Raw genomic sequence first — 57,671 nt, forward strand, 5'->3', positions numbered from 1 at the left:
CCCTCATTCCACCCGAGCTACGCCCCGCCCCTTGGCGGCCCGCTCTGATCCGAACCCACTGGCAAGAAACCTGGACCGCCCTAGCCCAACAGCTCCCCGACGAAATCCTCTACCGAGGCTGGCTCACGGCAATCGGCTCCGATTCATATGGCCTCAGGTGAGCGCCCACCAGTTGTCCATGCGGGGCTTGCTCACTGAGTGCTCGAAGCGGCGGAGGGTGGTGGCGATGCCGGCGGCGCCTTGCATCCAGCCGACGCCGGGCGGGAGGAGCGGGTCTTCCTTGGTGTGTTCGATGAAACGCCAGTACGGCGAGGGGCCGGCGTGGTCGACGAGAGTGTCGGCCAAGTGGGTGGCGAACTGGAGGTCGGCGGCGCTGCCGGTGCGTTCGTGGTTGGTGAGGAACGCGTCGGCGGCACCGGCGGTTCCGCAGCAGCGGCCGTCGTTGTCCCAGAAGCCTGGGTGCAGGCGCTGGGGGATACCGGAGTGCAGGACCGCGTCTAGCAGGCGGCGACGCCAGGTTGCGGGCGAGACTCCGGCCACTGCGTCGACTCCGGCGTACTCGAGCGCGTCGAAAAGGAGCGCCGTACCGGCGGGGCCGTGGCACCAGTTGTAGGTGTACTCGTCGCCGTGCCGCTCGGCCCAGGGGATGACGCGGGGGACGCGGAAGCCGCGGTCGTCGTTGATGCCCAGCGTGACCAGGTGTTCGGCGCCTAGACGCCCGGCCTCAACGAGCTCGGGTCGGTCGAGCTCGGCGCCGGCCAGCGCCAGTACGGCGGCGATGCCGGCCAGACCGTGGGTGAGGTTAGGCATCTCGAGCGGCGGAGGTTTGCGGAGGTAGCGCCGGGGGATGAACAGCCAGTTCAGGCCCGACGAGGTCTCCTCCTGCTCGGCGAGGAGGCGTTCGATCGCGCGGTCAGCCAGCGGGCGGGCGTCGACGCCGTGCCGGATGGCCCACAGAGCGCCGAGCAGTGCGCCGGCGGTGCCGAGGGTGAGGTCGTTGCAGACCGCGCCCGGCTCGTACGTGTCCGGCTGGTCCAGGAAAGATTCCTGCCAGCCGGTCGGCGTGACGATCTCGAGCGCGCGAGCGACCGCAGCATCCACGCCAGGCTCGTCCAGTGCGATCAGGGCACCGATCGAGCTGACCAGGCCGTCGAAGAACGAGATGGAGGACTCGGTGGGGATCGAGGTCCGGACCCGGCGGGCGATACCGGCGGCGAGTTCACGCTCTGCCGCCGTCCACGGACGCGTGAGCTTGATGTCGGCGAGGGGATAGGCCAGCCCGCCGACACCGCTGTGGGTGCCCTGCAGGAATTCGGTCGGCTTCGCATCGCCCGCGGACTCCGGGATCCAGGGGCCGTCGTCGTCCCACTGCACCTGGTCGAGCACCCAGGCCCACGCTGCTTCGGAGAGTTCGCCGTACTTCATGGCCGGGCGTTCCGCATCCGGATGCCCGACCACTCGAGGGTGCTGGCGATGGTCTCGGCCCAGAAGTCGTGCAGGCGGTTCAGGACCCGGAGCTGGATTCCGGCCTCGGCGTGGAGCTCGAACAGGTCCCCCACCCGCTCCGGCGGTCCGAGCGGGCGGACTTCGGTGGTGGCGACGAAGGCTGCGTCGGACAGGCTGAAGGGCGCGGCAGGCAGCCGGTAGGCGTAGAGCTCGACGGTGCGCATCGTGTCCAGCCAGCCGTACTCGACGGCGTGCACGCGAGTGTCGGAGCCGGCGCCGAGGATGCGGGCCTGGTCTTCGGGAGTGGTCGAGGGGCCCACCCACGCCATCGCGCGGGGGCACTGCCTCGGGAACCAGTAGTCGGGCGCGCGGTCAGCACCGACCGCCCACACGTACGCAGTGCTCTCCTGCGCGGGTTTGGCCACGTGCGGCCGGAATACTTGAATGTTCGGGTCTTCGGAGAAGTGCAGAACTTCACCGGCAGCTGGGCGCATGCCGGGATCCTAGTACTGCGGTCCTGCCATCTTCAGCGCAATTACGGGTTCAGGCCACAGTGCGAGCGCAGCCACGGCATCGGGTCGATCGGGTCGCCGCCGCCGGGACGTACTTCGAAGTGCAGGTGCGGCCCGGTGACGTTACCGGTGGAGCCGACCGCGCCGACCTGGTCACCGGCGAGCACGGTCTCGCCGACCGACACGCTGAACTTGCTCATGTGGTTGTACCAAGTGACGGTGCCGTCGGCGTGCCGGACCTGGACCTGACGGCCGTAGGGGCCGGCCCAGTCGGCCGAGATCACGACGCCGCGCATCACGGCGCGGATCGGGGTGCCGGTCGGGGCGGCGAAGTCGGTTCCGGTGTGCTTGCGGGCCCAGCGGCTGCCACCCTGACCGAAGGTCGCGGTGATGTGGTAGCCGGAGATCATCATTTCGCAGCGGTTCAGCGACTCACGCTGCTTCTTCGCCTCGGCCAGCTTGGCCTTGGCCAGCGCGCTGGCGCGGTTCGTGGTCAGGGCGTTGGTCGCGTTCAGCTTCGCGGCGCGGGCCTTGGCCAGCGCGGCGGCGGCTGCCTGCTTCTTGTTCGTGTCCTGGCCGGCCAGGACGACCCGGGAGGAGTCACGGGTGGCGAGCTGACGTGCCTGGATGCGGGCAGTGGTGATGCCGGACAGGCTGCCGTTGTCGAGGCTGGCCGCGGCAAGGTTCACCGCTGTGTTGGCCTGCGTGGGGGACGACAGGGCGCTGTGGCTGAAGCCAACGGCTCCTGCCGCCGCAGCGAGAGCTGCGGTCAAACCGACGATCTGGGTACTGCTCGGGGTGTTACGCCTGGCAACACGGTGTTTGGCGCGAGGACTAGCGCCGGTCTTGCGCACAGCGTTACCGGGCGTGACGCGGTTGCCCGCGGCACGATGCTGGGACACAACGTGGCCTTCCGGTCACAGGGGAGGGGTTGGGGTGGTACTTGGCTCTGCAACCTTTCGCCTTCACCAAGCGTTTATTCCCGGTGAGGACTTGAGCACGATAACGGATCTGTCACGGGCCGACAAACCCATCCGGGCACTTTGGGGTCTCACCTTCACGAAACTTTTGCATGAGCCGCTGCACGTGCATCAGCCGTGTGAGCGCCAAAAGGCTGCCTGATCAGGCAGTTTGCGGTTGATCGTCGAGATGTGCGAGCACTCCGGTGATCTCGTGAACTGTTTCTCCGTGGAACGGCAACGACAGATGCCCGACCCCGCGGACCCGGATGTTGCGGGCGATCAGGTCAGGATGCTGCAGCCGGGCGCGCCGCTGCGGCACGATCAGCTGGTCGACGTCGCTGTAGAACGCCACGAACCGCGTCCGTACGTCGGGAGCCGGCTCCGTGAGCTCTTCCATCAGATCGCTCTCGGGCCGGAGCTGCTTCACCAGCGGCAACGGCAGCAGTCGGGCCGCCATCGTCCCTTGGTGCGGCGTCCCCAGCGTCACGCAGGTGTGCACGCGCTCGTGACCGCCGAGCCTCTGGATGTAGTACCGAGCGATGAGCCCGCCCAGGCTGTGGCCGACCACGTGGATCTGGTCCGAGCCCGACGACTCACAGATCGCCTCGATCTCCTCACCCATCCGCTCCGCCGTACGGCGCACATCCACGGTCAGCGGTGAGTACGAGAAGGTGTGGACGCTGCTGAAGCCGCGGCGGGCGAGCTGCCGGCGCATCAGCGCGAAGATGGTGTGGTTGTCGATGATCCCGTGCGCCAGCAGGATCGGCGTACCGGCTGCCCGGACGTCGTTGACCAGCAGGCTGCGCTGAGCCGGAGTCAGACCGGTCAGGGAGAGCCGCTCGACCCGGGAACCGGAGCCGCTGAGCAGCCCGAGTGGATACATGGCCAGGTGCGTGGTCATCCAGCCGAGCTCCACGGCGGCGCCTTGCAGCACGCGCGGTGTGATCGCGGAACGGGCGCCGTACCGGAGTCCGTCCAGCGCGCCTCGCACTTCGTCCTGCCAAGAAGTCATTTGCGGCTCCTCACAGCAAACCAGACCCCCCGGTGGTCCGATCTCTTTCCACGGTAACCGGTTCCCAGCCACCGTGTCGGGGAACACACGGTTCCGTGTCTTATCCGTGAGATCGCCGCCGGGTAGCCTGCAAATCTGGACGCAACGCTGCGCTCCAGTACTGAAAGGCGCCTGAGCATGCCCTCCACCTCGACCCTGCGTGTCGTCGTCGCCAAGCCCGGCCTGGACGGCCACGACCGTGGCGCGAAGGTCGTCGCCCGCGCGCTGCGGGACGCCGGTATGGAGGTCATCTACACGGGCCTGCACCAGACGCCTGAGCAGATCGTCGAGACGGCGATCGCCGAGGACGCCGACGCGATCGGGCTGTCGGTGCTCTCCGGGGCACACATGACGCTGTTCAAGCGGGTCCGTGAGCTGCTCACCGAGCGCGAGGCCGACGACATCGTGGTCTTCGGTGGCGGCATCATCCCGGACGCGGATCTGCAGCCGCTGGCCGAGCTCGGCGTGCACAAGATCTTCACCCCCGGCGCGACCACGACCGAGATCGTCGCCTGGGTTCGCGGTCATGTTGGTGACGCATCAGCCTCAACGATGTAAGTCACTGGCGCCGGGAACGCCGTTTTCGGTAGTTACTAATCGGTAATACCGAATCGTTAAGAAACACCTGGTTGTGCACTCTCCCGAATCGCGGTCGCATACAGGCATGCGGTACGTCCGGAACAGTTACTGTCCGGATTGGCGGCGTGACAGTGCGGTGGGGGCCTGTCGGTCGCCTGCGCAGGGACGATGAGATTCCCATCGGGAGAGGGCAGGTAACGATGAGGTTTGAACGATCACATACCCGCAAGGCGGTCGCTCTGGCCGTGGTGAGCAGCCTGGTGTTGTTCACGGCGGCGTGTGGCGGCGGCGATGACGGCAGCAAGGGGAACACCGGTTCGGCGGGGGGTGCGCTCGAGGGTCGTGGGCCGATCAAATTTGCCACCGGCAAGGACACCTCCGGCAACCTGACGAGCCAGGTCGCGGCGTGGAACTCGCAGCACCCGGACGAGAAGGTCGAAATCACCGAGCTACCCGAGTCGGCCGACCAGCAGCGCAACCAGCTGATCTCGAACGCCCAGATCAAGTCCACCGAGTTCAGCGTGCTGAACCTGGATGTTGTCTGGACCGCCGAGTTCGCCGCGAACCGCTGGGTCACCCAGCTCCCCGAGGACCAGTTCCCGGACCTCGGCAAGCTGCTGCCGTCCACGGTTGCGACCGGCAAGTACCGCGACAAGCTGTACGCCGTACCGGTGACGTCCGACGGTGGTCTGCTGTACTACCGCAAGGACCTGCTGGACAAGGCCGGTCTGAAGCCGCCGACGACGTGGCCCGAGATGATCGCCGCCTGCGCGAAGGTGAAGGCGCTGCCCGAGGGCAAAGCCATCAACTGCTACGCGGGCCAGTTCGAGAAGTACGAAGGCCTGACGGTGAACTTCTCCGAGGCCGTGAACAGCGCCGGTGGTGTTGTCGTCGGTGACGACGGCAAGCCGAACGTGGACACCCCGGAGGCGCTGGCCGGTCTGACCGCGCTGGCCGAGGGCTTCAAGACGGGCTTCATTCCGAAGGCCGCGATCACCTACACCGAAGAGCCGGGCCGGCGTGCCTTCCAGGACGGCAACCTGCTCTTCCACCGCAACTGGCCGTACGTTTACGCGCTGGCGAACAAGACCGACGGCTCGTCGAAGATCGCCGGCAAGTTCGGTGTCGCGCCGCTGCCCGGCCTGAACGGACCGGGTGTCTCGACGCTCGGCGGTCACAACTACGCGATCTCGGAGTTCACTCCGAACAAGGCGACCGCGGCCGACTTCATCAAGTTCATGTCGAGTGAAGAGCGCCAGAAGGCGAACGTCGAGAAGACCTCGCAGGCGCCGACCTGGGCCTCGCTGTACGACGACGCGGCACTGAACAAGCAGTTCCCGTACCTGGCTCCGCTGAAGGCCTCGATCGGCTCGGCGAAGTCGCGGCCGCAGGTGGTCAAGTACGGCGACGTGACGACGGCGATCCAGGATGCGGCGTACAACACGCTGAAGCCGAACGGCACTGACCCGAAGACCGCCCTGAAGGATCTGCAGACCAAGTTGAGTTCACTCATCACCCAGTGATCCGAGTGCGGGGCCGGTGCGTGGCGTCGACCGCCACGGCCCGGCCCCGTCCTGTCACCGCCCACGGACCGTGGGTGGAGAGAGTAGGAGGCATGAGGTGAGTGAATCCGCCTCGGCTGTTGAGCCGACACCGGGCAAGAATGTCCGGCGTACGTCGTTCAACGAGGGCACCGGCCGGCTGGCCGCGCTGCTGTTGTCACCGACCCTGATCGTTCTGCTGCTGGTGATCGGCTACCCGATCATCTCGGCCCTGCGCGAATCGCTGTACACCAGCGGCGGGATCGGCGACGACGGCTTCGTCATCGAAGGCACGCGGTTCGTCGGGCTCGACAACTTCGCCGCGATCTTCTCCGGAGAGACCGGCGACCGGTTCTGGAACGCGTTCTACAACACCACGTTCTTCACCGTCACCTGCGTTGTCCTCGAGACACTGCTCGGGGTCCTGATGGCCATGGTGATGCACAAGGCGTTCAAGGGCCGGGCGATCGTCCGGGCCAGCATCCTGATCCCGTGGGCGATCCCGACCGTCGTGTCGGCGCTGCTGTGGAAGTGGATGTTCCAGGCCGACGGCATTGCGAACGCGGTGCTCGGGACCCAGATCCTGTGGTCGACCGAGGGCTGGCAGTCGGTGCTGTCGGTCATCGTCGCCGACACCTGGAAGACGGCGCCGTTCATCGGGCTGCTGGTGCTGGCCGGCCTGCAGACCATTCCCGACGAGGTCTACGAGGCCGCGAAGGTCGATGGGGCGAGCCCCTGGAAGACCTTCACCCGGATCACGCTGCCGCTGGTGAAGCCGGCACTGCTGGTGGCAGTGCTGTTCCGCATCCTCGACACGCTCCGGATCTTCGACCTGCCGTACGTGCTGGTCGGCCCGAACAAGGAGTCGGTCGAGACCCTGTCGATCCTCGCCTTCCTCGAGGCGAACCAGACGCGGTACGGGCCGGCGGCGGCGTACGCGACCTTGCTGTTCGTCTACATCGTCGTCGTGGCCTACGTGTTCGTCCGGCTGCTCGGCGCCGACGTCATCGGTGACGCCCGGGCTTCCAAGCCCAAGAAGAACGGCAAGAGCAAGGACAATCAGCTTCCGCCGGGTACCGCAGCGGCGACAGCGAGCGGCAGCCTGGCTGCCGGTGGAGGGGGTTTGTAATGGCGCAAATAGCTGCAGAAGCTCCCTGGTACCGGCGGTGGTTGCCATTGGTCGGAGTCGGGCTGATCGTTCTGTACTGCCTGGTGCCGTTCTACTGGATGGTCGTGTCGGCGTTCCGCCGGCCGAGCGACCAGTTCGACAACTCGATCATTCCGAAACGCTGGTCGATCGAAAACTTCACCGACGTGTTCCAGCCCGGTACGGGCTTCGGCCGGGCGCTGCTGAACAGCCTGATCGTGGCCGGCACCGTGACGATCCTGACGCTGATCGTAGGCATGGTCGCGGCGTACACATTGGCCCGGCTGGACTTCAAGTTCAAGAACCTCGTGCTGGCGATCATCATCACCACCTCGATGTTCCCGGGGATCTCGCTCGTGATCCCGCTGAAGAAGCTGTTCAGTGACATCGAGTGGATCAACACCTACCAGGCGATGATCGTGCCCAGCCTGTCGTTCGCGCTGCCGCTGGCCGTGTGGAACCTGACCGCGTTCTTCCGGCAGATGCCGCGTGAGCTCGAGCAGGCCGCGATGGTCGACGGCTGTACGCCGGCCCAGGCGTTCCGCAAGGTGATCATCCCGTTGGCGGCACCCGGTGTCTTCACGACCGCGATCATCACCTTCATCGCGGCGTGGAACGAGTTCCTGATCGCGGTCAGCATGGTGAACCGCAAGGACATCTCGACCGCGAACGTCCTGATCGCCAGCTTCACCGGTACGTCGGGCCGCGACCAACCGTTCGGTAGCCAGATGGCCGCTGGCGTCGTGGTCACGATTCCGCTGGTGATCGCCGTACTGATCTTCCAGCGTCGCATCGTCGCCGGCCTGACGGCAGGTGGTGTGAAGTGAGCTCAGAGCGCGACCGCGAGGAGCGAGAACGCCGCGACCGCGAAGACCGGGATCGGCGAGACCGTGAGGATCGGGACCGGCGGGATCAAGAAGATCGCGACCGCCGCGACCGCGAGCGCTAGTTCAGGCCGGAGCCGGAACCCCAATAGGGGTTCCGGCTCTACTTCTTGAGGGACTTGGCGGAGGCGGCTAGGAGGGTGGCTAGGGCGCAGCCGACGGCTATGACGATGAAGCCGATGCGCGGGCTGGTGTGGTCGACGATCGGGCCCATCAGGAGTAGGCCGAGGGGGCCGGCGGCTAGGGCGACCGAGGTGTAGCTGCCGATGACTCGGCCGCGGAGGTGCTCGGGGGTGCGGGCCTGCATGATGACGGCGACGACCGGGTTGATCGGGCCGGCGGCGATGCCGGTCAGGACGGACACGATCAGCAAGACGGTCAGGGGCGGTAGCAGGGCGTAGACGGCCAGGCCGAGCGCGCTGACCGCGAGGGTCGTGACCAGTACGGCGCGTTCGGGCAACCGGTGGCCGACGACGCCGTACAGGATGGCGCCGATCAGGCCGCCGCCGGCGAAGGCGGCGACGACGAAACCGTAGAAGGTGGCGTGACCGGTGTCCTGGAGATGGGCGTTCAGGACGACGGACTCGAAGGGCGCGATGAAGCCGACCAGGATGGCGGCGGTGATCGCGACGGTGCGGAGGCCGGGCTCGCCGATCAGGAAGCGCAGGCCGGTGACGACCGAGCGGAAGTAGGGCTCGTGGATCGGCGCCGGTGAGAGGTGGCTGGGAATCGTGAGCGTCGTGATAGTTGCTGAGAGCAAGAACATTCCGACGGTGACCCAGAGGACGTTGAAGCCGCCCAGCACCACCAGCAGTACGCCGGCGATCCCCGGACCGGCCAGTGCACCGATCGCCTCGGCGGCTTCGCCCCAGGCGTTGACGCGGGTGATCGGCGTACTGGTTGCGCGGGCGACATCCGGACGCAGAGTTTCGCGGGCTGCGGCGCCGGGGCCGTCGAAGACTGCGCCGAGGGCGACGAGAGCGAGGATCCCCCAGAATGGCAGGCTGAACGCTTCATCGAGAATCGCGAGCAGGGCAACGGCAATCGCGCTCAGCAGGTCGGCGCCGACCGCGCAGAACCGGCGGCCGAGGCGGTCGATGAGCGCGCCGCCGAAGAGCGCGGACAAGACGATCGGAGCGATCGCGGCCGCGCCGGCAACACCAGCCGCCGTCGCGCTGCCGGTTCGCTTGAAGATCAGCCACGGCACGGCAACCGCGACAATCGCGTTGCCGGTGAAGGACAAAGCAGTCGCCGCGAGGAGTCCATGGAGCGGGCGGGCGGACCGCCACCACTGTCTAACCGTCGTGGGCTGCTCGGATTCACGCTCAGCGGCTACCTCGGGATCGCCGATTTGGGTGGTTGGTGAGTGTTGGCGGTCCGGGGTCACGGGGAAACCCCGCGGCGGAAGGTGCGCAGGGTGAGCGGGGTCGCGTCGCGCGGAGCGAGTTTGCCGGCGGCGATGCCCTCCCAGGCCGAGTAGGTCAGCGAGTAAAGGGTGGAGACGATCCACCAGGGCGCGAGGTCGCGGGCCATCAGGCCGGCCTGCTGGGTGTGGACGATGAAGCGCTCGAGCGGCGCGTCGAGTTGCTCGATGCGGTCGCGGAGCGACTGGTCGGCGTTGAGCGTCGGTTGCTGCAGGAGGAAGTCGATCCGCGGGCCGAGCGGGATGAAGGCGTCAGTCACCCGGGTCAGGATTGCCTCAAGCTCGGCAGCCGGGGTGTCCGCGGTGGCGGCATCCACGCCGGCTTCGGTCGCAGCGGCAGCGCAACGGTCGAGGGAGTCGTGGGCCAGGGCGAGCAGCAGCGCTTCCCGGGTGGGGAAGCGGTTGTGCAGCGTGGTCCGACTGACCCCGGCGGCGGCCGCAACATCGGCTAGCGAAGCCGCCGGGTTAGCCGTCAGTACCTCGGCGGCGATCTCCAGGATGGTCTCCGGTTGAACACTCATGTTCAGAATCATAGCTCATTCTGAACATGAGTGTTCAATTCTGGACTTAGAAGGTCAGCCAGGCGGTCGCGTCCGGAGGCAACTGGCCGTCCACGATGGCCGTGCTAGTGAGCAACAGTTCGTCGTACGGCGGGAGTGGGGTCGGTGCGGCGCCGAAGTTCGTGACGCAGCGGAACGAGCCGCGAGTGAATGACAGGACGTCGGCCGGGGCGTCCTCGTCCCAGGTCAGACGGCCTTCGCCCAGCTCCGCGTGGTCGCGGCGGATCCGCAGTGCGGCCGTGTAGAGGCTGTGGTGGCTGTTCGGGTCGCCCACCTGAGCCTCCGCGGTCAGCGGCGCCCAGTCCGCCGGCTGCGGCAGCCATGGCTGGCCCTCGCCTGGCCCGAACCCGTACGGCGGCTCTGCGCCCGACCACGGGATCGGGACCCGGCAGCCGTCGCGGCCGCGGTTCGTGTGACCGGACCGCTCCCAGACCGGGTCGTCGAGGACCTCCTCCGGCAAGTCCTCGACCTCGGGCAGCCCGAGCTCGTCACCTTGGTAGATGTACGCGCCGCCAGGCAGTGCCAACTCCAGCAGCGCCGCAGCGCGCGCCCGGCGCAGGCCGAGCTCCAGATCAGTCGCCACGACGCCCGCGCCCTCCAGCGCGTCTTGCAGCGAACGCCCGTACCGAGTGCGGTGCCGGATGGTGTCGTGGTTGCTCAGCACCCAAGTCGCGGGCGCGCCGACAGCCCACAGGCTTCCCGTCGAGCGGTCGATGACCTCGCGCTGGTCCTTCGCGTCCCAGGAGGCTCGCAAGGCATCGAAGTTGAACGCCGAATGCAGCTCGTTGGGCCGGACATACTGCGCGAGCCGCTCCGGCGGCGACAGCCAGGCCTCGGCGACAAACACGCGCGGGCCCTCCGGCGTACCGGCGTATTCATCGGCGATTGCGCGCCAGCGCTGGTGGATCGTGTGCACGCCAGGCTGGTCGTAGAACGGGTTCCCGACGTACTTGTCCTGCGTCGGCCGACCGTCCTTCACCGGTACGTCGGGCAGTGTCGCGTCCTTGGCCATCGAATCGGCCACGTCGATCCGGAAACCGTCGATGCCGCGGTCGAACCAGAACCGCAGGATCGAGTCGAACTCCTCGATCACCTTTGGGTGGTCCCAGTTCCAGTCGGGCTGGGAGATGTCGAACATATGCAAGTACCACTGGCCGTCGTCGATCTGCTGCCAGGCGCCGCCGCCGAAGGTGGCCGGCCAGTTGGTCGGCGGGCGGCCGTCGACGCCGTCGCGGAACCAGAACAGGTCACGCTCGGGGGAGCCCTTGCCGGCCGCGAGGGCCGCCTTGAACCACGGGTGCTCCCAGGAGCAGTGGTTCGGGACCAGGTCGATCAGGATTCGCAGACCGAGCGCGTGCGCCTCCGCAATCAGCGCATCGGCGTCGGCGAGAGTCCCGAAGTCCGGGTTGATGCCGCGGTAGTCGGAGACGTCGTACCCGCCGTCGAGCAGGGGTGACGGATACCACGGGCTGATCCAGAGCGCGTCCACGCCGAGGTCGGCAAGATAGGGCAGCCGGGCGCGGATCCCGTTCAGATCGCCGGTGCCGTCACCGTCCGCATCGGCGAACGACCGAGGGTAAACCTGGTAGACGACGGCGCTACGCCACCAGTCGTCAGCTGGTCTGGTGCCTGGATCAGTCATGGGACCCAGCCTGCCACGGGGGACCGACAAGCCTGTGACGGTCGTCTCAGCGTGTACCCCGGCTGTCGCACCGGGTCAGAAGGTGGCTAGTCTCAGCCCGACGGAACGCGCCGGCGACCGTGCCCTCTGCACCGCAGCCTGCCGCGGCCTACTCGAACAGGCGAGAGAGGGACCACAGTCGTGGACTTGATGGAATACCAGGCGAAGACTGTCTTCGCCAAGCACGGTGTAGGGACGACGGTGGGTGAAGTCGTCACCACGCCCGAGGAAGCACGCGCGGCGGCCGAGAAGCTCGGTGGCGGCACGGTGGTCGTGAAGGCCCAGGTGCTGACCGGTGGCCGCGGTAAGGCCGGCGGCGTCAAGCTGGCCGCCAACCCGGACGAGGCCGAAGAGCGCGCCCGGGAGATCCTTGGTCTCGACATCAAGGGTCACATCGTCAAGATCCTGAACATCGTGCCGGCTGCGGCGATCGCGGAGGAGTACTACTTCTCCTTCCTGATCGACCGGGCCAACCGCAACTACCTCTGCATCGCCTCCGCCGCCGGCGGCATGGAGATCGAAGAGGTCGCGCACACGAACCCCGACGCGGTCGCCAAGATCTCGATCGACCCGGCCACCGGTGTCGACCTGGCCAAGGCCACCCAGATCGCGACCGAGGCCGGCTACCCGGCCGACATCATCGACGCCGTCGCGCCGGAGATCGTCAAGCTGTACGAGGTCTTCCTGGCCGAGGACGCGACGCTGGTCGAGGTCAACCCGCTGGTCAAGCTCAAGGACGGCCGCGTCGAGGCTCTCGACGGCAAGGTCTCCCTGGACGAGAACGCGGAATTCCGACACCCTGAATACGCAGCGTTCGCTGACGTCTCTGCGGCCGACCCGCTGGAGGCTGCGGCCAAGGCCAAGGGCCTCAACTACGTGAAGCTCGACGGTTCCGTCGGCATCATCGGTAACGGCGCCGGTCTGGTCATGTCGACCCTCGACGTCGTCGCTTACGCCGGTGAGGAGTTCGGCGGCGTCAAGCCCGCGAACTTCCTCGACATCGGTGGCGGCGCGTCCGCCGAGGTGATGGCGAACGGCCTGGAGATCATCATCTCCGACGCCCAGGTGAAGAGCGTGTTCGTCAACGTCTTCGGTGGCATCACCGCCTGTGACGCGGTCGCGAACGGCATCGTGCAGGCCTTCGAGCTGCTCGCCGCCCGCGGCGAGGCCGTCAGCAAGCCGCTGGTCGTCCGGCTGGACGGCAACAACGCCGAGGAGGGTCGCCGCATCCTCGATGAGGCCGGCCTCGCCGGTCTGGAGCGGGTCGACACGATGGACGGCGCCGCCAAGCGTGCCGCCGAGCTGGCTGCGAAGTAAGGGATCGCTGAAATGTCTATCTTCCTGACCAAGGACAGCAAGGTCATCGTCCAGGGCATGACCGGCTCGGAAGGCACCAAGCACACCACGCGGATGCTGGCGTCGGGCACGAACATCGTCGGTGGCGTCAACCCGCGCAAGGCGGGCACGACCGTCGACTTCGACGGTACGGCGGTCGCCGTGTTCGGCACTGTCGCGGATGCCGTCAAGGAGACCGGGGCGAACGTCTCGGTCATCTTCGTGCCGCCGAAGTTCACCAAGGACGCCGTACTGGAGGCCGTCGCGGCCGAGGTACCGCTCGTCGTGGTGATCACCGAGGGCGTCCCGGTGCACGACACCGCCGCCTTCTTCGCCGCCGCGCAGGCCTCCGGCACCACCCGGATCATCGGCCCGAACTGCCCCGGCATCATCACGCCGGGCGAGTCCAACGCCGGCATCATCCCGGCGAGCATCGCCGGCGCCGGCCGGATCGGTCTGGTGTCGAAGTCGGGCACGCTGACCTACCAGATGATGTACGAGCTGAGCGACTTCGGCTTCTCGACCGCCATCGGTATCGGCGGTGACCCCATCGTCGGTACGACGCACATCGACGCCCTGCAGGCGTTCCAGGACGACCCGGACACCGACGCCATCGTGATGATCGGCGAGATCGGTGGTGACGCCGAAGAGCGCGCCGCCGCCTTCATCAAGGACAACGTCACCAAGCCGGTCGTCGGCTACGTGGCCGGCTTCACCGCCCCCGAGGGCAAGACCATGGGCCACGCCGGCGCCATCGTCTCCGGCTCCTCCGGCACCGCGGCCGCCAAGCAGGAGGCCCTCGAGGCCGTCGGCGTCAAGGTCGGCAAGACCCCGACCGAAACCGCCAACCTGATGCGCGCCATCATGCAGGACCTGAACAAGTAGTACCTAGCCGAAAGCCCCGGAACCCCATGGGTTCCGGGGCTTTTACGTGCCCGCGTTACTTGTAGGACTCGGAGCGTTCGGCGGCTCGGCGGAGGGTGTCGAGGAAGGCCGAGTCGGTGATGTCGAGGTCGGGGAGGACGGGGAACAGCAGGAAGACGGCGTGGTTGCCGGCGGCGGCTACGCCCATCCGGAACTTGGCTTTGTTGCCCTTGCCGGTTTCCAGGGAGACTTCCCAGGCTTCGCCGGTGACGCCGCCGCTGGCGAGGTTGCCGGAGGAGCTGACCTTGGCGGTGACTACGCGTTTCTGGCAGCCGTCGACGTTCTTGCGGACGCTGCTGACGTAGGCGGCGGCCGCGTTGGCGGAGGCGAAGCGGGCGACCGTGTCATCGAGGCCGAACTCGGTGGGCACCTTGGCGCCGGGGGCCAGATAGGTCTGGGTGGCGTACTTGGTGGCCTTCGCCTTTTTCGGGTCGGTCTGGATGCACTGGGTGGTGTTGCCGCTCTTGCTGGGGGTGCTGACCCAGGGCTTGTCGATGGCCGCGATGATCGGCAGCTCGGCCGGGGCCATGAAGCCGGCCGGCTCGGAGGTCGGGAGCAGGACAGCCTTGGCGGTGGGGGTGCCCGTGCCGCAGCCGCCGGTCTGGGGGCAGATCTTCTGCAGGGCCGCGGCAGTGGTGTTCAGTACGGCGTCCGGTTTCGGCGGGGCCGTGCCGTTGACGTCGTGCTCGACCACCAGGGTGGCCAGGCCGGCCAGAGTGACCGAGACGGTCCGGTACCGTGTCTTGGGGCCGGTTGCCTGGCCGTAGACCGCGATCCAGCCTTTGTCGCCCATCCCGCTCAGTTGGTAGCTGTTGTTCAGCCGGGTCCGCTTCGCGGAGGCGCACTGGCTGAACCAGCCGACGACCATGTCGTACGCCTTCTCCGCGGCGGCCGGGTCGCTCGACACCTCGATCCACTGGACTGCGGAGTCCTTGGTGGTCGGGTTGGCGAACTTGCGCACCCAGGTGCGCTGTCCGGACGGGTCGGCGAACCGCTGCGCCTGGCAGACGTAGTCGTTCTCGCCGGCACCGCTGCCGTCAGTGGTCGAACCGACCGACCAGGTGCCGCTGCCGCCGAACGTCTTGGCGCCGGCTGCGTCGAGCAGGCCCTTGTCGTCGGCGAGCACCTTGGAGTCGCCCGGCTTGTCGTCTGCGCCCTTGCCGGTCTTCTGATCATTGGGGGAGTCGTCGCCGCCAAAGGCGTTCAGCGCGGCGATACCGCCGCCGCCGACCAGCACCACCACTGCCACACCGGCAGCGATCGTCTGGTTCCGCTTGCGCGCCTTCTCCCGGCGTGCTTCCCGGGCAGCGGCGCGACCGCCGCCACGTTGTGCGCGGTGGGAACCGGCCAAAGCTCGACCTCCTGAGTGATTCCACCCGACAGTACTGGGTGGACCCGTTTCGCCCACACTCAGCTACCCCAGAGACCAGGCTGGGGACTTAGTGCCCTGCGTCGGATGTTCTTTGGCGCTTCCGGCGCCCAGGCACGCACCTCACGGCACCGGAGGAACAGCCACGATGGAAAAGCATCGAGGCCGCTCCTCCGTCACCGCGATGCACGCACCTGGACACCGCAATCACTCAAATAACATCCAACACAGGGCACTCGCGTGAGCAAGCGCGCTGAAGTCTCCCATATCCGGCGTGTCTGGCGAAGCGGTGTCCAGCAGCAGAGCGACCATGGGAGTCAGATGACCGACATGCTCAGCCGTCCGGGCGCTCCCGGCGGCGATTCTGCCCCTCCGCCGGACCCGGTGGACGCCGTACCGACCAAGCCGGTGCTGGTGTCCGCAGTGCTCTCGGCGGGCGCATGCCTGCTCACCGGTCTCCTCACCTGTACGGCGGTCGCCGTGATCGGCTGGTTGGCCGCGACCTTCGGTGGTGCGTCCGGAGCGATTCGGGCCGGTGCCTCCGCCTGGCTGGTCGCGCACAAGGCGGGTGTGACGCTCGGGGCGGGCAGCATCACGATCGCACCGCTCGGTCTGACCCTGTTCTTCGCGTGGTGCCTCTACCGCGGCGGCAAGTCGGCGGCTCGCAGCAGTGCGGCCGACAAGACCAAGGATCTGATCCTGCTGTCGACCGTGTACGCAGGTGTCTACGGCTTGGGCGGTCTGATCGTCGCCCTGCTGACCGCCGACGGCGCGCTGCACGTTTCGCCGCTCTCCGCGTTCCTGGGGACCGCATCGCTCGCTCTGGTCGCCGGGACGATCGGAGTGGTTGTCGAGTCCGGCGCAGCTCACGACATGGCGGATGCGACCCCACCTGGGCTGCGCGACGCCGTACCGGCTGCCGCTGCCGCCGTACTGACCGTCATGTCCATCGCCTCGGTCCTGTACGGCGTGCTGCTCGCGATCCACTTCTCCCGCGCCACTGCGATGCTCGATCTGCTGGACGCCGGAGTGATCGGGTCAGTCGTGCTCTTCGCGCTCTGCCTGATGCTCGTACCGAACATGATCCTGTACGTCGTCTCCTTCATCGCCGGACCGGGCTTCCAGCTCGGCGCGGGTACGACCATCGCCCCGACCGGCGTGGACGTCGGCAACCTGCCTGCGCTGCCGCTACTGGCCGCCGTACCGGCTGATGGCTCCACTCCGACCTACCTGCTCGCGCTGACGGCGCTCGTGCCGCTGGGCGCTGGCGCGGTGGCCGGACTGATCGTCGTACGGCGTGGGCGCGCGGAGCAGCACGCGGATGCGATCGGCTGGGATGCGTTCGCGTTGCGCGGTGGAATCGCCGCACTACTCGCCGGAGTGATCCTCTTCGTCCTGATGGCGCTGTCCGGTGGTGCTGCGGGGCCAGGGCGGATGGCTGAGGTCGGGATCCCGGGCGCGCTGCCTGCGGCCGGCGTACTGACCGCAGGGATGGCGATCGGGGCTGCCATCACCGCAGCTGTGGTGGCTGCCCGCCGACCGGCCGAACCGGAGCCCGAACCCGAGCGATAGGCTTCCCGGCGTGACAGACCCGGTTGCCCCCACCCCTCAGCTCGCGCGGCTCGTCGTGCTCGTCTCCGGCTCCGGGTCGAACCTGCAGGCTCTCCTGGACGCTGCCGCCGACCCGGCGTACGGCGCCCAGGTGGTTGCCGTCGGCGCCGACCGTGACGGCACAGTGGGCCTGGAGCGGGCCGAGGCCGCTGGTGTGCCGACGTTCGTGCACAAGGTCAAGGACCACGCCGAGCGGGCTGACTGGGACAAGGCGCTGACCGCATCCGTGGCGCAGTACCAGCCCGACCTGGTGATCTCGGCCGGGTTCCTGAAGCTGGTCGGTGACGACTTCCTGGCCGCGTTCGGCGACCGCTACATCAACACCCACAACGCGCTGCTGCCCGCCTTCCCCGGGATCCACGGGCCGCGGGACGCGCTCGCGTACGGCGTCAAGGTCGCCGGCGCCACCCTGTTCTTCGTCGACGGCGGCGTCGACACCGGCCCGATCATCGGGCAGGTCGTCGTAGCGGTCGAGGACGACGACACCGAGGAAACCCTCACCGAGCGGATCAAGGAGGTCGAACGCCGCCAACTGGTCGAGTGGGTCGGCCGCCTGGTCCGTCAGGGCTGGACCATTACCGGACGAAAGGTTCGACTGAAGTGAGCACCGACCGCAGGCCGATTCGCCGGGCGCTGATCAGCGTCTACGACAAGACCGGTCTGGAGGAGCTCGCCAAGGCCCTGTCCGAGGCCGGCGTCCAGCTGGTGTCGACCGGTTCCACGGCCGCCAAGATCGCGGCAGCCGGCGTACCGGTGACCAAGGTCGAGGAGCTGACCGGCTTCCCCGAGTGCCTCGACGGTCGCGTGAAGACGCTGCACCCGATGGTGCACGCCGGCATCCTCGCCGACCTGCGCAAGCCGGAGCACGTCGAGCAGCTGAAGGAGATGCGGGTCGAGCCGTTCGACCTGGTCGTCAGCAACCTGTACCCGTTCTCCGAGACGGTCGCCTCCGGTGCGTCGCCCGACGAGTGCGTCGAGCAGATCGACATCGGCGGCCCGTCGATGGTCCGCGCCGCCGCGAAGAACCACCCGAGCGTCGCGATCGTCACGTCGCCCGCGCAGTACGACCTGGTCTACAGCGTGCTGGACGAGGGCGGCTTCTCGCTCGACGAGCGCAAGAAGCTCGCCGCCGCGGCCTTCATCCACACCGCCGAGTACGACGTCGCGGTCGCGTCCTGGATGGGCAACGCGCTGACCGACTCGAGCGAGGGCTCCGGCTTCCCGTCCTGGGTCGGCGCCGCCTGGGACAAGAAGGCGGTCCTCCGGTACGGCGAGAACCCGCACCAGCCGGCCGCCCTGTACGTCAACGGCCGTGGCGGCCTCGCTGCCGCCGAGCAGTTGCACGGCAAGGAGATGTCGTACAACAACTACGTCGACTCCGACGCAGCCCGCCGTACGGCGTATGACTTCGCGGAGCCCGCGGTCGCGATCATCAAGCACGCCAACCCGTGCGGTATCGCCGTCGGCTCCGACATCGCCGAAGCCCACCGCCGCGCCCACGAGTGCGACCCGGTCTCGGCGTACGGCGGCGTCATTGCCACCAACCGTCCAGTGACCGTCGAGCTCGCTAAGCAGGTCGCTGAAATCTTCACCGAGGTCCTCGTGGCCCCGGCCTTCGAAGACGGCGCCGTCGAGGTCCTCCAGGCCAAGAAGAACATCCGCCTCCTGGTAGCCCCCGCCGTCTCCGGCTTCGAGCAGATCGAGATGCGCCCGATCAGCGGCGGCCTGCTCCTGCAGCACACCGACCGCTTCCAGGCTCCCGGTGACGACCCGTCCGCCTGGACCCTGGCTGCCGGCGAGGCCGCCTCTCCCGAGCTGCTGGCCGACCTGGCCTTCGCCTGGAAGGCCTGCCGCGCAGTCAAGTCCAACGCCATCCTCCTGGCCGCCGACGGCGCCTCGGTCGGCGTCGGCATGGGCCAGGTCAACCGCGTCGACTCCTGCCGCCTCGCCGTCTCCCGCGCAGGTGAGCGTGCAGTCGGCTCGGTAGCCGCCTCCGACGCCTTCTTCCCCTTCCCCGACGGCCTCGAGGTCCTCATCGAGGGTGGCGTCAAGGCCGTAGTACAGCCCGGCGGCTCCATCCGCGACGACGCCGCCATCGAAGCCGCCAACAAGGCCGGCCTCACCATGTACTTCACCGGCACCCGCCACTTCTTCCACTAGTACGCCGCCCGCTGCGCGGGGTGTGTGGGCTACCGCCCACGTCCCCCGCGCACGCTGGAGCGCGACTCAGCTAAGAACGAGGCGTTCGTCGCCGAAACTGGCAACAACCTCAAGCCGGCCACCGAGCGCTTCGACATACTTGCGGATGGTGCTGAGCTCGGAGCGCGCCAGCTCACCACGCTCGATCTTGGAGACCGCGGTCTGCGTGATGTGCAGCCGCTCGGCCAGATCCGTCTGTGTCAGCCCATGCTCCTGCCGCACCTCGGCCAGCCGGTAAGCCCGGACCTCGGCCAGCGCCTCTTCCTTGTAGGCCTCGTGCCGGGCTTTGTCCTCCGGGGTCTTGATGAACTTCGCCAGCTCTTCTTCGTGCGTGTGGTACTTCATCCTTGTTTTCTCCGCCCGTTCATAGGTCCTGGCTGTTTCTTCAGTTCAATCAGCCACTCGGCGTACAACTCGTCGGCGATCGGGATGTTCGTGCGGTACCAGGCCTCCCACTGTCCGGCCTTGTCGCCTCCGATCAGCAGGACGGCCCGGCGTACCGGATCGAAGACGAACAGAACTCTGATCGTGCCACTGCGCAACTCCTTCATATTCGGGTGACACGACGACTTGATCGTCTCCACCACAGGTCTGCCCAGTCCCGGTCCCAGGTCTGCGATCAGGCTGACCCGGGCGCGGAGCCGGTCGCGGTCGGTTGCGGACAGTTCGTCCAACCACTTGGTGTAGGTCTCGGTGTAGGCGACCGTGTACGTCATTAAACCAGATTAGAACCCAGGAGTTCTAGAACCCAAAAGTGCTAATCGCGTCAAGATCTCCCAGCGTGGGTGGCGGTCAACTCAAGAAACCCCGTTGGCCGGACCCGTCGCCGCAACCGCGTGGCCCAAGATGACAACCTCGACCAACTCGTCACTCCCATACCTGGAAGGAATCACCGTGGACGTTGAAGGCTGTCTAGGTTGCGATGTCGTCTCCGGTCGTCTGCAAGCGCCGGGCGGAGTGCTCCACCAAACGCCGTCCTGGATCGTCAACCACGTGGTCGGTTCGATGAACCTGGGAACGCTGGTCCTCAGTCCCCGAGACCACGTGGTTGCCGTTGCAGACTTGACGATCGAGGCCGCCGACGAGCTCGGCCCACTACTTCGCCGTACGGCGCAAGTCGTCGAATCGATCCTGGATCCGGAGCAGACCTACGTCAGCTCATGGGCGCACGGCGAATACGGCCGTAAGCACCTACATATCGTCGTACAGCCGATCACCAGCGCGACAGTCGCGGCGTACGACGGAGCTTTGTCGGAGCAACTGCAAGCAAAGATGCTGTTGTCAGGCAACGAATCAGGTCAAGCCGACGTCGAGCAGTTCTGCGCGCAGGCAGCTGAACGCTTCAGCAACCTGAACCAGTAGCGCGGATGTGACCGGTGGAGCCCAATGCGCGAGAGTAGAGCCGTGACCGACCTTGACGCCTCCACCGAACTCGCCCGCCTGCGCGGCACGATCGACAACATCGACGCCGCCCTCGTGCACCTGCTCGCCGAGCGCTTCAAGTGCACCCAGCAGGTGGGCGAGCTCAAAGCCCGCAGCAGCCTGCCTCCGGCCGACAAGTCCCGCGAGGAACGCCAGATCACCCGCCTCCGGGCCCTGGCCGCCGACGCCGGCCTGGACCCGGTCTTCGCCGAGAAGTTCCTCAACTTCATCATCGCCGAGGTCATCCAGCACCACGAACGCATCGCCGAAGGCAAGTAAGGGGTCGCTTTACCAGACGACCTCGTCGAGCGCCGGCCACGGCGGTCCCTCGCGCAGAACGCGAAGGAACGCCACTCCCGATTCTCTGCCGCTCGGGTGCTGGTCGTTGAGGCTCCAGCGATGCGCCGCGATGATCGCCAGTACGACGCCTCTGCATTCGTTGACGAGATCTTGGTCGGCGTCGGGGTAGTGCCGGCTGACTTCGTTGGGCACCCAAGCCAGGTCGTACTCGACTGGCCCGCGGGCGGTGTTTTCGAAGTCGATGAAGAGCGGCCCGTTCTTCGTGGTCAGGATGTTGAACGGGTGCGGCTCGCCATGCAGCACCTGTACGGCGCCGCGCCGGCTGACGATTGATCGCCCCAGATCGTGCAGCGTATTGGCGAGCAACGCTCGGTCCGCATCCGCGAGATCGGGGGTGACGTCATGGCTGGCAACATCGCGTTGAATATCAGCCACTCGATCCATGAAGTGTGGTGCCGTAACCTCGATCCGCCGCAGGCCTGCATGCAGACGTGCAAGCGCCTGCGCATACTCGGCCGCCGAAAGCGTTCGAGACTCCACCGGCTCGAAGTAGGCCCACAGAGCGATCTTGAAGCCGTCACGCACGAAGACGCGTGGTTCGACCCGCGACTCGAGCGGGGCAACCGGGCTGTCCGTCTGCGCTAGCAGTCTGACGAGTTCAACTTCTTGCTCTGCGCTCGCGAAATGCGTCAAGGGCGTGACCCGGGCGACTGTGTCGCACGGCGTCAGGCGGATGACGAGTCGGTTGGAGTCGCTGAGAACGATCGCGTCATCGACGGCCAAGCCGAGCTCCGAGGCGGTCGACATCGCCGCGGCCACCGCACGCCGTACCTCAGATGCTTCCATCGTCGCGTCCGTCTCCCTCGATACCGACTGACCCGTCGAGGAATTCCCCGATTGCCCGTTGGGACTTGAGCACATGCAGGGTCGCGTGTTGCCCGTGCCGGGCGATGATCGCTTGCTCGCGTTCGAGTTCCTCCCGTCGGCCCCGCCAGATGAGCGGGATGAGCCGCCATTCATCGCGCAACCGTTGCCAGGGTGTGTACTCACATCCTTCAGGCAGCGTGTCTGGCATTCGGCAGCCGCGCAGCAACGCGCGTCCCGCGCATCGCCACCACGGCGTGGCCAGGACCACCACGGTGTCGGCACGTTCGAGCCGAAGGTCGAGCGTCTCGGTGTAGTTGCCATCGGCAATCCATGCGTCGTTGGCAAGGAGGTCGTGTTGTTTCTCGCGCCACTCGGCCTCCGACGGTTCGGTCCAGCCCGCCTTCCAGAAGTGGAGGTCCAGATGAATGAGCGGCAGCCCGGACTTGACCGCAAGTGCCCGGGAGAACGTGGATTTCCCGGCGCCGGCCAGCCCGGTGACGACGATGCGGCGTTGCTTTTCGTGGGGGTTCATAACACCTTCGCAGGATCGCAGCGGTGCCAGACCCGACGACCTGTCGGCTGTCTGCGCCGTGGTGTCGAAGCTGGCAAATGACCTTCTGCGACACGGCAGGATCAAGGATGCCGTGGCGAAGCGCCCGGCAGCATCGCACTGCTGCGTACCTCCGCAGCACGCGACGACACGTCTGTACCTACCGTGTCAGCGCGTGCCCGGCCGACCGGGCAGGTCGCGATGCACCCGACCCCAGACGCCATCCGCCATGAGAAGCCTCTCCAACGAAATTCAAGGAACAGGCCCGCAAATGCCGACCGTCCATCCAGACCGACTCTAACCGATCGTTCGGACGCTCAGTTCGGGACGATGAGGCCGAGGGTTGCGATGGCTACGGCGGCCAGGAACAGGAACATCGTGTCGAACATGCGGCCTCGGACGCGGAGCAGGCCGACGGCATGGTCGGTAAGCGTGGCTCGCAGCAACGCCGCGACCCCCGGGGCGGCGGCGAAGATGAGGATGCCGTTGCGCCAGTTGTAGAAGGTGAGGATGACCAGGCCGGCGGCGCCTACCAGGAGGGCGAGGGCCAGGGGCCATTCGGTGGTACGGCGCTGCGCCTCGCCGGCCATCAGCACGTCACGCTCGCTTCGGGGCGGTCTCGGCGGCTTCGACGACGTTGGTGAGGAGCATGGCGCGGGTCATCGGGCCGATGCCGCCGGGCATGGGGGCGATCCAGGCGGCGGCTTCGCGGGCCTCGGGGGCGATGTCGCCGACGATCTTGCCTTCGGCGGAGCGGCTGGTGCCGACGTCGAGGAGGACGGCGCCGGGCTTGACCATGTCGGCGGTGATGAGGCCGGCCGAGCCGGCGGCGGCGATGACGATGTCGGCGGTGCGGACGACGGCGGCCAGGTCGGTGGTGCCGGTGTGGCACTGGGTGACGGTGGCGTTCTCGGAGCGACGGGTGAAGAGCAGGCCCATCGGGCGGCCGGCGGTGACGCCGCGGCCGACGACGACCACGTGCGCGCCCGCGATCGGTACGTCGTACCGGCGGAGCAGTTCGACGCAGCCCTTGGGGGTGCAGGGGAGCGGGCCGTCTTGGCCGAGGACGAGCTTGCCGAGGCTGACCGGGTGCAGGCCGTCGGCGTCCTTGTCCGGGTCGATCAGGCCGAGCATGGTGTTGGTGTCGACGTGTTTCGGCAGCGGGAGCTGAACGATGAAGCCGGTACAGGCCGGGTCCTCGTTCAGCTTCTTGATCTCGGCCGCGATCTCGTCCTGGGTGGCCGTCGCCGGCAGTTCCACCTGGATCGACGCGATGCCGACGGCCGCGCAGTCGCGGTGCTTGCCTGCCACGTACGCGTGGCTGCCCGGGTCGTCGCCCACCAGGATCGTCCCGAGTCCGGGAACCACACCCTGCTCCGCCAGCTTCGCGACCCGGACCTTGAGCTCGTCCTTGATCGCTGCCGCCGTTGCCTTGCCATCCAGAATCTGCGCGGTCACGAGGCAAGAGTCTGCCATGTCGTGATCGGCGGGCCTTCGAGCCTGGTCGAAACGGTGGTTCGGCGGCCTCCTGATATCTACGGTTATAGGGAAAGAACTTCGAAATGCCGAAGATGAAGGAGAATCTCGATGCGCATCAAGGCGAGACTCGGTATGGCGGTCGCGGTCGGCCTGGCGGCGATGGCCGGGCCGGTGGTCGCGTCCGCCGCCGCCGCACCGGCCAAGCCGGCGCCAGTGGTCGGCAAGGCGACCCTGATCCCGGGGCAGGCGGTGGTGAAGCCGACGCAGAAGGCGGTCGCTGCCGATTGGGGCTACATCCGGAACGAGGCCTCCAGCCGTTGCCTGGAGGAGCGGCCCGGCCGGGTGATCGCCACCGGCGGAACCCCGTGCCGCTTCGACAACGATCAGGCCTGGCAGTGGCAGTACATGGGCGATGTTGGCGGATTCGCTACCTGGCAGCTCGTGAACAGGTCGACGAACAACTGTCTCGACGGCGCCAACGGCGGGGTGTACAGCGGCCCCTGCAACGGTGGGATCTATCAGGGCTGGATCCGGTACACGAATGGCGCGATCCAGCACCTCGGATCCGACGGCACCGTGCTCCTGGACAGCAGTGCCGCTGACCAGGGGTGGGTCAAGCTGCGCCAGGACTACGGCGCAGCCTCCCAACGCTGGTACTGAGCTAGAGCCGCAACTCCGGCCAGTCGGACAGATCCCGCAGCAGTTGCCGGTCGTGCGTTGCTACGACAACCGCGGCCGGCGTGATCTGCAACGCCGAGGTGAGCTCATCGACCAGGGCGATCGACAGGTGGTTGGTCGGCTCATCCAGCAGTACGACGTGAGGTCGCGCCGCCAGCAGGATCGCGAGATCCAGTCGGCGCTGCTGCCCCACCGACAACTCACGGACAGGCCGGGATGCCTCCCGTGAGCCGAGTAACCCGAGCTCGCTAAGAGAAATCTCCGATGAGTCGACAGCGGCGTCGTACGCCTCATGAGCGCGCAGTGCAGACGGCTCCGGTGACTCCTGCCGAAGATGCCCGATCCGAACCGAACTGCCCGAGCAGCCAGCCAGCACCGACAACAGCGTGGACTTGCCCGCACCATTCGCGCCGGTCACGAGCAGTCGATCACCGGACTGCAAAACAATCGGAGCGTACGGCGCGAGTCGCCCCGGAACCCCAGCGCCCGGAGCGTCCACCAATCGAGCCCCCGGTCGCGAGCCCAGCAAGGGCATCCGGAACTGCGTCGGCGGTCGGGGGGTGTCGATGACATGTGCCTCGAGATCCTCCTGCCGCCGACGCACCGCCCGAACCACTCCCGGCGCGCGCGTCGCCCGAGTGTGCCCGCCGGTCCCCTTGGGCGGTCGCCATCCGGTCGACAACCGGTTCTGTGCCGTCGACAGATCTTCCGTCAGTCGTTGCCGCTCAGCGAGCTGCTCGCGATATTCCTCCTCCCATCGGGAGCGCTCAGCCGACCGCCCCTCGAGATACCCGCGATATCCACCGCCGTACAGCCGCGGTAATCCATCTCGAGTCGGATCCAGATCAAGCACCGCGGTCGCAACCTCCGACAGCAGCGCCCGATCATGGCTCACCAGTACGACGCCGCCCGGATATGCCCGCAATTCCGCAGTCAGGTAAGCAAGTCCGCCTGCATCCAGGTGGTTCGTCGGCTCATCAAGCAACAGCAACTCATGCCCGGCCCCCAGCAAACAGGCCAGCCGGATTCGATAGCGCTGCCCAACCGACAACGTCGACAGCACGCGGCTCCGATCATCAACCGCACTCAACGCGGCAAGTGCGATGTCGACCCGCCGATCGGCATCCCAGGCGCCCAACGCCTCGGCAACCGCCAGTGCCTCGGCGTACAAGTCGTCCGCACCAGAAGCCTCGGCGGCCAACGCGGAAGTCGCAGCATCGAACGCAGCCAAAGCACCCCGTACGGCGACCAGTTCGACGTCAATGAGGTCGCCCACGGTCCGGTCGGCGCCGACCGGCATCTCCTGGTCGGCAATCCCGATCCCGCCAGTACGGCGTACCGATCCCGCATCGGGAACGAGTCGTCCGGCCAGGACCTGGAGCAGCGTGGTCTTGCCGCGACCGTTCTCGCCGACAACGCCGAGCCGGTCGCCGGTCGACACGGTCAGCTCGACGCCGTTCAGGACGGGATGACCGCCGCGGGCGATGGTCACGCCGGTCGCGGTCAGGTGTGCTCGGGCGCGGGTGGATAAGGCGATGGACATGCTTCCTCCGAAGCGAACCCGGACAGAGCGCAGGACAGAGCTCTGCCGTGGTTCAAGGTCGTGAGTGGACAGCGGAACGCGAGAACCGCGGCAGGGCCCGATCGGGCGCCGCGGGGTCCGGGCTGTCAGAGGAAGTAGAGATTTTGCATGTCCCCGACGCTAGCAGGACGCCGCGGGAATGTCCTCTGAGTTGTCAGGGTTCAGCTAGATAGTTTATTCTTGAACTATCCAGCCAGGAGGAGACCACCATGCCCGCCGTGACCGTCAGCGACATCACCGTGCTGCCCCGCATCAACCAGCCGGACCCGGCCGTCGCCCGCGAGCGTGCGGTCAAGTCGGTCACCACTGCGCCGAGCGGTTACGAAGGCGAAGGCTTCCCCGTACGGCGTGCCTTCGCGGGCGTGGATCTGAAGGATCTGGACCCGTTCATCCACATGGATCAAATGGGCGAGGTCGAGTACGCGCCGGGTGAGCCCAAGGGCACTCCGTGGCACCCGCACCGCGGTTTCGAGACCGTCACGTACATGCTCGACGGCATCATGGAGCACCAGGATTCCCAGGGTGGCGGTGGTGTCATCTCCAACGGCGACACCCAGTGGATGACCGCAGGCTCAGGCCTCCTGCACATCGAGACTCCGCCGGAGCACCTCGTCACGAGCGGCGGTCTGTTCCACGGCGTGCAGCTGTGGGTCAACCTGCCGAAGGCGCAGAAGTGGGCCGCTCCCCGCTACCAGGACATCCGCGGTGGCGACTCCGCGCTGCTGTCCACACATGACGGTGGCTCACTGATCCGCGTGATCGCCGGTTCGGTCGACGGCCACGAGGGCCCTGGTTCGACGTACAGCCCGATCACTTTGGTGCACGCGACGATCAGCCCGGGCGCCGAGCTCGTGCTGCCGTGGCAGCCGGACTACAACGCGCTCGTCTACGTCCTCGCCGGTCAGGGCACGGTCGGCGCCGAGCGGCGTCCGTTCCGCAAGGGCCAGCTCGCCGTCTTCGGTCCCGGCGACACCATCCGTACGGCGGCAGCGCAGTCCCAGCCGCAGGCGGAGCCGAACCTCGACGTACTGGTGATCGGCGGCCGTCCGATCCGCGAGCCGATCGCGATGGCCGGGCCGTTCGTGATGAACACCCGCGCCGAGGTGGTCCAGGCGTTCGAGGACTTCCAGGCCGGCAAACTCGGCTCGATCCCGGCCGTCCACGGTCTCGGCACGGAGCTCCACCAGTCCAACTGACGTAACCTACGGCGGTGAAGGTCGTCGCCGAGCGTCTCCTGCTAGCGGTTGCTGCGCTGGTGATGCTCGGCTTCGGCTACATCAACGCGGGGCTGAACACCTACCTGCCGACCGTGACCAGCGATCAGGATGTGTGGGCCGGTCAAGCGAAGGACCTCACCTGGTTCGCGCTGCTCGCGGGCTGGTCGCTGGCGATGATCGTGTGCGTTGGCTTTCCGCGTCGCGCTGGCGGCTCGTTCTGGCGTGCCAAGGGTTCGGAGGCCGGCGCGGTCGTCCAGGGATTGAGCGGTCTGGTCGCCGCCGCGGGTGTGGGGTTGGCGGCGGCCATCCTCTTCAACATCACCCCGTGGGATCTGGGGGAGAGCCCATGCCGGTACGTCGGGAGCTGCTGGCCGAATGAGCCTCAGATGTACTCGCGGATGGTGCCTGGCCTGATCGGAGCGCTGGCCATGTTCGTGATGGCCTGCTTAGTGCTCTGGGTCCCGTGGTGGATCCGCGTGCTGACTCCGGTCGTCCTCTGGGTCGCCGCGGTGATCACGCTGCACGCCATCTGGGTCCCGGTCCTGCTCCCGATCTTCACCGGCCCACCGCGCTAAACGCTTGCCCAGAAGGATTCGGAGTCGTCGAGACCGATGTAGTACGGGATCCGCGGGTCGTCCGGATCGCCGCCGTACTGCTCGACGAAGAAGCGTGCGCCCGGAACCAGCCCGTACTGCGGATTCATCCCGTTCGAGAGGCTCTTGTACATCACGCCGAGATCGGCGTACGGGTCTCCCATGCCGAGCTTGCCGACATCGAGCATGCCGCTGAACTGCAGTGTTACCGGGTCGATGAAGACGTTCGGGGCCGCGTAGTCCCCGTGCGTGACCACCTCGGGCTTGCCGGGGAACGGTGAGCTGAAGGGCGCCTCGGAGAGGGCGTGCAGCTCGCGCAGGCCGGTCGCGATGGCAGCCAGTACGGCGGGGCGGTCGGTCGCCGGCCAGTCGTCGGAGGCGTCGCGGCCGGAGAGCTCCGTGGTCAGCAACCAGTTGTTGCCTCGATCAACGACTTGTGGGCACGGGAACCCGGTGCCGGACAGCCATTCCAGGCGATCGGCCTCGTCGTTCAGGATGATGCCCTGCTTGTAGTACAGGACTTCGTTGCGGCGTTCGAGGCGGACGACCGATGCTTCGGAGTGTCCGCCGAGAACCGGTTCGGCGCTCGAAGCGCCGAACCGGTCCATCAGGTGTTGAAGATCCACTCAGCGAAGATTACGGTGCAACGCTGAAATGAGCTCCCCATTTGCGGTGTCACCGTCGAGCGACCAGATCATCGCGCCACCGAGGTTGCGGTTCGAGATGTACTGCGCCTTGCGCTTCATCTCGGTCGGGTCGTCCCAGGTCCAGAACGTGGTCCCGTCGAACAGCCAGGCGAAGCCGGCCAAGTTGTCGCGATGGACCGTGAAGGACGAGAGCTTCGTCTTCAGGATCCGGTAGTCCTCGTAGCCCGCCTCGTACGTCGCCGGCGCGGGGCCGGTGGCGTTCTGGAACAGGCCGTTGTTCGCGTTCGTGACGCCGGTCCAGCCGCGCGCGTAGAACGGAACCCCCAGCACCAGCTTGCCGCGGGGTGCATGCCGGGCCAGGTAGGCGTCGACCGTTACCTGCGAGCTGAACTCGGCCGCTGTCGGGTCACCCTTCGGCCCGTCGATCGAGGACTGCTGGTTGGTCTGCGGATCCCAGGAGCCGTGGTAGTCGTACCCCTGCAGGGTGCCGAAGGTCAGGTCCTTGAAGATCTTCTTGACTTCGAACCCCCGGTCGACCTGAGCCGGGTCCGCCGGGAGAAATGCCGTCAGGTTGTAGCGGCCCTTGAACGGCCACGACGCTTTGTCGAGCTGCTTGCGGTACTCGTGCACGAGACCGGTGAAGTTCACCTTGTCCTCGGGCCGGATCACGTTGCCCGGGTTGCCTTCGCTGGACGGCCATTCCCAGTCCAGGTCGATCCCGTCGAAGATCCCCTTCGCGGCACCGGCCGGCAGACCCGGAATGTTGCCCTTGATCCACAGATCCGTGCACGACTTCACGTGCGCGGCGCGGGCGGCCGGCAGGGCGGCGTTCGAGAAGTACTTCGAGCCGGTCCAGCCACCGAGCGAGATGCTGATCCGCAGCTTCGGGTACTTCGCCTTCAGCTGCTTGAGCTGGTTCAGGTTGCCCTTCAGTGCCTGGTCCGGCGCATCGGCCGTCCCGTTGACACTCTGCTCGGCGGTGAACCCCCGCTGGTAGTCGGCCCACGGGTCGCTGCTGTAGCAGTTGCCCTGCTCGTCGACGAACCCGAACGCGTAGTTGATATGGGTCAGCCGGGCGGCCGACCCGTTCTTCACCAGGTCATTGACCAGGAAGTTCCGGTCGTACCCACTCCACTGCGTGTAATACCCCACCACACGCTGGCTGCTGCCATGGGCCTCAGCCGGCACAGCGGTCGTTCCGGCCACCAGGACAGCGGCCCCAGCCACCAATAAACCAATACTTCGGCGCTTCATGTAACTCCCTATCGGGCGATCAAGGGACAAGTGCGCCCACAGTAGGACCGCTCCGACGATTTACACAACGTCCCTGCCAAACCCGACCGGCCAGTAGCTGCCATGCCGCGCCAAACGGCTCGATCCTGGCGCATTCTGCAAATATGGCGAGCTTTTCTGCAGAACAAACCTGCCCGCAGTGCCACCGGGCGGTACCGGTGGACGCCCGGTTCGTCGTCTGGTGCCCGGACTGCGGTTGGAACGCCGACCCGGCGCCGGTCGACCACCCCGCCGAACCGGCTTGGCGCCGTGAGCTGGAAGCCGGATCGACGACCAACAAGGCGAAGCGTTCCAAACAAGCGTTCGCTGTCGCGCTACCGGTTCTGCTCGTCCCAGTGCCCGGCCTTCTGGGCGGACTGGCGCTGCTCGCGTTCTACCGCCCGCTCTGGTGGAGCATCCCGTTGGCCGGCGCCGTTTTCACCCTGACCGCGATCTTCCGCCCGCGCGTGCATCGCCTGCCGTACGACGCCCAGTCCGTCTCCCGCGAACAGGCTCCACTTCTGTACGACGTACTCGATCGCCTCGCCAGGGCAGCTAGTACGCCGAAACTCGAGCAGGTCGTGATCACCACCGAGCGCGCGATCGCCATCGACCGGATTGGTTTGCGATACCGTCGCGTGCTCACAATCGGCTTACCTGCCTGGGAATTCCTCGGCCCCCAGGAACGAGTGGCCGCTCTCGCACAGGCCATGTACGACGACAAGCGGACACTGCATGACCGTGTCGTCCGGGCGGCCGACCAGATCCTCGACGACCTCAGTAGCTACCTCGCGGCCGACGACCGCGACCAAGTTCGCTACGACAGCTACAGCACCGGCATGGAGCTGGTCGCGACCGGGAGCAGCGAGGACCAGATCCAGCACTACTACCTGACCAAGTTCGTGAACGCGGTCTTCGGCCCGCCAGTCCGCGGCTACCGTCGACTGCTCACCCGCCTGGACCTGGCCGGCCGACTCCAACGTGTCTACGCCGCCGACCAGCAGGTCGCATCCATCGCCGGTGCCGAAGCGGCGGCTCGCGCGCTCGAACGCGTCCTGCTCGCCGACACCGGATTCCGTGTCCTGGAACGCTCCAAGCACTTCAGTACCGGCCACGATCCGCTCGAACAACTCCGCCGTACGACGGCCGACGTTCCGGAGCACGAGCTCCTGCGGCGCGTCCTGGTCAGCCGCCTGCACAACGCCCGCCTCGACGCAGACCATCCGCCCACCCACCGCCGTACCGAGGCAATCCGCAAGACCCACAGCACTCCAACCGAGATCCTCCGTCCAGCCGAGAGCACGGGCATAGACCGCCAGCTCACCCCAACCGCTCAGGCCGCGATCAAGATCCTGCGCGACCACTCCTGAAGAACCAGCCGACTGCCGGGATCCTGCAGTCGTCGAGCGCACATCCCGTCCGTCGCTAAGGTCGGCGGTATGACGAATCTGCGTGCTGACCTGGTTCCGAGCGGCGTTCTGCGGGCCTCCATCAATCTGGGCAACCCGGTCCTCGCCCAGGGAACGCCTGGCAATCCCAGCGGGGTGACCGTCGATATCGCCCGGGAGCTCGCACAGCGGCTCGACGTACCGGTTGAGCTGGTTTGCTTCGATGCGGCGCGGAAGTCGTTCGAGGCGATGACGACCGGGCAGGCGGACATCTGCTTCCTGGCTGTCGATCCGGCGCGGGCGGGCGAGGTTGCGTTCACGGCGCCGTACGTGGTGATCGAGGGCGTCTTCGCTGTGCCGGTCGACTCCAGGCTCACCACTGTTGAAGAGGTCGACCAGCCCGGCGTACGGATTGGCGTGAAGCAAGGCTCGGCGTACGACCTCTATCTGACGCGCACGCTGCAGCACGCGACCGTGGTCCGCGGCGAGGAGGGCACCGACGTGTTCGGGGCCGAGAAGCTCGAGGTCGCGGCCGGCATCCGGCAGCCGATCACTGCGTACGTCGCCGCGCATCCGGAGGCGCGGTTGATCGAAGAGCGGTTCATGCAGATCCAGCAGGCCGTTGGCACCACCAAGACCCGGCAGCCAGAGACCGTCGCCTACCTGCAGGACCTGGTGGAGGAGCTCAAGGCCTCAGGCTTCATCGCCGACTCCCTGCAGGCCGCCGGTCAGGCCGACGCCACTGTCGCACCTCCGGCCTGAGATGGAATCCCTTTCCTGCAGAACCTTCTGAGGGACGCTTCGCGTCTACCGCGTGTGGCTCGCTGAACCCGTTGCGTACGGCAATCAGCTGGAGCCCTCGTGAGGACAACTGCAGTGGGAAGGGACTCATCGTGCCTGCATCTACCCAAGAGGGGACACCACGATCGAGGTCCGTCGGCGTTGCCGCCGTGGCCTCGATCGTAGCCCTGGGAATCGGCCTGTCCGGCCTGCCGCCGGCATCAGCAGCCCAGTCCGCAACACCACGCACGACAGCTGAACCGGTCGCCGCCAAGGTGACGCTGATAACCGGCGACCGGGTGGCCGTCTCGGGGCAGGCAGTCGCCATCGAGCCCGGCCCGGGCCGGCGCGGAATTGCCTTCCAGACCTACCGCCTGAAAGACCACCTGTACGTCGTTCCGTCCGACATCCGCGCGCAGTTGACCAGCGGCCGGCTGGACCGGCGGCTGTTCGACGTGACCGGCCTGATCACCGCGAAATACGACGACCAGTCGACCACGTCGATCCCCGTGATCGTCACCTACACAGGAACAGCGCAGAAGCGCGCAGCGACGCCGGGTGCGACGGTGACCCGCCAGTTGCCGGTCGTGAACGGCGCGGCCCTGAAGGTCGACAAGGCGAAGGCAAAGACCTTCCTGACCGGAGTCGGTACCGCGCGATCCGCCGCCGGGGTGGCGAAGATCTGGCTCGACGGCAAGCGCGAGCTCACGCTCGACAAGTCGGTCGCGCAGATCGGTGCGCCGATCGCCTGGCAGGCCGGTTTCACCGGCAAGGGGGTCAAGGTCGCCGTACTGGACTCGGGGATCGACGCGAAGCATCCCGACCTCGCCACGCAGGTTGCGGGCGCAAAGAATTTCACCCCCGAGGAGGACGCTGACCTCGTCGGGCACGGCACGCACGTCGCCTCGACGATCGCCGGAACGGGGGCCGCGTCCAACGGTAAGTACAAGGGCGTCGCACCGGACGCCAAGCTCTACGACGGCAAGGTCTGCATGGCCGCCGGTTGCCCCGACTCGGCCATTCTCGCCGGGATGGACTGGGCCGCCAACGTCGTCCAGGCCGATGTCGTCAACCTGAGTCTGGGGGGTATGGACACTCCGGGGATCGATCCGATGGAGGAGGCGGTCAACCGCCTGACCGCGACGACCGGCACGCTGTTTGTGATTGCCTCAGGCAACAGTGGGCCGGGGGACCGGACCGTTGGCTCGCCCGGTAGTGCGGATGCCGCGCTGACGGTCGGAGCTGTGGACAAGCAGGACGAACTGGCGGAGTTCTCCAGCGCCGGTCCGCGCATCGGTGACAATGCGCTCAAGCCTGATGTGACTGCTCCCGGCGTCGACATCATGGCCGCCAAGGCGAACAGTGCGCCCGGTGACCAGTACGTCGCCGAGTCCGGTACGTCGATGGCCACGCCGCACACCGTGGGCGCAGCCGCGATCCTGGCGCAGCAGCATCCGGCGTGGCAGGCCGCTGAGCTCAAGGGCGCATTGATCGCCGCAGCGAAGCCGGCTGCCAATCAGACCGCTTTCCAGCAGGGCGCAGGCCGCATCGATGTGGCCAGGGGCACCAAGCAGGCGTTGATCGTGGACAACCTCTCCTTCGGTACGGCGCTCTACCCGCACGCCGACGACGAGCCCGTCATCAAGCCACTGACGTACCGCAACCTGGGCGACCAGCCCGTCACGCTGAACCTGTCCGCAACCCTGAATGCCCCGGACGGCACCCCGGCCCCGGCCGGATCGTTGGAGCTCAGCGCGAACACGGTCACGATTCCGGCCGGCGGTACGGCGTCGGTCCAGGCGACCTCGAACACCAAGCACGACGGAGCGGATGGCGACTACTCGGGCCGGGTCACCGCGACCAGTGGTGAGGTCTCAGTCGTTGCGGCGATCGGCGTCGTCAAGGAGAAGGAGAGCTACACCCTGACCCTCAAGGGGATCGGTCCGAACGGCGAACCGGCTGGTGTCGCGGGTGAGGCGTACGGCATCGATCTCTATTCGTTCACCACCTTCGACGACAAGTCCGGCGAGGTGCGAATCCGGCTGCCGAAGGGTGAGTACTTGGTCGATACGGCGCAGCACGTGCCGAATCCGGCCGAGCCGGCCAAGAGCTCGCACTACCAGCTCGTCCAGCCGAAGCTCGAGCTGGGCAAGGACACCACCGTCGTGTTCGACGCCAGGACGGCCAAGCCGGTGAAGGTGACGGTGCCGAACACCAACGCTGCGCCGCTGGCAACAGGCGTTGGGTACAACCGGCGGCTGGCCGGCGGCGGGAGTCTGTCGCCGGAGTTCACCGTGTTCGACTTCGGCACCCTCTACACCGCGCAGGTCGGCCCGGACCTGCCGGCGACGGAGCTGACCGGCAACGTCTCGTCGCAATGGGCGCAGCCGACAGCCGATGGCCGGTTCACCAATTCGCCGTACCGCTACGCACAGCTGAACGTGTTCCCGGGTAAGTACCCGACCGGCTTCCAGCGTGATGTCAAGGCAGGAGAGCTGGCCGAGATCAATCAGACGATCAACAAGGCCAGCGACAACCCGATCGAGCACGTCCTGTTCGGCAAGCAGGACGCGGAATACGGCGCGACGGCTCTGGTGCCGTACGACCAGCCTGCGTCGGTGAAGCTGCTGGTGGATGCTGCCCTGGCCACCTGGTCGACCCAGGTCTTCGAGCTGACCCGGGACGACGACATTGTCACCTTGTTCCAGTCGCCGTACCGCAGCTACCAGGCCGGCCGGACTTACCGCGGCCGGCACAATGCCGCGGCGTTCACGCCGGCGCCGCAGTTCGCGTTCCGCAACCAGAACCGGATGGAACTGGCGCTGCACCCCGTGATGGATGCCGATGGCAACAAGGGTGACACCCGGGACGACACCGGGGTGACCAGGCTGCTCAGCGGTGGCAAGGTGCTGGCCGAGACCAACCTGTTCGGCTACGTCGAAGCGGAGAATCTGCCGGCCGGGAAGGCGACGTACACACTGCAGGGTTCGCAGACCCGGCAGTCGTACTCCACCTTCAGCACCCGGACGGACCTGACCTGGACGTTCACGTCCGGGACGACTCCGCAGGAGACGGTGCTGCCGATGGTCGGGTTGCGCTACCAGCCGAAGGTCGACCGGAACAACGTCGCGCGGCGGACGCCGACGACGGTGCTGCCGATCGGCATCGAGGTGCAGAAGGGCGCGACCCTGCCCGGGATCAGAAAGCTGGAGCTTCAGGTCTCCGGTGACGACGGCTTGACCTGGCGCAAGGCCGTGGTCACGGCACGCGGCGCCGGCGCGTACCAGGCGGTCTTCGTCACTCCGAAGGGCGCGAAGACCGTCTCGCTGAAAGCCCACGTGGTCGACAGTGCAGGCAACGTCACTGATCTGACCACGATCGGGGCCTACCCGCTGGGCTGACGGCAGGTACCGGCCACTCCGGGGAACTCGCGTAGCCACTGGGCAGGGTGTGGATATCCGAAATGGGGAGGGACTCATCTTGCCCGCACCAAACAACACTGCCACACCTCGATCGAGGCGCCGGGCCGTTGCCGCCGTCGCCTCGATCGCCGCCCTGGGGATCAGTCTGTCCGGCCTGCCCCAGGCCTCGGCAACACCAACCAAGCCCGTCACCACGCAGGCGGAGCAAACTGCTCTCCGGCGGGTGGTCACCCTGATTTCTGGCGACCGGGTCACCATCTACCTCGGCGGCAAGGCGACCGTCGAGCCTGCCGCCGGCCGGCGCGGGATCGCTTTCAGCAGTTACCGCGTGAAAGACCACCTGTACGTCGTCCCGTCCGACGTCCAGCGGCAGGTGGCAAGCGGCCGGCTGGATCGGCGCTTGTTCGACGTGACCGGCCTGATCGAAGCCAAGTACGACGACGCCTCGACCAAGGCGATCCCACTGATCGTCACCTATGCAGGCAACGCGAAAACCCGAGCCGCGGCACCCGGTGCGACGCTGACCCGCCAGTTGCCGTCCGTCAACGGTGCGGCGCTCAGCATCGACAAGACCAAGGCCGCCACCTTCCTCAGGGGTGCGACCAACGCACGCTCGGCGACCGCGATCGAGAAGATCTGGCTGGACGGCCGGCGGAAGGTGCTGCTGGACCAGTCGGTGCCGCAGATCGGTGCGCCCGAGGCATGGAAGACCGGCTTCACCGGTAAGGGGGTCAAGGTCGCCGTACTGGACACCGGCATCGACGCGACGCACCCGGACCTCGCTCCGCAGGTCGCGGGTGCGAAGAACTTCACCCCCGAGCCGGACGGGGACCAGGTCGGTCACGGCACCCACGTGGCCTCGGCCATCGCCGGTACCGGCGCTGCTTCGGGCGGCAAGTACAAGGGTGTCGCTCCGGACGCCAAGCTGTATGACGGCAAGGTCTGTCAGGTGTTCGGGTGCCTTGAATCGGCCATGCTGGCCGGTATGGAGTGGGCCGCCAACGAGGTCAAGGCGACCGTCGTCAACTTCAGCATCGGCGGCGGGGACACCCCGGAGATCGATCCGCTCGAGGAGGCCGTGAACCGCCTGACCGCGCAGACCGGCACCCTGTTTGTCGTTGCCGCAGGCAACAGTGGACCGGCGGCCGGGACCATCGATTCACCCGGTAGCGCAGACGCAGCGCTGACCGTCGGGGCGGTCGACAAGCAGAACCAGTTGGCCGACTTCTCCAGCATCGGGCCGCGTGTCGGCGGCGGTGTGATCAAGCCGGATGTCACCGCACCTGGTGTCGACATCGTCGCTGCGCGCTCGAAGGACGCCGAGATCGGCGATCCGGTCGGCGACAAGTACCTGAGGCTCTCCGGTACGTCGATGGCGACGCCGCACACCGTCGGTGAAGTCGCGATCCTGGCTCAGCAGCACCCGGACTGGAAGGCGACTGAGCTCAAGGCCGCGATCACGGGTTCGGCCAAGCCCGCGCCCGGACAAACGACGTACCAGCAGGGCGCCGGCCGGATCGATGTCGCCAAGGCGATCAAGCAGACCGTCATCAGCGACCCGGGCAACCTCTCGTTCGGTACGACGGCCTGGCCGCACAACGACGATACGCCGGTCACCAAGACCCTGACCTATCGCAACCTGGGCGACCAGCCCGTCACGCTCAACCTGGCAACGACTCTGAACGACCCAGCCGGTACGGCGGCCCCAGCCGGCGCACTCACGTTGAGCGCGAACACCCTGACGATCCCGGCCGGTGGGTCGGCATCGGTGCAGGCGACCTCGAACACCAAGCACAACGGGCCGGACGGGCTGTACTCGGGCCGCGTCGTCGCCACCGCAGGCGCCGCGTCCATCGGCACGGGGATCGCCGTCGACAAGGAGGTCGAGAGCTACAACCTGAAGGTCCGTACGACCGGTCCCGACGGTCAGCCGACGCAGCCGTTCATCGTCGTCTACGGGTTCGACAACGACTTCTTCGGCTTCTTCGGGTCCGACGAGGACGAGATGACCCTCCGCCTGCCCAAGAGCGGCTATCTGCTTCAGACGTACCTGACCATTCCGGACCCGAGCGATCCGGAGAATCCGAACAAGGGGTCGTTCTACGGGGTCGTGCAGCCGAACCTGCAGCTCACCGCCGACAGCAGTACGGATCTCGACGCCCGAGTGGCCAAGCGGGTCACCGTGACGGTGCCGAAGGCCGGAGCGAAGGTCGCGTCGGGCACGATCGGCTTCGCCCGGACCGGTGCCGCCGGCGTCGGGCAGTCGGATGCGCTGCTGTTCGATTTCGACAATGTGTTCACCGGCCAGATCGGACCGGCGCTGCCGCCCGCCGAGATGACCGGGTTCGTGTCCACCCAGTGGGGTGAGCCGGGGACGGACGAGCGGTACATGTTCACCAACTCGCCGTACCTGTATGCGACGAACGACGAGACCCCGGGGACTTACCCGAACGGCTTCACCCGCCATGTGCAGGACAGGCAGCTCGCCGAGGTGACGCAGCAGGTCAACGCCGCAAGCGATCGTGAGGTCGAGCGGGTCGTGTTCGGTGGGAGTGGCTGGTCGATCGTGATCAACTACAACCAGCCGATCTCGACGAAACTGCTGGCCGATCCCGGTCCGGACAAGTGGTACACCGAGCTCAACGAGGTGGTGCCGGACCCGGATCCGGCCCAGTTCCCGGAGGTGATCACCGGGCTGACCGGTCCGGAGCACACCTACCGGGCCGGGCAGAAATACCGGGAGCGGTTCAACGCGGCCGTCTTCACGCCGGCCCCGGTGTCCGCCGTACGGGCTGGGGACAAGCTGACGCTGCTCGTCGACAGCTTGTCGGACGCAGACGGCAATCGCGGCTTCACCAAGACGGACAGTGAGTCGAGCACGCTGGTGCGCAACGGCAAGGTGGTCGCCGAGTCCCCGAACTTCGGTGACATTGCGGCGACGGAACTGCCGGCCGGCGAGGCGAAGTACACGTTCCGGTCGTCGATGACGCGGCAGACCTACGCGGCGTTCAGTACGAAGACGGAGCTCAGCTGGACGTTCTCGTCAGCGGCGGCCGAGACTTTGCCGCCGATGATCGGGGTGAGTTACCAGCCGAAGGTCAACCGGGACAACGTGGCCGAACGCAAACCCGTGTCCGTGCTGCCGTTCACGGTCGATAGGGGAGCCAAGAAGGTTGAGCTCCAGGTCTCCGGAGACGGCGGTAAGACCTGGCACCGGGCGTCAGTCACGCGGTCCGGCAGTTCGTACCGGGCGTTCTTCGTCACTCCGAAGAACGCCACGACGATCTCGCTGAAAACACACGTTGTCGACGCCGCGGGGAACACGACCGACCTGACGACGATTGGTGCGTACCTACAGTAAACGGTCGGTCACTCTCGTTGCAGCTTCCTGCCAATGCAGGAGGTTCATGCAACCGCCGGGCAGGGTGTGGACATCTAACGGTGAGTGGTCCGTCGGCGCCGCTGTGTGAGGCACGTCGACGGGCCATGTGAGGACAACCAAATCGGGAGGGACTCATCGTGCCCGCACCAAACAACACTGCGACCCCACGATCGAGGCGTATCGGCGTTGCCGCCGTCGCCTCGATCGCTGCCCTGGGAATCGGCCTTTCAGGCCTCAGCCAGGCATCAGCAGCCCAACTCAGACCGACCGGTCTCGAAGCCAAAGCCCAGTCCAAGAAGGCCGAGCAGGCCGCCGTGAAGGTCACCTTGGTGACCGGGGATCGGGTCACCCTGCACGGCAACGGCAAGGCGACCGTCGAGCCCGGCGAAGGCCGGCGCGGGATCGCCTTCAGCTCCTACAAGGTCAAGGACCACCTGTACGTCGTACCGTCCGACGTCCGGCAGCGGCTTGCGAGCGGACGCCTGGACCGGCGCCTGTTCGACGTGACGGGCCTGATCAAGGCGAAGTACGACGACAAGTCGACCAAGTCGATCCCCGTGATCGTCACCTATGCCGGGAACGCGAAGACGCGCTCGGCCGCACCTGGTACGACGGTGACCCGCCAGCTGCCGGTCGTCAACGGTGCGGCGCTGAGCGTCGACAAGAGCAAGGCGGCCGCCTTCCTGACCGGCGCCACCGGTGCCCGGTCGGCGACTGCGATCGAGAAGATCTGGCTGGACGGCAAGCGCGAGCTCTCGCTCGACAAGTCGGTCCCGCAGATCGGTGCCCCGATCGCCTGGCAGGCTGGTTACACCGGTAAGGGCATCAAGGTCGCCGTACTGGATTCGGGCGTTGATGCAACGCATCCTGACCTCGCTCCGCAGGTTGCGGGCGCGAAGAACTTCACCTCCGAGCCGGACGGTGACTTCGTCGGGCACGGTACTCACGTCGCCTCGACCATCGCCGGAACGGGCGCTGCTTCGGGCGGTAAGTACAAGGGTGTTGCCCCGGACGCCAAGCTGTACGACGGCAAGGTCTGCGGGCTGAACGAGTGCACCGAGTCGGGCATCGTGGCCGGCATGGAGTGGGCCGCCAACGAGGTCAAGGCGACCGTCGCGAACATCAGCCTCGGCGGCACCGACACCCCGGAGATCGATCCGCTCGAAGAGGCGGTCAACCGGCTGACGGCAGCCACCGGAACGCTGTTTGTGATTGCCGCAGGCAACGAAGGTCCCGGGGCCGGTTCGGTCGCTTCGCCGGGTAGCGCGGATGCCGCGCTGACCGTCGGTGCCGTCGACAAGCAGGACAAGCTGGCCGACTTCTCCAGCATCGGCCCACGCGTCGGTGACGGCGCGGTCAAGCCGGACGTCACCGCGCCTGGTGTCGACATCGTCGCCGCGCGCTCGAAGGACGGCGTGATCGGCACCCCGGTCGGCGACAAGTACCTGAACCTCTCCGGTACGTCGATGGCCACGCCGCACACCGTTGGCGCGGTCGCGATCCTGGCCCAGGTGCATCCGAACTGGAAGGCTCCCGAGCTCAAGGCCGCGATCACCGGCTCCGCGAAGACGGCCGCCGACCAGTCGACGTTCCAGCAGGGGACCGGCCGGATCGATGTTGCCAAGGCGATCAAGCAGACCGTGGTCAGCGACCCGGGCAACCTCTCGTTCGGGACTGCGGTCTGGCCGCACAACGACGATGCACCGGTCACCAAGACACTGACCTATCGCAACCTGGGCGACCAGCCTGTCACGCTGAACCTGGTGGCGACGCTGACCGATCCAGCCGGTACGGCGGCCCCGGCCGGCTCACTGAAGTTGAGCGCGAACACGCTCACCGTCCCAGCGGGTGGATCAGCTTCGGTTCAGGCGACCTCGGACACCAAGCACAACGGACCGGACGGCGCGTACTCCGGCCGGGTCATCGCCACCGCGGGTAACGCCTCAGTGGTCACCGGCATCGGCGTCGACAAGGAGCTCGAGAGCTACAACCTGACCGTGAAGACGACCGGACCGGATGGCAAGCCGGCGCCGCCGTTCGCCCTGCTCTACGGTCTCGACGAACACCTGTTCACCTTCATCGGTTCGGAGAACGGGAACGAGGTCACTGTGCGGCTGCCCAAGGGTGGCTACAGCCTCGAGTCCAGCCAGTTCGTCCCGGACCCGAACGACCCGGACAAGGGCGGCTTCTACGAGGTCGTGCAGCCGGCGCTGCAGCTCACCAAGGACACCACCACCGACCTCGACGCCCGCCTCGCCAAGCCGGTCAAGGTGACGATCCCGAACACCGAGGCTTCGCTCGCGGTCGGCTCACTCGGTTACCAGCGGACCAGGAACGACGGCCGGGGGTCGCTGAGCTCGTCGGCGCTCCTGTTCGACTTCGACAACGTGAACACGGCGCAGATCGGTCCGGCCGTGGCACCGGACAAGTTGACCGGCTTCGTGGCATCGCAGTGGGCCAAGCGGAACGCCGACAACCGGCTCGACAACTCGCCGTACCTGTACGCCCAGAGCAACGGCACCCCCGGCGTCTTCCCGACCGGGTTGATCCGGAACGTGAAGGCGAAGGACCTCGCCGAGGTCACCCAGCAGATCAACGCCACCAGCGACCGGAAGGTCGAGCGAGTCGTGTTCGGCTCGGTCGGTGGCTGGGCGGTCAACGTCAACTACGACCAGCCGGCGTCGACGAAGCTGCTGGTCGATGCCAAGCCGAACGGCTGGAGCACTGAGTACAGCGAGATCGAGCCGAGCTCGGACCCGGAGTGGCCGTTCCCGGACACCATCACCAGGTTCGGGTCGCCGTTCACGGAGTACTCAGCCGGAAAGAAGTACCACCAGCGGCTCAACGCAGCAGTCTTCAGTGCTGCGCCGGACTACTCGTCCCGGATCGGCAACGAACTGCTGGTGCTCGCCGCGCTGACGGATGCGGACGGCGACCTGGGTGGTTCCCTGGCGGACACGCAGTCGAGCAAGCTGCTGCGTGACGGCAAGGTGATCGCGGAGGAGGCCTTCTTCGGCGGGATCTTCGTCGAGAGCCTGCCGGCCGAGAAGGCGAAGTACACGCTCCAGTCGTCGCTGACCCGGCAGTCGTACTCGGCCTTCAGCACAAAGATCGACCTGAGCTGGACGTTCACCTCGGGAAACACCGCCAATGAGGAGTTCCTGCCGTTGATCGGAGTCAGCTACCAACCGAAGGTCGACCAGCACAACGTGGCCGACCGCAAGCCGGTCACCGTGCTGCCGTTCAAGCTGGCTGCCCAGGCGAACAAGGCGCTGCCGGCGGTCAAGAAGGTCGAACTGCAGGTCTCCGGCGACGACGGCAAGACCTGGCACAAGGCCGCGGTCGTCCCGGCCGGTCACGGGTCCTACAAGGCGATCTTCGCCACCCCGAAGGGTGCCAAGACGATCTCCCTGAAGGCCCACGTAGTAGATGCCCAGGGCAACGTTGCCGATCAGACCACGATCGGTGCCTATCCGTTGCGTTAGGAAATTGAGACGAACCTTGGCCGGTATCGCGTCGTCTCAGGGTGTGACGGTCTGAACTGGGGAGATGCGATGACGGGGAAACGTTGGGTTCTGGCGAGTGCCGCGGTCGGGGTGACCGCGGCGCTCGTCGCCGTTGCAGCGGTGGGTGGCGGGGGCGCCCAGGCTGTGGTGCCGGAGCGGGTGGACCGGCCGGTTCGGCCGATGCCGGACCGGGTGATCACGCTGATCACGGGGGACCGCGTCGTACTGCGCGGCGGGGATCAGCGCAACGTCACGGTGCGGGGGCGTGCGGGGGCGATGTTCCGGATCGGGCGGGAGAACGGGCGGTTGACCGTTCTCCCGCTGGATGTGGCGTCGGCGGTGGCCAAGGGGCGGGTGGACCGGCGGTTGTTCGACATCACCGGGCTGCTGGAGATGCAGTACGACGACGCGCACACTTCGGCGATCCCGGTGCTCGTGCCCGCGGTGGGTCCGCGGGCACGGAAGGCATTGGTGGGGGCGAGTTTCGGGCCTGAGCTCGGGGGATCGGGGCTGGCCGCTGCCAAGGTCGACAAGGCTTCGGCAGCAGCGTTCTTCACGGGGATGAACCGGACGCGATCAGCCGGCGGGACGATCTGGCTGGATGCGAAACGACGGACCCAACTCGACCGCAGCGTGCCGCAGATCGGCGTACCGGCGGCGTGGAAGGCGGGCCTCACCGGCAAGGGGGTGCCGGTGGCGATCCTGGACAGCGGGATCGATGCGACGCACCCGGACTTCAAGGGCCAGATCGTGGCCGGCAAGAACTTTACGGCCGAGCCCGCGGGGGATGGGCTCGGGCACGGGACGCACGTTGCGTCGACTGTTGCCGGGACGGGGGCCGCGTCGAAGGGCAAGTACAAGGGGGTTGCACCCGGTGCGCGGTTGATCGACGGCAAGATCTGTGATGCCGAAGGGTTCTGCACGGACTCGAACATCCTGGCCGGGATGGAGTGGGCAGCGGTGCAGCAGAAGGCGCGCGTGATCAACATGAGCCTCGGCATCACGGACGAGCCGGGCGTGGATCCGATCGAGGCGGCCGTGAACCGGCTGACGGCACAGACCGGCGCGCTCTTTGTCGTTGCTGCAGGCAATGAAGGCCCGGATGCACGGACCGTCCGCTCACCCGGTTCGGCGGCGGCCGCGCTGACCGTTGGTGCGGTCGACAAGCAGAACGTGCTGGCCGGTTTCAGCAGCCGGGGGCCGCTGCTGGAAGGATCCGCGATCAAGCCCGATGTCACCGCACCTGGGGTGGACATCGTTGCTGCCAAGGCGAAGAACGCGCAGATCGGTGATCCGGTCGGCAAGGACTACCTGCAGCTGAGCGGTACGTCGATGGCGACGCCGCATGTTGCCGGTGCGGCGGCGATTCTCGCCCAGCAACACCCGAAGTGGAAGGCTGCCGAGCTCAAGGCTGTGCTGATGGCGACGGCTCACCAGCAGGCCGGTCCGACGGTGTTCGAGCAAGGCTCCGGCCGGATCGATGTTGCCCGGGCGATCGCCGACTCGGTGGTCTCGGTCCCGGGCAGCATCGGCTTCGGTACGGCGCTGTGGCCGCACACCGATGACAAGCCGATCGCGAAGAAGCTCACCTACCGCAACCTCGGCACCAATCCGATCACGCTGTCGCTGCAGGCCAGCTCGACTCCGGCCGGTGCATTCAAGCTCAGCGCCAAGAGGCTCACCGTCCCAGCCGGCGGCACTGCAGCCGTCACGGTCACTTCCGATACCCGTCACTCCGGTCCCGACGGCCTGTACTCAGGTCGTGTTGTCGCCACTGCGCCAGGTGTCAGCGTCGGGACGCCGCTGGCGGTCGAGAAGGAGATCGAGAGCTACGACGTCACAGTCCGGCACCTCCTGCTCGATGGCAACGGCACCGAGCGGAACTTCACCCGGATCTTCTCGCTCGACGAGGAGAAGATCATCGAGGTGCCGACCGATGCGAACGGCGTCGCGAAGCTGCGGATCCCGCGCGGCCGCTATCTCGTCGAAGGTCTGCTCGGCGACACCAGCGATCGCCTCTATCAGTTGGTCTGGCCGAACCTGAACGTCAACCGCGCGCTCACCCTCGCTGTCGATGCTCGCCAGGCCAAGCCGGCCGCCTTCACGATGCCGCGCAAGAACACCGCACTGGCCCAGGCGCAGTTCACCTACAACTGGACCGGCAAGAAGCATTTCTGGGACGGCAACATCTCCACCGCGAACCTGGACAAGCTGTACGTCGGTTCGATCGGGGCACCGCTCGACGGTTTCACCGCCACGATCAGCGCGCGGTTCGTGGTCCAGCGCAAGGCCGGTGACTACCGCAATGCGCCGTACGACTACAACCTGGTGCAGTCGCGGAAGGGCACCTACTTCACCGGCTACCGGCGGGTCGTCCGGGAGAGCGAGCTGGGCCAGATCAAGTCGCGGTACACGGCCGATGTCGCTGGACGCATCGTGTACGACGAGCGGTTCGGCTGGCTGCCGGGTGCTGGCGGCAGCACGGCGAGTATCCCGATCGAGTACACCGCTCCCGCTGTTGCGACGCACTTCGTCGAGGCGCGGGACAGCGGTGGGGGAATCTCTTGGGACGGGAACGTCAGTTACCTGCATCGTGAGGCCGGGGACGACGATGACCTGTGGTCGCTCACTTCGACGGGCCCGATCGCGAACCCGGGGCAGCAGCGCTCCGAGCGCTGGGGCGCCTCGGTCGTCAACGCCGGGCTCGACGGTGGTGACGGCAGCCACCGGACCGGGAACGAGCTGATGCTGTTCGCGTTCCCGCTCACCGATGCCGATGGTCATCCCGGGACCGGACTGACTGGTTCCGAGGAAGAGTCGACCAAGCTGTACCGCGACGGAAAGCTGATCGCGTCCGAGTCGGTAGCCGGACAGATCTATCTGGAGAACGCACCGGCCGAGAAGTCGAGGTACCGGCTGGAGATGTCGATGCGGCGCGACCGGCTGCAGCTGGCCAACCAGGTCAACCATGTGTGGACCTTCAGCTCGCAGGACACCGGCGGCGCCAAGGTGGTGCTGCCCTTGCGAGACGTGCATTTCAAGCCGGTGGTGGATGCGCTGAACTCGGTGCCGCGGACGACGGTGACCAAGCTGCCGTTCACGGTGGTCAACCAGCCTGGTGCAACGCCGGCCCCGATCGAGTCGGTGGCCGTCGAGTTCTCCGGTGATGCGGGCAAGACGTGGCGGCGGGCGATCGTCGTACCGGGGGTCGACGGTCAGTACACGGCGGTCTTCCGGACGCCGGCCGGCAAGGTCGTCTCGCTGCGGTCGACGGTCAAGGACCGGGACGGCGGAACGGCGACGCAGACGGTCATCAACGCTTATCGGATTCGATGAGAACTGAATAGGGCCGTCGGTGGATCCCCTGGTGTGGTGCTGTGCGTAGTTGATGCAGCCGAACCTGGGAGGATCCGCCGTGGTTTCACAAGCGAGAATCAGACCCGCGATCGCCGTACTGGCGGTCGCGGGTTTTGTCTTGACCGGCGTGAGTGAGCCGGCCGTTGCAGCGTCGGCCGCTGAGCCAAAAACGTTTGGTAGTAAGGATGTTCAGGTCACACTGATCACCGGTGACCGGGTCGTGTGGCGGGGTGGCGATCCGGACAAGCAAGCCGTCGAGCCTGGTCCAGGCCGCGAAGGGATCAGTTTCCAGGTCCAGCGGACGATGGATCACTCGGCGGTGATTCCGTCCGATGCCCTCGACGCGGTCGCCGCCGGCCGGTTGGACGAGCGGTTGTTCGATGTGACGGGACTGATCGAGGCCGGGTACGACGATGCGTCGTCGAAGGTGATTCCCGTGCTGGCTGCGGATGTGGGTAAGGCGAAGCGCGTCGTACCGGCTGGTGCGAAGGTGACGCGGCGGCTGTCGTCGATCAACGGGGTGGCGATCGAGGTCGAGAAGAGCCGAGCGACCTCCTTCCTGGCCGGCGTTTCCGGAAAAATCTGGCTAGACGGCAAGCGGCGGGTGACGCTTGATCAGTCGGTGCCGCAGATCGGTGGGCCGGCGGCGTGGGCGGCCGGATACACCGGTAAGGGCGTTTCGGTCGCCGTACTGGATACGGGTGTTGACGCGACGCATCCGGATTTGGCTCCGCAGGTTGCCGGGGCGAAGAACTTCACTGCTGAGCCGGCTGACGATCTGAACGGGCATGGGACGCATGTCGCCTCGACGATTGCCGGGACGGGTGCTGCATCGGGCGGTAAGTACAAGGGGGTGGCGCCGGACGCGAAGATCTATGACGGCAAGGTCTGTGGTGCGGAAGGTTGCTATGACTCCGACCTGCTGGCCGGTATGGAGTGGGCGGCGAAGGAGGTCAAGGCTCAGGTCATCAACCTCAGTGTCGGCGGTACGGATACGCCGGAGCTGGACCCGATCGAGGAGGCCGTGAACCGGCTGACGGCCGAGACCGGCACCTTGTTTGTGATTGCCGCAGGCAACAGTGGGACCGTCGAGTCGCCGGGCAGTGCGGATGCGGCGCTGACCGTTGGCGCGGTCGACAAGCTGGACAGCCTGGCCTACTTCTCCGGTACCGGACCGCGGGTCGGCGACAGTGCGGTGAAGCCTGACGTGACGGCACCTGGCGTCGACATCGTCGCGGCGAAGGCGCGGAACTCGAGTATTGGCGATCCGGTTGGTGAGCATTACCTACGGCTGACCGGTACGTCGATGGCAACGCCGCACACCGCCGGAGCCGTTGCGTTGCTGGCGCAGGAGCACCCGTCATGGACGGCGGGTGAGCTGAAGAGCGCGTTGATGGGGTCGGCCAAGGTGGCCGCGGACCAGACCTCGTTCGACCAGGGTGCCGGGCGGATCGATCTCACCACGGCCATCAAGCAGAGCGTGGTGGCTGAGACGGCCAGCCTGTCGTTCGGTCTTGCGACGTTCCCGCATACCGACGACGAGCCGGTGGTGAAGACGCTGACCTACCGGAACCTCGGCGATCAGCCCATCACGTTGAACCTCGCAACGACGTACACCGACAGCACAGGGGCTGCTGCTCCGGCGGGAGCGCTGGCGTTGAGCGCCAACACGGTCACAGTGCCGGCCGGCGGAACTGCTTCGGTGCAAGCGATTTCGAACACCAACCATGCTGGGCCCGAAGGGCTTTACTCCGGTCGCATTGCGGCCACGGGCGGTGGCCAGACGGTCGTCGTACCGGTTGGTGTCGACAAGGAGATCACGATGCTGACGTTGACGGTGAAGGCCATCGGGAGGGACGGCGAGCCTGCCCGCTATCCGGTGTCGCTCTTCAACCTCGTGCGGGGCTCGGTCCGGCACGTCCGGCTGGATGCCGAGGGCTCGGCCAAGGTCAAGCTCGCCAAGGGCGAATACCTGCTCGACCAGGTCCAGCAGTTCCACCGTGGTCCGGAGGACTCGGCCTTCGTCAAGCTGGTCGAGCCGAGCATCCAACTCGACGGCGATCGCACGGTGGTCCTCGATGCCCGCAAGGCCCAGCTGATGCAGACAACCTTGCCGACGGCGGGTGCCGTGCAGGCCGTCGCCGGTATCGGCTTCAGCCGGACGCTGCGCGGTTCGAACGTGACCGTCGGTTCGGAGTCCTTCGTCCTGGGTGACGCCGAGTACTACACGTTCAGCTCGGGCCCGAAGCTGCCGGAAGCCGAGATGTTCGGGTACACGACGTCGCAGTGGGGCGTTCCGGGCGCGGACGGCTTCTTCACGAATACGCCGTACCTGTACGGGCTGGCGCAGCGGTTCCCGGGGGAGTTCCCGACCGGGCCGAAGCGGGTGGTGCGGTCGCAGGAGCTGGCGGTGGTCGACACCCAGGTCAACAAGACCACGGACCGGACGGCGATCGCGATGATGTTCGCGACGCTGCCCGGGCTCCGCACGTCCCTCGCATACGGCGTACCGCTCGAGACGCCACGATCGTTGCGCTACTACCTCGACGTGGGCGCCGGCTGGACCGCGACGGCCGAGGAAGCCACGACCGACGAGATCTTCCCGCGCTGGCAGGTGCGGGGCCCGCTCAAGCACTACCGGGCAGGCCGGACCTATCGCGAGCAGCGGACTGCGGCGGCCTTCGGCCCGTCGGTCAACTCTGCGTATCGCGAGGCCGACCAGCTGTTCGTGTCGGTCGGCAACTACGGTGACGCCGCCGGCTTCGACGGCTTCGCCCTGACCGACTCCGCGAGCACCACCCTGACCCGCGACGGCGTCGAGGTCGGCACGTCGGAGGACTTCGGCTTCGTCCGGGCCGCGGGGCTGCCGGTCGAGAAGGCGACGTACAAGCTCGTGACGACAGGGAAGCAGTCGGTCTCGCCGTTCGCGACCACGGTCGATCTGACGGCGACGTTCAGCTCCGGCGCGGTCACGAGCCTGACCGACCTGCCGATCAGCACTGTCCGCTTCCAGCCGAAGGTGGATGCTCAGAACTTCGCCACTCGGACCAAGGTGACGGCGTTGCCGGTGGTGGTGGACGGGGCGAAGGCTGGTCAGGTGCGGGCGCTGACGGTCGACGTCTCGGGTGATGACGGTAAGACGTGGACGGTGGCGAAGGTTCGTCGTACGGGGCACGGGTTCTTTGCGGTCTTCAAGACGCCGGCCGGATCTGGAGTTTCATTGCGCGCCGTGATAACGGACAAGGCCGGAAATCAGACCACGCAGTCGGTGGTGAATTCTTACCGGATTCGATGAGGATCGAATAGCTCGGCCGGTGCAACCCCCGGGGTGGGTTTCTGCGTTTCTGTTCGGCAGAACCAACGAACCTGGGGAGGACCCGTCGTGGCTTCGAGTTCGAGAACGAGACCTGCGATCGCCGTACTGGCGGTCGCAGGTTTTGCGTTGACCGGCTTGAGTGGGCAGGCTGTTGCAGCGCCGCCCGCGGCCGGCAAGGCAGCACCTGCTGGGCAAGATGTGCGTGTCACGCTCATCACTGGTGACAAGGTCGTGTTGCCGGGCGGTGATCCGGCCAAGCAGACCGTTGAGCCCGGTCCTGGCCGCGAGGGCACCGGCTTCCACCTGGAGCGGACCAAGGACCACTCGTACGTGATCCCGGCCGATGCCGTCAAGGCGGTCGATCAAGGTCGGCTGGACCGCCGGCTCTTCGACGTCACCGGGCTGATCAAGGCCGGGTACGACGACGAGTCGTCGAAGGTGATCCCGGTGCTGGCGGCGTATCAGGGCAAGGCGAAGCGCGTCGTACCGGCTGGGGCCAAGGTGACGCGGCAGCTGTCGTCGATCAACGGGGTGGCGATCGACGTCGAGAAGAGCAAGGCAACCTCGTTCCTGGCATCGGCTTCCGGCAAGATCTGGCTGGACGGGAAGCGGAAGGTCACGCTCGACCAGTCGGTCCCGCAGATCGGTGGCCCCGAAGCCTGGGCCGCCGGCTACACCGGTAAGGGCGTATCGGTCGCCGTACTGGACACTGGCGTCGACGCGACGCACCCCGACCTGGCGACGCAGATGGCCGGGGCAAAGAATTTCACGACCGAGTCGGCCGAGGACATCATCGGTCACGGAACGCACGTCGCCTCGACGATCGCCGGGACCGGAGCTGCTTCGGGCGGTAAGTACAAGGGCGTTGCGCCGGACGCGAAGATCTATGACGGCAAGGTCTGTATGGAGGACGGCTGCTACGAGTCGGACATGCTGGCCGGGATGGAGTGGGCGACCAAAGAGGTCAAGGCGAAGGTCGTCAACTTCAGCATCGGCGGCGAGGACACTCCGGAGATCGACCCGATCGAGGAGGCCGTGAACCGGCTGACCGCGGAGACCGGATCGCTCTTTGTCATTGCCGCAGGCAACAGTGGCTACTTCGGTGCCGGGACGGTTGAGTCGCCGGGTAGCGCTGAAGCGGCGCTCACCGTTGGTGCCGTCGACAAGCAGGACGCTCTGGCCGAGTTCTCCAGCACCGGCCCGCGGGTTGGTGACAGTGGGCTGAAGCCTGATGTGACGGCACCTGGTGTCGACATCGTTGCGGCCAAGGCTCGGAACTCGAGTATTGGTGATCCGGTTGGCGAGCAGTACTTGCGCCTGTCCGGTACGTCGATGGCAACGCCGCACACCGCAGGCGCTGCGGCGTTGCTGGCGCAGGAGCACCCGTCGTGGAAGGCGGGTGAGCTGAAGAGCACGCTGATGGGTTCGGCGAAGGTTGCTGCGGGTCAGACGTCGTTCCAGCAGGGTGCTGGGCGGATCGACCTGACCAAGGCGATCAAGCAGAGTGTGGTGGCCTCGGAAGGGAGCTTGTCGTTCGGGGTGGCGGCGTTCCCGCACACCGATGACGAGCCGGTGGTGAAGCCGCTGACCTTCCGCAACCTCGGTTCGGAGGCAGTCACGCTGAACCTGGCAACGACGTTCACCGATGCTGCGGGCGCTGCGGCTCCGGCGGGTGCGTTGACGCTGAGCGCTAGTTCGGTGACGGTGCCGGCCGGCGGAACCGCTTCTGTGCAAGCGACTTCGAACACCAACCACAGCGGCTCGGACAGCCTGTACTCCGGCCGGATCACGGCCACGGGCGGTGGCCAGACGATCGTCGTACCGGTGGGTGTGGACAAGGCGATCGAGTCGCACACGCTGACTGTCCAGGGCATCACGCGGGACGGGAAGCCGTCGGACTACTCCATCTCGGTCTTCGATCTGGCCAAGGGCGACCTGGAGCGGTACGAACTCGGCGCCGACGGGACGGCCAAGATCAAGCTGCCGAAGGGTGAATACCTGGTCAGCCAGTTCTCGGAGTTCGAGCGGGGCGAGGAGGACTGGATCTTCTTCCAGATCGTTGCGCCGAAGGTACAGATCGACGGCGACCAGACCGTCGTACTCGACGCCCGCAAAGCGAAGCCGGTCGAGACCAAGGCGCCGCGGGCCGGTGCCGAGCAGGCCAACTCCAGCATCGGCTTCGACCGCATGGCCCCGGCCGCGAACTCGACCTACAGCTCCGCGGCGGGTGGGTTCGGCAACGGTGAGATCTACACCTACAGCACCGGACCGAAGCTGACCGAAGCCGAGATGGTCGGGCACGTGACCTCGCAGTGGGGTGTCCCGGGCGCCGACGGCTTCTTCAAGAACACGCCGTACCTGTACGGGCTGGCCGACCGTTTCCCGGGTGAGTTGCCGACCGGGTTCCAGCGGACCGTGCGGTCGAAGGACCTTGCGGTGGTCGACGCCAAGGTCAACAAGACGTCGGACCGGCAGGTGATCGCAGCGACGTTCGCGCGGCTGGACGGTGTGGGTTGGAGCTCAGCCCGGCCGGTCTACCTCGATACGCCGACGTCGATCCGCTACTACCTGGACGCGAAAGCCGGTTGGTCGTCGGACCTCGAAGGCCTGTCGGCGGATCCGTTCGAGTCCGACTGGCGGTTGTTCGGTGAGGTCAAGAACTATCGCGCCGGGCGCACCTATCACGAGCAGCGCAACGTGGCCGCGTTCGGTATCGGCGGCGCCGGTGCCTCGCGGCTCGGAAACGACCTCGAGGTGTCCGCAGGCAACTACGGCGACGGCAGCGGCGCCCGCGGCTACGTCGTCACCGACTCGGCCGGCACCACGCTGACCCGGGACGGCGAGCAGATCGCCACCTCGAACTCCTTCGGCTACGCTTTCGTGAGCGGCCAGCCGGCGGGCGAGGCGACGTACAAGTTCGTCACGACCGGTACCCAGTCGCTCGCGCCGTTCGCCACGAAGGTCGACCTGACCGCCACCTTCAAGTCGTCGGCGAGCCCCACGCGGACCGCGGTGCCGTTCAGCGTCGTTCGTTTCCAGCCGAAGGTGGATGGTCAGAACCTCGCCACCCGCACCAAGGTGACCGCGCTACCGGTCGTCGTGAACGGTGTGAAGGCCAGTCAGGTCAAGACCCTGACGGTCGAGGTCTCCGGTGACGACGGCAAGACGTGGACGCCGGCGAAGGTCCGTCGTACCGGTCAGGGCTTCACCGCCGTCTTCAACACCCCAGCCGGCGCGGGAATCTCCTTGCGGACCTCAGTAACCGACAAGGCCGGCAACAACACCACCCAGTCGGTACTGAACGCCTACCGTCTGAAGTAACCCCAGCCGCCGCCGAAGGTCTCCCCTTCGGCGGCGGCCCTTGAGCGCACGGGCGTCGTACGGGCTGCACGAACGACTGCAGGTGGTGTCAGCGCCGCCGCTTGCCGCGCCGCGCGAGCCGTCCCGACCCTCGCCAGACCCAACCACCTACAGTCGCTCGTGTCGCCTCGCTTCGGTTGGCACGGCTAGAGGGACACCGCCTTCGGCGGCGGCTGCCTTTTGGCGCCTTCGGCGCGCTCTCTGGGGATTGCCCGCTAGGTGTTTGCGTGAAGCAGGAGCGTGGTGGTCGGCGCGAGCTGGTTGCTATCCGGGCGGCATGAGCGACTGCAGGTGTTGTCCTGCGCCGGTGCTCGTGCGCTGTTCGGGCTGCCGTGGCTGTCGTCTGAGCCGACTACCTGCAGTCGTTCGTGTCGCCTCGCCGTCGGTTGGTACGGCTAGAAGGGCACCGCCTTCGGCGGCGGCCCTTGAGCGCACGGGCGTCGTCGGAGCTGCACGAACAACTGCAGGTGGTGTCGGCGCCACCGGTTGCCGCGCTGCGCGAGCCGTCCCGACCCTCGCCAGACCCAACCACCTGCAGTCGTTCGTGTCGCCTCGCGCTAGTCCTATCGCATCTGGCTGATTAGCCAGCTAGATCGGGCTTGGGGAGCACGAGCGACTGCAGGTGTGTAGTTGGCCGCCGGTTTCCGCGGTGCGAACTTCCACGACACCCCGCCAGCGCCGACTACCTGCAGTTGCTCGTGTCGCTTGCCTTCGGTTGGTGCGGCTAGCGGGACACCGCCTTCGGCGGCGGCAGCCCCTTTTGGCGCCTTCGGCGCGGTATCTGGTGATTGCGCACTTGGTGGTTGCGTGAAGTAAGAGCGTGGTGATCGGCGCCGGCTGGTTGCGATCCGGGCGGCATGAGCGACTGTGGGTGTTGTCGTGTGGCGGTGCTGGCGCGCTGTGCGAGGTGCGATGGCGGTGGCCGGCGCCGACTACCTGCAGTTGCTCGTGTCGCCTCGCTGGGGTTGGTACGGCTAGAAGGGCACCGCCTTCGGCGGCGACAGTCTTTTGGCGCCTTCGGCGCGGACACTCGTGGTTCCGCGCTTGGTGGTTGCGTGAAGCAGGAGCGTGGTGGCAGGAGGGGGCTGGCTGCCGGGGTTGGTGCGGCGGCTGGGGGTGGTATCCGGGCGGCATGAGGGACTGCAGGTGTTGTCCTGTGGCGGTGCTGGCGCGGTGTTCGCGCTGCTGGGGCTGGCGCCTGTGGGACTACCTGCAGTTGTTCATGTCGCTGGCCTTCGGTGCGGGCCGCTGTGATTTCGCGCAGGGCGGGCGCGTGGGTTGTTCGGTGGTTGGTGATGTTCGGGGTGCACGAGGGACTGCAGGTGTTGTCCTGCAGACGGTGGCTGCCGGCGTGGCGGGCGCCGGGCGTGTCGTCTGAGCCGACTACGTGCAGTTGTTCGTGCCGGTCGCGGACGCGTGGGGTTGTGGATCAACGCATCCGCGGGAAGTGCTGTGGCGCGGATGGGCGGGGCGAACGGGCGGGGGCGCGACGACGAAATTGCGTGGCGCGGGGTCGTTACGCGGACCGCCAGGCCATCACAAATGCGATCACCTGTGGGGCGCACGCTCAGCGGCTGGTCGCTTCCGAAGTTGTGATGGGCTGGATGTCTGCTCACTAGCTGCACCACCACGCGCAGCACGAAGCCCTCGCCTGGTGGGGCGAGGGCTTCGGGGGTACTGCGAACTGTCGCGGCCGGAGGTCAGCCGAGGAGGTTGAGGGCCTTGACGGCGTCTCGTTCTTCAGCGAGTTCGGCGGTGGAGGCGTCGATGCGGGCGCGGGAGAAGTCGTTGACCTCGAGGCCCTGGACGATTTCCCAGTTGCCGTCCTTGGTGGTGACCGGGAAGGACGAGATGAGGCCTTCGGGGACGCCGTAGGAACCGTCGGAGACGACGGCCATGGAGGTCCAGTCGCCGTCGGCGGTGCCGCGCAGCCAGTCGCGGGTGTGGTCGATGGTGGCGGCGGCGGCGGAGGCGGCCGAGGAGGCTCCGCGGGCCTCGATGATGGCGGCGCCGCGCTTCTGGACGGTCGGGATGAAGTCGTTCTCGAGCCAGTCGGTGTCACCGGTGAAGTCGGCGGTGTTCTTGCCGGCGACCTCGGCGTGGAAGATGTCCGGGTACTGGGTGGCCGAGTGGTTGCCCCAGATGGTCAGCTTCTTCAGGTCGGTGACGTGTACGCCGGCCTTGCGCGCGAGCTGTGCGAGGGCGCGGTTGTGGTCCAGCCGGGTCAGCGCGGAGAAGCGCTCGGCCGGGATGTCGGAGGCGTTGCTGCGGGCGATCAGCGCGTTCGTGTTCGCCGGGTTGCCGGTGACGGTGATGCGGATGTCGTCGGCGGCGTGGTCGTTCAGGGCCTTGCCCTGGCCGGTGAAGATCGCGCCGTTGGCCTCGAGCAGGTCACCGCGCTCCATGCCCTTGGTCCGCGGCCGCGCGCCCACCAGCAGCGCGACGTTGGCGCCGTCGAAGATGACGTTCGGGTCGTCGCCGATCTCGACGCCGGCCAGGGTCGGGAAGGCGGAGTCCTGGAGCTCCATGACGACGCCCTCGACGGCCTTCAGGGCCGGGGTGATCTCGAGCAGCCGAAGCTCCACCGGGGTGTCCGGGCCGAGCAGGGCACCGCTCGCGATCCGGAACAGCAGGCTGTAGCCGATGTTCCCGGCGGCTCCGGTGACGGCCACCTTTACCGGTGTAATGCTCACGACAGCTCCAATCTGTGCATTCTTGGTCCTTCGGACGCTAGCAACATCCCCGCTCGGCCCCAACCCTGGGTCGGGTCCGACTTGCTCACATCCCCGATGGTTCGTTCACCGCGCCGTCATCTGCCGGACTCGGAAGTGGTCGAAGGTTCTCGACAGTCCCTGACTTGTAAGGAGTAAGTGCATGAAGCGGTTCGTTCCCGTGGCTGTATCGGCCCTCGCGGTCGGCGCCACCCTGCTGGCCCCGCAAGCCGTCCAGCAGACTCAGCAGAACGGCGACCAGGCTCAGGTCGCCGGCTCCGCGTCGCACCACCGCGACGACTTCGTCATCGTCGGTCACCGCGGTGCCTCCGGATACCGCCCCGAGCACACCCTGGCGTCGTACGAGCTGGCGGCCCGGATGGGCGCCGACTACATCGAGCCCGATCTGGTGAGCACCAAGGACCACGTGCTGGTCGCCCGGCACGAGCCCGAGATCGGCGGTACGACGGACGTCGCCAAGCACCCCGAGTTCGCGAACCGGAAGAAGACCAAGGTGCTGGACGGCGTCTCGCTGACCGGCTGGTTCACCGAGGATTTCACGCTCAAGGAGCTGAAAACCCTGCGCGCGGTCGAGCGCATCCCGGCGATTCGGCAGCACAACACCGTGTACAACGGCCGCTACCAGATCCCGACCTTCCAGGAGGTCATCGACCTGACCAAGCGGCTGTCGAAGGAGCTCGGCCGCCCGGTCGGCATCTACCCCGAGACCAAGCACCCGACGTACTTCCAGCAGCAGGGGCTCGCGCTCGAGCCCGAGCTGGTGAAGACGCTGAACCGCAACGGCCTCAACCGCCCGGACGCCAAGGTGTTCGTGCAGTCCTTCGAGGTCTCGAACCTGATCGCTCTGCACAAGCAGCTCCGCGTACCGCTCGTGCAGCTGACCGACGCTGTCGGCCGGCCGTACGACTTCACGGTCGCCGGTGACAAGCGCACGTACGCCGACATCACCTCCGCGAAGGGGCTGAAGGACGTCGCCAAGTACGCGGCCGGCCTCGGTCCGTACAAGGCGCAGATCATCCCGTTCACGGCCGACGGCAAGCAGGGCAAGCCGACCACGCTGGTCGCCGACGCGCACCGGGCCGGCCTGGTCGTGCACCCGTACACGTTCCGGGTCGAGAACAACTTCCTGCCGAACGAGTTCGACAGTGACGCCATCCCGTCGGACTCCGGCAACCTGTTCGGCGAGATCGCGGCGTACCGGGCGCTCGGGATCGACGGTCTCTTCACCGACAACACCGATGTCGCGGTTGCTCAGGAGAAGGAAGCCAAGTGAGAACATAGGCGGGTGGAACGCAAGGTCGGCTCGGGGACAGCGACGGTTGAGGCAGCGGCCGACGGCACCTTTGTGCTGCGCGTCGACGGCTCGCTGCAGTCGCAGGTCGATCTCGCGGACCCCACCCACCTCTCGTTCGAGTACATGCGGCGGATCGCCGACGTCCTCGATGCGATGACGTCCCGGCGGCAGCCGATCGCGGTCGCCCATATCGGCGGCGCCGCGCTCAGCCTGCCCCGGTACGTCGCCACCACCCGCCCGCGGTCCCGGCAGATCGTGCTTGAGCCGGACGAGGATCTGACCGAGTTCGTCCGGGAGGCGCTGCCGCTGCCGAAGCGCTCCGGTATCAAGGTCCGCGGCGCCACCGGCCGCGCCGGGATCACTGAGCTGTACGACGACTCGATGGACGCCCTGATCCTGGATGCGTTCGAGCGTGAGGCGGTCCCGGCGAATCTCGTCACCACCGAGTTCTTCGCCGAGTGTGCCCGGGTCCTCCGCCCGACCGGTCTGCTGATCGCCAACCTGATCGACGGCTCAGCCGGGTTGCCGTTCATTCGCCGTACGGCGGCCACCGTGCGCGCCGTTCTCGGCGATGGGGTGGTGCTTGCCGAGCGCAAGATTCTCCGCGGCAAGGGGTTCGGCAACGTCATCCTGGTCGCTTCGCCGAGCAAGGTGCCCGACCTGACCGCGGTCGGTCGCAAGGCCCAGCCGCCGTACGAGGTGAGCACGCTGGCCGAGCTCGCGGGGAAGGCGGCTGCGCTGACCGACAGCGAGGGGTTCGCCCCGCCGGCCGCGCCGCCGGGAACATTCCGTCCCTGATCCCAGCACGTCGGGTAGCTGATGGGCTACAGACTGTGATAGTTAGGTGAACGGCGTCCGCCCGCCACCGACGAACGGGGATCTGTGATGGGTCGGCTACGCCTGGGGATTGCTCTGCTGCTCGTGGCCGGATTCAGTCTGGTGCCCACGGCAACAGCACAGGCGGAGACCATCCGTACCTTCGGCAAGGTGTTCGGCGCGCAGACGAACGGCGCGATCCGGATCACCGGCAACGCGCTGGAGACCTGTGATACCTCGGTCGCCAACTGCCGAGCCGCGCTGGCCGGGAGCGCAACAGGGGCCTCGAACAACGAATGGGCGATGCGCCTGCTCGACGCGGACTCCGACACCACGACGAAATCCTCGTCCGCCGCCACGGTGAGCGTGCCCGACGGCGCAAAGGTCCTGTACGCCGGTCTGTTCTGGGGAGCGAGCCGCGCGGCGGGAACCGGCGGTACGGCGAGCGCCGGCGACGGCAAGACGATCAAGCTCAAGCTTCCGGGCG

At 67.0% G+C, this 57,671-nt stretch carries 44 protein-coding genes (1 of these 44 running past the window's edge); 25 read left to right on the top strand and 19 right to left on the bottom strand.

Annotated elements, in window-relative coordinates:
* Positions 1-153 precede the first annotated feature (153 nt).
* The 4 genes from E1263_RS15065 to E1263_RS15080 all read right to left on the bottom strand — a co-directional run bounded on the left by E1263_RS15065 (position 154) and on the right by E1263_RS15080 (position 3,932).
* The gene (locus tag E1263_RS15065; protein ID WP_132167925.1) at positions 154-1,425 is read right to left on the bottom strand and encodes a lanthionine synthetase LanC family protein; all 1,272 of its coding nucleotides are present in this window, start codon (positions 1,423-1,425) and stop codon (positions 154-156) included.
* On the bottom strand, positions 1,422-1,940 hold the full coding sequence (locus E1263_RS15070) for a DUF6886 family protein (protein ID WP_132167926.1): 519 nt from the start codon (positions 1,938-1,940) through the stop codon (positions 1,422-1,424). Before E1263_RS15070 ends, E1263_RS15065 begins: the two co-directional genes overlap by 4 nt.
* 41 nt (positions 1,941-1,981) lie before the next feature.
* Positions 1,982-2,860, bottom strand: coding sequence for a M23 family metallopeptidase (locus tag E1263_RS15075; RefSeq protein WP_238161255.1), 879 nt, complete (start codon positions 2,858-2,860; stop codon positions 1,982-1,984).
* 220 nt (positions 2,861-3,080) lie between these two features.
* Positions 3,081-3,932, bottom strand: coding sequence for an esterase/lipase family protein (locus E1263_RS15080; RefSeq protein WP_132167927.1), 852 nt, complete (start codon positions 3,930-3,932; stop codon positions 3,081-3,083).
* Positions 3,933-4,109: 177 nt separating this feature from the next.
* On the opposite strand from E1263_RS15080, the gene E1263_RS15085 reads away from it, so the two are divergent.
* The 4 genes from E1263_RS15085 (at position 4,110) to E1263_RS15100 (ending at position 8,065) form a co-directional block, all read left to right on the top strand.
* Positions 4,110-4,529, top strand: a complete 420-nt coding sequence (locus tag E1263_RS15085) for a coenzyme B12-dependent isobutyryl CoA mutase small subunit (protein WP_132167928.1) — start codon at positions 4,110-4,112, stop codon at positions 4,527-4,529.
* A 221-nt stretch (positions 4,530-4,750) separates the two neighbouring features.
* Positions 4,751-6,073 carry an ABC transporter substrate-binding protein gene (locus E1263_RS15090; protein ID WP_132167929.1) on the top strand — a complete coding sequence of 441 codons (1,323 nt, stop codon included), beginning with the start codon at positions 4,751-4,753 and terminating at the stop codon, positions 6,071-6,073.
* A gap of 97 nt (positions 6,074-6,170) precedes the next feature.
* Entirely contained in the window at positions 6,171-7,220 is a 1,050-nt protein-coding gene (locus E1263_RS15095) for a carbohydrate ABC transporter permease (RefSeq protein ID WP_132167930.1), read from the top strand.
* Positions 7,220-8,065, top strand: a complete 846-nt coding sequence (locus E1263_RS15100) for a carbohydrate ABC transporter permease (RefSeq protein ID WP_132167931.1) — start codon at positions 7,220-7,222, stop codon at positions 8,063-8,065. Before E1263_RS15095 ends, E1263_RS15100 begins: the two co-directional genes overlap by 1 nt.
* Before the next feature lie 2 nt (positions 8,066-8,067).
* Here the strand turns inward: E1263_RS15100 and E1263_RS42730 are convergent, their stop codons facing one another.
* Genes E1263_RS42730 through E1263_RS15115 form a run of 4 tightly spaced genes read right to left on the bottom strand, consistent with a single transcriptional unit; the run spans position 8,068 to position 11,747 of the window.
* Positions 8,068-8,211: a hypothetical protein gene (locus tag E1263_RS42730; RefSeq protein WP_165956620.1), complete on the bottom strand. Its 144-nt coding sequence runs from the start codon at positions 8,209-8,211 to the stop codon at positions 8,068-8,070.
* A gap of 14 nt (positions 8,212-8,225) precedes the next feature.
* The gene (locus E1263_RS15105) at positions 8,226-9,509 is read right to left on the bottom strand and encodes an MFS transporter (RefSeq protein ID WP_272949668.1); all 1,284 of its coding nucleotides are present in this window, start codon (positions 9,507-9,509) and stop codon (positions 8,226-8,228) included.
* Positions 9,506-10,066 (bottom strand): TetR/AcrR family transcriptional regulator, encoded by a 561-nt coding sequence (locus tag E1263_RS15110; protein ID WP_132167932.1) that lies wholly within the window; start codon positions 10,064-10,066, stop codon positions 9,506-9,508. The genes E1263_RS15105 and E1263_RS15110 overlap by 4 nt, the downstream gene beginning before the upstream one ends.
* Positions 10,067-10,112: 46 nt before the next feature.
* Positions 10,113-11,747 carry a glycoside hydrolase family 13 protein gene (locus E1263_RS15115; RefSeq protein WP_132167933.1) on the bottom strand — a complete coding sequence of 545 codons (1,635 nt, stop codon included), beginning with the start codon at positions 11,745-11,747 and terminating at the stop codon, positions 10,113-10,115.
* 180 nt (positions 11,748-11,927) lie between these two features.
* Between E1263_RS15115 and sucC the strand changes: the two genes are divergently transcribed.
* On the top strand, positions 11,928-13,103 hold the full coding sequence (gene sucC, locus E1263_RS15120; protein ID WP_132167934.1) for an ADP-forming succinate--CoA ligase subunit beta: 1,176 nt from the start codon (positions 11,928-11,930) through the stop codon (positions 13,101-13,103).
* Positions 13,104-13,115: 12 nt separating this feature from the next.
* Entirely contained in the window at positions 13,116-14,006 is an 891-nt protein-coding gene (sucD, locus tag E1263_RS15125) for a succinate--CoA ligase subunit alpha (protein ID WP_132167935.1), read from the top strand.
* A 55-nt stretch (positions 14,007-14,061) separates the two neighbouring features.
* On the opposite strand, the gene E1263_RS15130 is transcribed toward sucD, so the two are convergent.
* Positions 14,062-15,396, bottom strand: a complete 1,335-nt coding sequence (locus E1263_RS15130) for a hypothetical protein (RefSeq protein WP_132167936.1) — start codon at positions 15,394-15,396, stop codon at positions 14,062-14,064.
* 339 nt (positions 15,397-15,735) lie between these two features.
* Between E1263_RS15130 and E1263_RS15135 the strand changes: the two genes are divergently transcribed.
* From E1263_RS15135 to purH, 3 genes are read left to right on the top strand one after another with little or no spacing between them, the layout of a single operon-like run.
* Positions 15,736-16,986, top strand: coding sequence for a cell division protein PerM (locus E1263_RS15135; RefSeq protein WP_132167937.1), 1,251 nt, complete (start codon positions 15,736-15,738; stop codon positions 16,984-16,986).
* A 10-nt stretch (positions 16,987-16,996) separates the two neighbouring features.
* The gene (purN, locus tag E1263_RS15140) at positions 16,997-17,629 is read left to right on the top strand and encodes a phosphoribosylglycinamide formyltransferase (RefSeq protein ID WP_132167938.1); all 633 of its coding nucleotides are present in this window, start codon (positions 16,997-16,999) and stop codon (positions 17,627-17,629) included.
* A complete protein-coding gene (gene purH, locus E1263_RS15145) occupies positions 17,626-19,185 on the top strand; it encodes a bifunctional phosphoribosylaminoimidazolecarboxamide formyltransferase/IMP cyclohydrolase (RefSeq protein ID WP_132167939.1) in 1,560 nt (519 codons plus the stop codon). Before purN ends, purH begins: the two co-directional genes overlap by 4 nt.
* 66 nt (positions 19,186-19,251) lie before the next feature.
* On the opposite strand, the gene E1263_RS15150 is transcribed toward purH, so the two are convergent.
* Together E1263_RS15150 and E1263_RS15155 are read right to left on the bottom strand one after the other, a co-directional pair.
* Positions 19,252-19,569 (bottom strand): helix-turn-helix domain-containing protein, encoded by a 318-nt coding sequence (locus E1263_RS15150; protein ID WP_132167940.1) that lies wholly within the window; start codon positions 19,567-19,569, stop codon positions 19,252-19,254.
* Positions 19,566-19,940, bottom strand: coding sequence for a type II toxin-antitoxin system RelE/ParE family toxin (locus E1263_RS15155; protein ID WP_132167941.1), 375 nt, complete (start codon positions 19,938-19,940; stop codon positions 19,566-19,568). Before E1263_RS15155 ends, E1263_RS15150 begins: the two co-directional genes overlap by 4 nt.
* Before the next feature lie 178 nt (positions 19,941-20,118).
* Here E1263_RS15155 and E1263_RS15160 point away from each other — a divergent pair, with 178 nt between their 5' ends.
* Complete coding sequence (locus E1263_RS15160; RefSeq protein WP_132167942.1) at positions 20,119-20,586, top strand: HIT family protein; 468 nt, start codon at positions 20,119-20,121, stop codon at positions 20,584-20,586.
* Positions 20,587-20,628: 42 nt separating this feature from the next.
* A complete protein-coding gene (locus E1263_RS15165) occupies positions 20,629-20,925 on the top strand; it encodes a chorismate mutase (protein WP_238161256.1) in 297 nt (98 codons plus the stop codon).
* A 9-nt stretch (positions 20,926-20,934) separates the two neighbouring features.
* Here E1263_RS15165 and E1263_RS15170 read toward each other — a convergent pair whose 3' ends face one another.
* The 4 genes from E1263_RS15170 to E1263_RS15185 all read right to left on the bottom strand — a co-directional run bounded on the left by E1263_RS15170 (position 20,935) and on the right by E1263_RS15185 (position 23,821).
* On the bottom strand, positions 20,935-21,792 hold the full coding sequence (locus tag E1263_RS15170) for an aminoglycoside phosphotransferase family protein (RefSeq protein ID WP_132167944.1): 858 nt from the start codon (positions 21,790-21,792) through the stop codon (positions 20,935-20,937).
* Positions 21,779-22,345, bottom strand: a complete 567-nt coding sequence (locus E1263_RS15175) for a P-loop NTPase family protein (protein ID WP_132167945.1) — start codon at positions 22,343-22,345, stop codon at positions 21,779-21,781. The genes E1263_RS15170 and E1263_RS15175 overlap by 14 nt, the downstream gene beginning before the upstream one ends.
* Positions 22,346-22,680: 335 nt before the next feature.
* Positions 22,681-22,953: a DUF3017 domain-containing protein gene (locus E1263_RS15180; RefSeq protein ID WP_132167975.1), complete on the bottom strand. Its 273-nt coding sequence runs from the start codon at positions 22,951-22,953 to the stop codon at positions 22,681-22,683.
* 7 nt (positions 22,954-22,960) lie between these two features.
* Positions 22,961-23,821: a bifunctional methylenetetrahydrofolate dehydrogenase/methenyltetrahydrofolate cyclohydrolase gene (locus E1263_RS15185; protein WP_132167946.1), complete on the bottom strand. Its 861-nt coding sequence runs from the start codon at positions 23,819-23,821 to the stop codon at positions 22,961-22,963.
* Between the two features lie 129 nt (positions 23,822-23,950).
* Between E1263_RS15185 and E1263_RS15190 the strand changes: the two genes are divergently transcribed.
* Positions 23,951-24,502, top strand: coding sequence for an RICIN domain-containing protein (locus tag E1263_RS15190; protein WP_132167947.1), 552 nt, complete (start codon positions 23,951-23,953; stop codon positions 24,500-24,502).
* A gap of 1 nt (position 24,503) precedes the next feature.
* Here the strand turns inward: E1263_RS15190 and E1263_RS15195 are convergent, their stop codons facing one another.
* Positions 24,504-26,063, bottom strand: a complete 1,560-nt coding sequence (locus E1263_RS15195) for an ATP-binding cassette domain-containing protein (protein ID WP_132167948.1) — start codon at positions 26,061-26,063, stop codon at positions 24,504-24,506.
* A 248-nt stretch (positions 26,064-26,311) separates the two neighbouring features.
* Between E1263_RS15195 and E1263_RS15200 the strand changes: the two genes are divergently transcribed.
* Positions 26,312-27,298 (top strand): pirin family protein, encoded by a 987-nt coding sequence (locus tag E1263_RS15200; RefSeq protein WP_132167949.1) that lies wholly within the window; start codon positions 26,312-26,314, stop codon positions 27,296-27,298.
* Positions 27,299-27,312: 14 nt separating this feature from the next.
* Positions 27,313-27,894: a hypothetical protein gene (locus E1263_RS15205; RefSeq protein WP_132167950.1), complete on the top strand. Its 582-nt coding sequence runs from the start codon at positions 27,313-27,315 to the stop codon at positions 27,892-27,894.
* Here E1263_RS15205 and E1263_RS15210 read toward each other — a convergent pair.
* Both E1263_RS15210 and E1263_RS15215 read right to left on the bottom strand, forming a co-directional pair.
* Complete coding sequence (locus E1263_RS15210; RefSeq protein WP_132167951.1) at positions 27,891-28,538, bottom strand: phosphotransferase; 648 nt, start codon at positions 28,536-28,538, stop codon at positions 27,891-27,893. The genes E1263_RS15205 and E1263_RS15210 overlap by 4 nt on opposite strands.
* A complete protein-coding gene (locus E1263_RS15215; RefSeq protein WP_238161257.1) occupies positions 28,539-29,786 on the bottom strand; it encodes a glycoside hydrolase family 18 protein in 1,248 nt (415 codons plus the stop codon).
* 170 nt (positions 29,787-29,956) lie between these two features.
* On the opposite strand from E1263_RS15215, the gene E1263_RS15220 reads away from it, so the two are divergent.
* The 8 genes from E1263_RS15220 (at position 29,957) to E1263_RS15255 (ending at position 52,303) form a co-directional block, all read left to right on the top strand.
* Positions 29,957-31,201, top strand: coding sequence for a zinc ribbon domain-containing protein (locus E1263_RS15220; protein ID WP_132167953.1), 1,245 nt, complete (start codon positions 29,957-29,959; stop codon positions 31,199-31,201).
* Positions 31,202-31,270: 69 nt separating this feature from the next.
* On the top strand, positions 31,271-31,981 hold the full coding sequence (locus E1263_RS15225) for a transporter substrate-binding domain-containing protein (RefSeq protein ID WP_132167954.1): 711 nt from the start codon (positions 31,271-31,273) through the stop codon (positions 31,979-31,981).
* Between the two features lie 188 nt (positions 31,982-32,169).
* Positions 32,170-35,400 (top strand): S8 family serine peptidase, encoded by a 3,231-nt coding sequence (locus tag E1263_RS15230; protein WP_238161258.1) that lies wholly within the window; start codon positions 32,170-32,172, stop codon positions 35,398-35,400.
* A gap of 244 nt (positions 35,401-35,644) precedes the next feature.
* Positions 35,645-38,782, top strand: a complete 3,138-nt coding sequence (locus E1263_RS15235; RefSeq protein ID WP_238161259.1) for a S8 family serine peptidase — start codon at positions 35,645-35,647, stop codon at positions 38,780-38,782.
* A gap of 158 nt (positions 38,783-38,940) precedes the next feature.
* Entirely contained in the window at positions 38,941-42,288 is a 3,348-nt protein-coding gene (locus E1263_RS15240; RefSeq protein WP_132167957.1) for a S8 family serine peptidase, read from the top strand.
* Between the two features lie 69 nt (positions 42,289-42,357).
* Positions 42,358-45,645, top strand: a complete 3,288-nt coding sequence (locus E1263_RS15245; RefSeq protein WP_132167958.1) for a S8 family peptidase — start codon at positions 42,358-42,360, stop codon at positions 45,643-45,645.
* Between the two features lie 79 nt (positions 45,646-45,724).
* Positions 45,725-48,961: a S8 family serine peptidase gene (locus tag E1263_RS15250; RefSeq protein ID WP_238161260.1), complete on the top strand. Its 3,237-nt coding sequence runs from the start codon at positions 45,725-45,727 to the stop codon at positions 48,959-48,961.
* An 87-nt stretch (positions 48,962-49,048) separates the two neighbouring features.
* Complete coding sequence (locus E1263_RS15255; protein WP_132167960.1) at positions 49,049-52,303, top strand: S8 family serine peptidase; 3,255 nt, start codon at positions 49,049-49,051, stop codon at positions 52,301-52,303.
* A gap of 1,739 nt (positions 52,304-54,042) precedes the next feature.
* On the opposite strand, the gene E1263_RS15260 is transcribed toward E1263_RS15255, so the two are convergent.
* Positions 54,043-55,035: a malate dehydrogenase gene (locus E1263_RS15260; protein ID WP_132167961.1), complete on the bottom strand. Its 993-nt coding sequence runs from the start codon at positions 55,033-55,035 to the stop codon at positions 54,043-54,045.
* Positions 55,036-55,216: 181 nt separating this feature from the next.
* On the opposite strand from E1263_RS15260, the gene E1263_RS15265 reads away from it, so the two are divergent.
* The 3 genes from E1263_RS15265 to E1263_RS15275 all read left to right on the top strand — a co-directional run.
* The gene (locus E1263_RS15265; protein WP_132167962.1) at positions 55,217-56,347 is read left to right on the top strand and encodes a glycerophosphodiester phosphodiesterase; all 1,131 of its coding nucleotides are present in this window, start codon (positions 55,217-55,219) and stop codon (positions 56,345-56,347) included.
* A 12-nt stretch (positions 56,348-56,359) separates the two neighbouring features.
* Entirely contained in the window at positions 56,360-57,166 is an 807-nt protein-coding gene (locus tag E1263_RS15270) for a spermidine synthase (RefSeq protein ID WP_132167963.1), read from the top strand.
* An 87-nt stretch (positions 57,167-57,253) separates the two neighbouring features.
* Positions 57,254-57,671: the beginning of a DUF11 domain-containing protein gene (locus E1263_RS15275; protein WP_132167964.1), read on the top strand. 5,384 nt of this gene lie beyond the right edge of the window; only the first 418 of its 5,802 coding nucleotides appear in the window; it begins with the start codon at positions 57,254-57,256; its stop codon lies off the right edge, out of view.

Source organism: Kribbella antibiotica, from assembly GCF_004349055.1.
Taxonomy (GTDB): Bacteria; Actinomycetota; Actinomycetes; order Propionibacteriales; family Kribbellaceae; genus Kribbella; species Kribbella antibiotica.

Excerpts from the sequence above, each read along its gene's own strand:
- E1263_RS15065 (WP_132167925.1), bottom strand. The coding sequence starts at position 1,425 with ATGAAGTACGGCGAACTCTCCGAAGCAGCGTGGGCCTGGGTGCTCGAC.
- E1263_RS15070 (WP_132167926.1), bottom strand. The coding sequence starts at position 1,940 with ATGCGCCCAGCTGCCGGTGAAGTTCTGCACTTCTCCGAAGACCCGAAC.
- E1263_RS15080 (WP_132167927.1), bottom strand. The coding sequence starts at position 3,932 with ATGACTTCTTGGCAGGACGAAGTGCGAGGCGCGCTGGACGGACTCCGG.
- E1263_RS15085 (WP_132167928.1), top strand. The coding sequence starts at position 4,110 with ATGCCCTCCACCTCGACCCTGCGTGTCGTCGTCGCCAAGCCCGGCCTG.
- E1263_RS15090 (WP_132167929.1), top strand. The coding sequence starts at position 4,751 with ATGAGGTTTGAACGATCACATACCCGCAAGGCGGTCGCTCTGGCCGTG.
- E1263_RS15100 (WP_132167931.1), top strand. The coding sequence starts at position 7,220 with ATGGCGCAAATAGCTGCAGAAGCTCCCTGGTACCGGCGGTGGTTGCCA.
- E1263_RS15110 (WP_132167932.1), bottom strand. The coding sequence starts at position 10,066 with ATGAGTGTTCAACCGGAGACCATCCTGGAGATCGCCGCCGAGGTACTG.
- E1263_RS15115 (WP_132167933.1), bottom strand. The coding sequence starts at position 11,747 with ATGACTGATCCAGGCACCAGACCAGCTGACGACTGGTGGCGTAGCGCC.
- sucD (WP_132167935.1), top strand. The coding sequence starts at position 13,116 with ATGTCTATCTTCCTGACCAAGGACAGCAAGGTCATCGTCCAGGGCATG.
- E1263_RS15135 (WP_132167937.1), top strand. The coding sequence starts at position 15,736 with ATGACCGACATGCTCAGCCGTCCGGGCGCTCCCGGCGGCGATTCTGCC.
- E1263_RS15150 (WP_132167940.1), bottom strand. The coding sequence starts at position 19,569 with ATGAAGTACCACACGCACGAAGAAGAGCTGGCGAAGTTCATCAAGACC.
- E1263_RS15155 (WP_132167941.1), bottom strand. The coding sequence starts at position 19,940 with ATGACGTACACGGTCGCCTACACCGAGACCTACACCAAGTGGTTGGAC.
- E1263_RS15170 (WP_132167944.1), bottom strand. The coding sequence starts at position 21,792 with ATGGAAGCATCTGAGGTACGGCGTGCGGTGGCCGCGGCGATGTCGACC.
- E1263_RS15175 (WP_132167945.1), bottom strand. The coding sequence starts at position 22,345 with ATGAACCCCCACGAAAAGCAACGCCGCATCGTCGTCACCGGGCTGGCC.
- E1263_RS15180 (WP_132167975.1), bottom strand. The coding sequence starts at position 22,953 with ATGGCCGGCGAGGCGCAGCGCCGTACCACCGAATGGCCCCTGGCCCTC.
- E1263_RS15190 (WP_132167947.1), top strand. The coding sequence starts at position 23,951 with ATGCGCATCAAGGCGAGACTCGGTATGGCGGTCGCGGTCGGCCTGGCG.
- E1263_RS15195 (WP_132167948.1), bottom strand. The coding sequence starts at position 26,063 with ATGTCCATCGCCTTATCCACCCGCGCCCGAGCACACCTGACCGCGACC.
- E1263_RS15200 (WP_132167949.1), top strand. The coding sequence starts at position 26,312 with ATGCCCGCCGTGACCGTCAGCGACATCACCGTGCTGCCCCGCATCAAC.
- E1263_RS15220 (WP_132167953.1), top strand. The coding sequence starts at position 29,957 with ATGGCGAGCTTTTCTGCAGAACAAACCTGCCCGCAGTGCCACCGGGCG.
- E1263_RS15225 (WP_132167954.1), top strand. The coding sequence starts at position 31,271 with ATGACGAATCTGCGTGCTGACCTGGTTCCGAGCGGCGTTCTGCGGGCC.
- E1263_RS15245 (WP_132167958.1), top strand. The coding sequence starts at position 42,358 with ATGACGGGGAAACGTTGGGTTCTGGCGAGTGCCGCGGTCGGGGTGACC.
- E1263_RS15265 (WP_132167962.1), top strand. The coding sequence starts at position 55,217 with ATGAAGCGGTTCGTTCCCGTGGCTGTATCGGCCCTCGCGGTCGGCGCC.